The sequence below is a fragment of the Chryseobacterium wanjuense genome, assembly GCF_900111495.1.
In the GTDB taxonomy this organism is placed as follows: domain Bacteria; phylum Bacteroidota; class Bacteroidia; order Flavobacteriales; family Weeksellaceae; genus Chryseobacterium; species Chryseobacterium wanjuense.
On sequence record NZ_FOIU01000001.1, the window covers coordinates 2,190,480 to 2,248,150 of the forward strand.

50 protein-coding genes (2 of these 50 cut by a window edge) are annotated in these 57,671 nt (G+C 36.2%); 25 read left to right on the forward strand and 25 right to left on the reverse strand.

Annotated elements, in window-relative coordinates; genetic code table 11:
* A protein-coding gene (locus BMX24_RS09755; protein WP_089792010.1) for an aspartate carbamoyltransferase catalytic subunit crosses the window boundary here: on the reverse strand, nt 1-779 show its 5' portion. 112 nt of this gene lie to the left of the window's left edge; 779 of the gene's 891 nt are visible here — the first part of the coding sequence; it begins with the start codon at nt 777-779; its stop codon lies off the left edge, out of view.
* Nucleotides 780-1,024: 245 nt separating this feature from the next.
* Between BMX24_RS09755 and BMX24_RS09760 the strand changes: the two genes are divergently transcribed.
* The gene (locus BMX24_RS09760) at nt 1,025-1,486 is read left to right on the forward strand and encodes an Lrp/AsnC family transcriptional regulator (RefSeq protein ID WP_089792012.1); all 462 of its coding nucleotides are present in this window, start codon (nt 1,025-1,027) and stop codon (nt 1,484-1,486) included.
* Nucleotides 1,487-1,660: 174 nt separating this feature from the next.
* Here BMX24_RS09760 and argH read toward each other — a convergent pair whose 3' ends face one another.
* The 8 genes from argH to BMX24_RS09800 all read right to left on the reverse strand — a co-directional run bounded on the left by argH (nt 1,661) and on the right by BMX24_RS09800 (nt 10,402).
* Nucleotides 1,661-2,965, reverse strand: a complete 1,305-nt coding sequence (argH, locus tag BMX24_RS09765; protein WP_089792013.1) for an argininosuccinate lyase — start codon at nt 2,963-2,965, stop codon at nt 1,661-1,663.
* A 256-nt stretch (nt 2,966-3,221) separates the two neighbouring features.
* On the reverse strand, nt 3,222-4,304 hold the full coding sequence (locus BMX24_RS09770) for a M20 family metallo-hydrolase (RefSeq protein ID WP_089792015.1): 1,083 nt from the start codon (nt 4,302-4,304) through the stop codon (nt 3,222-3,224).
* Nucleotides 4,279-5,073 carry an acetylglutamate kinase gene (gene argB / locus BMX24_RS09775; protein ID WP_089792016.1) on the reverse strand — a complete coding sequence of 265 codons (795 nt, stop codon included), beginning with the start codon at nt 5,071-5,073 and terminating at the stop codon, nt 4,279-4,281. Before argB ends, BMX24_RS09770 begins: the two co-directional genes overlap by 26 nt.
* 79 nt (nt 5,074-5,152) lie before the next feature.
* Nucleotides 5,153-6,127: an N-acetylornithine carbamoyltransferase gene (locus BMX24_RS09780; RefSeq protein WP_089792018.1), complete on the reverse strand. Its 975-nt coding sequence runs from the start codon at nt 6,125-6,127 to the stop codon at nt 5,153-5,155.
* A gap of 117 nt (nt 6,128-6,244) precedes the next feature.
* On the reverse strand, nt 6,245-7,384 hold the full coding sequence (locus BMX24_RS09785) for an aspartate aminotransferase family protein (RefSeq protein WP_089792020.1): 1,140 nt from the start codon (nt 7,382-7,384) through the stop codon (nt 6,245-6,247).
* A 291-nt stretch (nt 7,385-7,675) separates the two neighbouring features.
* Entirely contained in the window at nt 7,676-8,638 is a 963-nt protein-coding gene (gene argC, locus BMX24_RS09790; RefSeq protein WP_089792022.1) for an N-acetyl-gamma-glutamyl-phosphate reductase, read from the reverse strand.
* A complete protein-coding gene (gene argG / locus BMX24_RS09795) occupies nt 8,635-9,831 on the reverse strand; it encodes an argininosuccinate synthase (protein WP_089792024.1) in 1,197 nt (398 codons plus the stop codon). The genes argC and argG overlap by 4 nt, the downstream gene beginning before the upstream one ends.
* Nucleotides 9,803-10,402 (reverse strand): GNAT family N-acetyltransferase, encoded by a 600-nt coding sequence (locus BMX24_RS09800; protein WP_089792026.1) that lies wholly within the window; start codon nt 10,400-10,402, stop codon nt 9,803-9,805. The genes argG and BMX24_RS09800 overlap by 29 nt, the downstream gene beginning before the upstream one ends.
* 160 nt (nt 10,403-10,562) lie before the next feature.
* Here BMX24_RS09800 and BMX24_RS09805 point away from each other — a divergent pair, with 160 nt between their 5' ends.
* The 11 genes from BMX24_RS09805 (at nt 10,563) to nhaA (ending at nt 24,099) form a co-directional block, all read left to right on the forward strand.
* Nucleotides 10,563-10,979, forward strand: coding sequence for an IS1/IS1595 family N-terminal zinc-binding domain-containing protein (locus BMX24_RS09805; RefSeq protein ID WP_089792028.1), 417 nt, complete (start codon nt 10,563-10,565; stop codon nt 10,977-10,979).
* Between the two features lie 244 nt (nt 10,980-11,223).
* A complete protein-coding gene (locus BMX24_RS09810) occupies nt 11,224-12,603 on the forward strand; it encodes a porin (RefSeq protein WP_089792030.1) in 1,380 nt (459 codons plus the stop codon).
* A gap of 260 nt (nt 12,604-12,863) precedes the next feature.
* The gene (locus BMX24_RS09815) at nt 12,864-14,444 is read left to right on the forward strand and encodes an MFS transporter (protein WP_089792032.1); all 1,581 of its coding nucleotides are present in this window, start codon (nt 12,864-12,866) and stop codon (nt 14,442-14,444) included.
* 43 nt (nt 14,445-14,487) lie between these two features.
* Complete coding sequence (locus BMX24_RS09820; protein WP_089792034.1) at nt 14,488-14,715, forward strand: DUF6814 family protein; 228 nt, start codon at nt 14,488-14,490, stop codon at nt 14,713-14,715.
* A 61-nt stretch (nt 14,716-14,776) separates the two neighbouring features.
* On the forward strand, nt 14,777-14,971 hold the full coding sequence (locus BMX24_RS09825) for a hypothetical protein (protein WP_089792035.1): 195 nt from the start codon (nt 14,777-14,779) through the stop codon (nt 14,969-14,971).
* Nucleotides 14,964-17,675 (forward strand): ATP-binding protein, encoded by a 2,712-nt coding sequence (locus BMX24_RS09830; RefSeq protein ID WP_170835701.1) that lies wholly within the window; start codon nt 14,964-14,966, stop codon nt 17,673-17,675. Before BMX24_RS09825 ends, BMX24_RS09830 begins: the two co-directional genes overlap by 8 nt.
* On the forward strand, nt 17,672-18,031 hold the full coding sequence (locus BMX24_RS09835; protein ID WP_089792039.1) for a response regulator transcription factor: 360 nt from the start codon (nt 17,672-17,674) through the stop codon (nt 18,029-18,031). The genes BMX24_RS09830 and BMX24_RS09835 overlap by 4 nt, the downstream gene beginning before the upstream one ends.
* A 63-nt stretch (nt 18,032-18,094) precedes the next feature.
* The gene (gene acs, locus BMX24_RS09840; protein ID WP_089792040.1) at nt 18,095-20,005 is read left to right on the forward strand and encodes an acetate--CoA ligase; all 1,911 of its coding nucleotides are present in this window, start codon (nt 18,095-18,097) and stop codon (nt 20,003-20,005) included.
* 215 nt (nt 20,006-20,220) lie between these two features.
* Nucleotides 20,221-20,589: a hypothetical protein gene (locus BMX24_RS09845; protein ID WP_089792042.1), complete on the forward strand. Its 369-nt coding sequence runs from the start codon at nt 20,221-20,223 to the stop codon at nt 20,587-20,589.
* Between the two features lie 117 nt (nt 20,590-20,706).
* The gene (locus BMX24_RS09850; protein ID WP_089792044.1) at nt 20,707-22,917 is read left to right on the forward strand and encodes a RelA/SpoT family protein; all 2,211 of its coding nucleotides are present in this window, start codon (nt 20,707-20,709) and stop codon (nt 22,915-22,917) included.
* Nucleotides 22,918-22,920: 3 nt separating this feature from the next.
* A complete protein-coding gene (nhaA, locus tag BMX24_RS09855) occupies nt 22,921-24,099 on the forward strand; it encodes a Na+/H+ antiporter NhaA (RefSeq protein ID WP_089792045.1) in 1,179 nt (392 codons plus the stop codon).
* Here the strand turns inward: nhaA and BMX24_RS09860 are convergent.
* Complete coding sequence (locus tag BMX24_RS09860; RefSeq protein WP_089792047.1) at nt 24,096-25,112, reverse strand: YihY/virulence factor BrkB family protein; 1,017 nt, start codon at nt 25,110-25,112, stop codon at nt 24,096-24,098. The genes nhaA and BMX24_RS09860 overlap by 4 nt on opposite strands.
* A 200-nt stretch (nt 25,113-25,312) precedes the next feature.
* Between BMX24_RS09860 and BMX24_RS09865 the strand changes: the two genes are divergently transcribed.
* Nucleotides 25,313-25,786, forward strand: coding sequence for a 23S rRNA (pseudouridine(1915)-N(3))-methyltransferase RlmH (locus BMX24_RS09865; protein ID WP_089792049.1), 474 nt, complete (start codon nt 25,313-25,315; stop codon nt 25,784-25,786).
* 64 nt (nt 25,787-25,850) lie between these two features.
* Here the strand turns inward: BMX24_RS09865 and BMX24_RS09870 are convergent, their stop codons facing one another.
* The 5 genes from BMX24_RS09870 to secD all read right to left on the reverse strand — a co-directional run bounded on the left by BMX24_RS09870 (nt 25,851) and on the right by secD (nt 33,127).
* A complete protein-coding gene (locus tag BMX24_RS09870) occupies nt 25,851-26,666 on the reverse strand; it encodes a tetratricopeptide repeat protein (RefSeq protein WP_089792051.1) in 816 nt (271 codons plus the stop codon).
* Entirely contained in the window at nt 26,663-27,229 is a 567-nt protein-coding gene (locus BMX24_RS09875) for a phosphatase PAP2 family protein (RefSeq protein WP_089792053.1), read from the reverse strand. Before BMX24_RS09875 ends, BMX24_RS09870 begins: the two co-directional genes overlap by 4 nt.
* A gap of 3 nt (nt 27,230-27,232) precedes the next feature.
* Nucleotides 27,233-27,568 (reverse strand): Sec-independent protein translocase subunit TatA/TatB, encoded by a 336-nt coding sequence (locus tag BMX24_RS09880; protein ID WP_089792055.1) that lies wholly within the window; start codon nt 27,566-27,568, stop codon nt 27,233-27,235.
* A 966-nt stretch (nt 27,569-28,534) separates the two neighbouring features.
* The gene (locus BMX24_RS09890) at nt 28,535-29,770 is read right to left on the reverse strand and encodes a TCR/Tet family MFS transporter (protein ID WP_089792059.1); all 1,236 of its coding nucleotides are present in this window, start codon (nt 29,768-29,770) and stop codon (nt 28,535-28,537) included.
* Nucleotides 29,771-30,217: 447 nt separating this feature from the next.
* Nucleotides 30,218-33,127, reverse strand: a complete 2,910-nt coding sequence (secD, locus tag BMX24_RS09895; RefSeq protein WP_089792062.1) for a protein translocase subunit SecD — start codon at nt 33,125-33,127, stop codon at nt 30,218-30,220.
* A 215-nt stretch (nt 33,128-33,342) separates the two neighbouring features.
* On the opposite strand from secD, the gene BMX24_RS09900 reads away from it, so the two are divergent.
* Nucleotides 33,343-34,704, forward strand: a complete 1,362-nt coding sequence (locus tag BMX24_RS09900; RefSeq protein WP_089792065.1) for a PQQ-dependent sugar dehydrogenase — start codon at nt 33,343-33,345, stop codon at nt 34,702-34,704.
* Nucleotides 34,705-34,901: 197 nt separating this feature from the next.
* On the opposite strand, the gene BMX24_RS09905 is transcribed toward BMX24_RS09900, so the two are convergent.
* From BMX24_RS09905 to BMX24_RS09925, 5 genes are all read right to left on the reverse strand, one after another.
* Nucleotides 34,902-36,107: a hypothetical protein gene (locus tag BMX24_RS09905; RefSeq protein WP_089792067.1), complete on the reverse strand. Its 1,206-nt coding sequence runs from the start codon at nt 36,105-36,107 to the stop codon at nt 34,902-34,904.
* 4 nt (nt 36,108-36,111) lie between these two features.
* Nucleotides 36,112-37,470: an oxygen-independent coproporphyrinogen III oxidase gene (gene hemN / locus BMX24_RS09910; protein WP_089792069.1), complete on the reverse strand. Its 1,359-nt coding sequence runs from the start codon at nt 37,468-37,470 to the stop codon at nt 36,112-36,114.
* Between the two features lie 87 nt (nt 37,471-37,557).
* Nucleotides 37,558-38,376, reverse strand: a complete 819-nt coding sequence (locus BMX24_RS09915) for a sialate O-acetylesterase (RefSeq protein ID WP_089792071.1) — start codon at nt 38,374-38,376, stop codon at nt 37,558-37,560.
* A 171-nt stretch (nt 38,377-38,547) separates the two neighbouring features.
* Entirely contained in the window at nt 38,548-39,561 is a 1,014-nt protein-coding gene (locus BMX24_RS09920) for a WD40/YVTN/BNR-like repeat-containing protein (protein WP_089792073.1), read from the reverse strand.
* Nucleotides 39,562-39,613: 52 nt separating this feature from the next.
* A complete protein-coding gene (locus BMX24_RS09925; protein WP_089792075.1) occupies nt 39,614-41,143 on the reverse strand; it encodes an APC family permease in 1,530 nt (509 codons plus the stop codon).
* Between the two features lie 164 nt (nt 41,144-41,307).
* On the opposite strand from BMX24_RS09925, the gene pnuC reads away from it, so the two are divergent.
* The 5 genes from pnuC (at nt 41,308) to BMX24_RS09950 (ending at nt 47,313) form a co-directional block, all read left to right on the forward strand.
* Nucleotides 41,308-41,976, forward strand: a complete 669-nt coding sequence (gene pnuC, locus BMX24_RS09930; protein WP_089792077.1) for a nicotinamide riboside transporter PnuC — start codon at nt 41,308-41,310, stop codon at nt 41,974-41,976.
* A 7-nt stretch (nt 41,977-41,983) separates the two neighbouring features.
* Nucleotides 41,984-42,661: a hypothetical protein gene (locus tag BMX24_RS09935; protein ID WP_228404778.1), complete on the forward strand. Its 678-nt coding sequence runs from the start codon at nt 41,984-41,986 to the stop codon at nt 42,659-42,661.
* A gap of 146 nt (nt 42,662-42,807) precedes the next feature.
* Complete coding sequence (dapF, locus tag BMX24_RS09940; RefSeq protein ID WP_089792079.1) at nt 42,808-43,575, forward strand: diaminopimelate epimerase; 768 nt, start codon at nt 42,808-42,810, stop codon at nt 43,573-43,575.
* 27 nt (nt 43,576-43,602) lie between these two features.
* A complete protein-coding gene (gene mltG, locus BMX24_RS09945) occupies nt 43,603-44,628 on the forward strand; it encodes an endolytic transglycosylase MltG (protein ID WP_089792082.1) in 1,026 nt (341 codons plus the stop codon).
* Between the two features lie 168 nt (nt 44,629-44,796).
* The gene (locus tag BMX24_RS09950; protein ID WP_089792084.1) at nt 44,797-47,313 is read left to right on the forward strand and encodes a TonB-dependent receptor domain-containing protein; all 2,517 of its coding nucleotides are present in this window, start codon (nt 44,797-44,799) and stop codon (nt 47,311-47,313) included.
* A gap of 48 nt (nt 47,314-47,361) precedes the next feature.
* Here the strand turns inward: BMX24_RS09950 and BMX24_RS09955 are convergent, their stop codons facing one another.
* Genes BMX24_RS09955 through BMX24_RS09970 form a run of 4 tightly spaced genes read right to left on the reverse strand, consistent with a single transcriptional unit; the run spans nt 47,362 to nt 50,468 of the window.
* Nucleotides 47,362-47,814, reverse strand: coding sequence for an adenylyltransferase/cytidyltransferase family protein (locus tag BMX24_RS09955; protein WP_089792868.1), 453 nt, complete (start codon nt 47,812-47,814; stop codon nt 47,362-47,364).
* A 38-nt stretch (nt 47,815-47,852) separates the two neighbouring features.
* The gene (gene galE, locus BMX24_RS09960) at nt 47,853-48,875 is read right to left on the reverse strand and encodes a UDP-glucose 4-epimerase GalE (protein WP_089792086.1); all 1,023 of its coding nucleotides are present in this window, start codon (nt 48,873-48,875) and stop codon (nt 47,853-47,855) included.
* 20 nt (nt 48,876-48,895) lie between these two features.
* A complete protein-coding gene (locus BMX24_RS09965; RefSeq protein ID WP_089792088.1) occupies nt 48,896-49,339 on the reverse strand; it encodes a hypothetical protein in 444 nt (147 codons plus the stop codon).
* 4 nt (nt 49,340-49,343) lie between these two features.
* On the reverse strand, nt 49,344-50,468 hold the full coding sequence (locus BMX24_RS09970) for a DegT/DnrJ/EryC1/StrS family aminotransferase (RefSeq protein ID WP_089792090.1): 1,125 nt from the start codon (nt 50,466-50,468) through the stop codon (nt 49,344-49,346).
* An 86-nt stretch (nt 50,469-50,554) separates the two neighbouring features.
* Between BMX24_RS09970 and BMX24_RS09975 the strand changes: the two genes are divergently transcribed.
* On the forward strand, nt 50,555-52,162 hold the full coding sequence (locus BMX24_RS09975) for a S8/S53 family peptidase (protein ID WP_089792092.1): 1,608 nt from the start codon (nt 50,555-50,557) through the stop codon (nt 52,160-52,162).
* Between the two features lie 163 nt (nt 52,163-52,325).
* Entirely contained in the window at nt 52,326-53,225 is a 900-nt protein-coding gene (locus BMX24_RS09980) for a helix-turn-helix domain-containing protein (RefSeq protein ID WP_089792095.1), read from the forward strand.
* A 51-nt stretch (nt 53,226-53,276) separates the two neighbouring features.
* On the opposite strand, the gene BMX24_RS09985 is transcribed toward BMX24_RS09980, so the two are convergent.
* The gene (locus BMX24_RS09985; RefSeq protein ID WP_089792098.1) at nt 53,277-55,811 is read right to left on the reverse strand and encodes a phosphoenolpyruvate carboxylase; all 2,535 of its coding nucleotides are present in this window, start codon (nt 55,809-55,811) and stop codon (nt 53,277-53,279) included.
* 124 nt (nt 55,812-55,935) lie between these two features.
* On the opposite strand from BMX24_RS09985, the gene BMX24_RS09990 reads away from it, so the two are divergent.
* From BMX24_RS09990 to BMX24_RS10005, 4 genes are all read left to right on the forward strand, one after another.
* Nucleotides 55,936-56,544, forward strand: coding sequence for a HEPN domain-containing protein (locus tag BMX24_RS09990; RefSeq protein ID WP_089792100.1), 609 nt, complete (start codon nt 55,936-55,938; stop codon nt 56,542-56,544).
* A gap of 10 nt (nt 56,545-56,554) precedes the next feature.
* Nucleotides 56,555-56,884, forward strand: a complete 330-nt coding sequence (locus BMX24_RS09995) for a YegP family protein (protein ID WP_089792102.1) — start codon at nt 56,555-56,557, stop codon at nt 56,882-56,884.
* A gap of 68 nt (nt 56,885-56,952) precedes the next feature.
* Nucleotides 56,953-57,357, forward strand: coding sequence for a putative periplasmic lipoprotein (locus tag BMX24_RS10000; protein WP_089792103.1), 405 nt, complete (start codon nt 56,953-56,955; stop codon nt 57,355-57,357).
* A gap of 70 nt (nt 57,358-57,427) precedes the next feature.
* On the forward strand, nt 57,428-57,671 hold the 5' portion of the coding sequence (locus tag BMX24_RS10005) for a hypothetical protein (RefSeq protein WP_089792105.1). The gene runs 362 nt beyond the window's last position; the window shows 244 of its 606 coding nt (coding positions 1-244); it begins with the start codon at nt 57,428-57,430; its stop codon lies beyond the right edge, outside the window.

A 57,671-nucleotide genomic window follows, 5' to 3' on the forward strand; every position in this document is an offset into this window, starting at 1 on the left:
TCTGTATCAATTTCAACCCCTCTGTTGATGGGAGCCGGATGCATGATGATGGCTTCTTTTTTCATGGCTTTTTCCCTTTCTTTCGTCAAACCATATTTTCTGTGGTAATCCGAAGCAGAGAAACTCATTTTGGCATCGTGTCTTTCGTGCTGGATTCTCAGTAACATTACAACATCAACCTCAGCAATTAATTCATCTACATTTAAATATGTTCCGTTGATCAAAGCTCCTTCATCAAACCATTGTTCCGGACCTGAGAAGTAAACTTTTGCGCCCAGTCTTCTTAACGCTTCTGCATTTGAGTTCGCAACACGGCTATGTTTCACATCTCCTACGATTCCTACTTTTAATCCCTCAAATTTTCCGAATTCCTGGTAGATCGTCATCAAATCTAGCATACATTGAGATGGGTGGTTTCCCGTTCCGTCTCCTCCGTTGATTACAGGAATTTTTATATTTTTTAATTCATCAAAATACCTGTCTTTCTTATCTCTGATTACTACCAGATTTACGCCTAAACTTTCTATCGTTTTCACCGTATCATAAAGACTTTCACCCTTGTTTACCGAACTGTGAGATGCATCAAAAGGCACTACCTGCAAGCCTAATTTTCTTTCGGCAATATCAAAACTTGTTTTTGTTCTTGTACTGTCTTCGAAGAAAAGATTTGAGCAAAAAACCTCTCCTTCAATTTTAGCAGTTTTTCCGTTTGCAAAAGCCAAAGCTTCTGTCAGTATCCTGTTGATTCTCTCGGTGCTTAGTTCTGTAATCGTAAACATAATTTCTTAATTTTTTACAAAAAAAAAAGCGAAGAAAATATCTTCGCTTACTATAAATAAATATCGTATAGGGCGCTATCGCCCGGTAATTCTAATGATATAAATACTGTCTTATTCATTAGGTGCAAAGATACAACAATTTTACAAACTGACAAAACCAAATTTTGATTTGGATTAAAAAAACTTATTCTCTCCTTATTTTCATTTTTAAATGCTATTTTTGTTAAAACTCAACCTTATACTATATGGATTTAAAAGACAAAATGATTCTCAGTATTATTCAGGAAGACTCTACTCTATCGGTGAAAGAAATTTCAGAAAAGATAGGTCTTACCTTTACCCCGACTTACGAGCGCATCAAACAACTTGAAAAACAGGGAATTATTGAGAAATATGTAGGTCTTTTGAATCGCGAAAAACTAGGTTTAAATATTGTCGTATACTGTAACGTCCGCCTTAAAGAGCAATCCAAAAAAGTTTTGGAAACGTTCGAGAAAAACATTATGCAACATGATGAAGTTCAGGAAATTATCAGCCTTTCCGGCGAATATGATTATATGTTGAAAATTATTGCAAAAGATATTAATTCTTATAATGATTTTACAGTGAACGTAATTTCAAATATTCCTAATATTGGACAATACCACAGTTCTATTGTGCTTCATGAAGTGAAAAAATCTACTAAGCTTAAAATTGATTTGGATTAATTTTTTAATTAAATTAAAATTTTTAGCTTAATAATTTAAAGATGCTTCGACGGAGCTCAGCATAACATCATCTCTAATACTAACTGTTTTATTTAGCAGCATATTTAACGCGGTGTCATGCTGAGCTCCGTCGAAGCATCTCATTATCAATTCTAAACACTTTTTTGTTTAAAATCAACCCAACAACTTATTTTTCAATTTATTAAACTGATATTCTATTTTATCTAAACAAAGATTTCCAATACTTCCCTGATGAGTATGGTTTAAATTTCCTATTTCAAAATCAAACTCATTATTTTCAATCTCCTGCCCTACCTTTATATAAGCATCACGGAATGAACTTCCCTTTTTCACTTCTTCATTGATCTTTTCTACACTGAAAAGGTATTTGTACTTTTCATCTTCCAAAATCCCGTCTTTCACCTGAATATTGGGTAAAGTATAGTTTAAAATTTCAAGACATTCCTTTAATGAATCGATGGCCGGGAAAAGTATTTCTTTCGTCAACTGCATATCGCGGTGATAACCTGAAGGAAGATTGTTCGTCAATAAAATAAACTCGTTCGGCAACGACTGAATTCTGTTGCAACGTGCACGAACCAACTCAAAAATATCAGGATTTTTTTTGTGCGGCATAATGCTGCTTCCTGTGGTAAATTCTTTTGGAAAGCTGATAAAATCAAAGTTCTGACTTAAATATAAACACACATCATAGGCAAATTTCCCCAACGTTCCTGCTAAAGTTGCCATCGCCATTGACAACATTTTCTCCGACTTCCCGCGGGTCATTTGAGCATAAACGGAATTATAATTCATCGATTGAAAACCCAAATTATACGTCGTACTCTCACGGTCGATCGGGAAAGACGAACCATATCCCGCCGCAGAACCCAGTGGATTTTTATTAATGATATTTTTAACCGAAAAAAACATTTCAAGATCATCTACCAACGATTCTGCATAGGCTCCCAACCACAATCCAAACGATGAAGGCATGGCAATTTGTAAATGCGTATAACCCGGAAGCAGAATATTTTTATGTTGATCTGCCAATTTGATTAATATTTGAAAAAACTCATCCGTCAATACTGTAATTTCACGGATTTCATCAAGCAGATACAGTTTGACATCAACCAAAACCTGATCATTTCTCGAACGTGCTGTATGAATTTTCTTTCCGATATCTCCTAATTCTTCAATTAAAATAGCTTCAATCTGTGAATGGATATCTTCCGCATTTTTATCAATTTTAAAATTACCATCTAAAATATCCTGTAAAATTGCCGCCAAAACAAAAATAATTTTGTCTGACTCTTCTTTTGTGATAATTCCTACTTCTGCCAACATCATACAATGGGCAATAGAACCTTTGACATCGTATTTCGCCAATCGTTCATCAAAGTCGAGATCTTTCCCTACTGTAAATTTATTGACTAATATGTTTGTGGCATTGTCGTCTTTTTGCCATATTTTTTTCATAAAATTTAATTTTCTATTTAAAATTTTCTTTTGTCTTGAAACAAAAGAAACAAAAGTTCAAGACTGGAAACTCCGGCTAAAAATTAAAATTAAATCCTAAAATCCCCAAAACTTGCGCGAATTCAAAATTTATTCTTCAATTCAAAATTAGTGTCGCGCTTCAAACAGTGGGAATTTTTTAACGGATTAAATTTCAATTTTCTTAACGCCTCCGTTTCCTAAGTCGATTTAAAACTTCCATCACCCAGCTTCCAGCCTATAAAATCTTCTCTAAAATCTTAATATAAATCTCTATTCCTTCCGCAATTTCATCGATGAAAATAAATTCATCTGCCGTGTGGGAGCGCCTGCTGTCGCCAGGACCGATTTTCACTGATGTGCAAGGAATAATCGCCTGATCGGATGACGTGGGTGAACCGTAAGTTGTCCTCCCAATTTCTAATCCCGCCTGTACGAACGGATGATCCATTTCAATTTTTGAAGAATTTAGCCTGAAAGATCTAGTCGTTAAGGTTGATTTCATCTTTGATTGAATGATTTCAAATGCTTCCTGATTAGAATATTCATCCGTAACTCTTACATCTAAAGTAAAAGTACACGATTCCGGAACGACATTATGCTGAACTCCGGCATGAATTCCCGAAAGCGTCACCTTAACTTCACCCAAATAATCTGAAACTTTTGGAAATTTAAAGCTTAAAATTTGCTGCAAATCTTCCATACATTTCACAATCGAGTTATCATCGTTCGGATGTGCGGCGTGGGAAGGCGTACCTTTCATTTCCCCGTCAATCACCAAAAGTCCTTTTTCCGCAATCGCCAGATTCATCTGCGTAGGTTCTCCTACAATGGCAAGCTCGATATTGGGTAACTGAGGAAACAAAGCTTCGATCCCGTCAAACCCTGAAATCTCCTCCTCGGCCGTCAAAGCGATCACTAAATTATATTGCAAATCTTCCTGAGCATAAAAATGTAAAAAAACCTGCGCCATCGAAACCAAAGAAGCTCCGGCATCATTACTTCCCAATCCGAATAATTTTCCGTCTTTTTCAATAGCCAAAAACGGATCTAACGTATACGCTTTGTTCGGTTTTACGGTGTCGTGATGCGTGTTCAGTAAAATCGACGGTTTAAAAACATCAAAATTTTTATTCACCGCCCAGATATTATTTTTAAAACGTTTTGTAGGTATTTGATGTTTTTTGAAAAAATTTTCAATTTCCACCGACGTATTAAATTCATCCTTGCTGAATGACGGAATTTCAATCAGTTTTTTCAACAAATCGACTGCATTATTCAGTAATTCTTCTTTATTATAAACAGATTTCAGTTCCTGCATGATGGTTTTCTATATGGTTTTTTAGTTCAGTTTCTTTAATTAAGAATACTTTATTGACATTATTTTTTACAGCTCCAAGAGCGTTTTCCAACTTAGGAAGTATTCCTTTATGCAATTTTCCTTCATCTTTTAAAACAGAAAATTCTTCTTCAGAAATATTTTTTATGACAGAATCAGGATTGTCAACATCTTCCAAAACTCCCTCTTTATCAAAACAATACAACAATTCCACATCATATTTTACTGATAAAGCCTGGGCAATCACCGAAGCAATCGTATCTGCATTGGTATTGAAAAGATGTCCTTTTTTATCGTGAGTAATTGCTGAAAAAACAGGAACTAATTCCAGTTTAAGCAACTTTGAAATTAGTTTTCTATTCACACTTTTCTCCGTAATATCTCCCACAAATCCAAAATCTATTTCTGCGTGTTCTCTTTTTTTGGCTTTAATTAAATTGGCATCAGCACCTGAAAAACCAATTGCTTTACACTTCTTCTGCTGAAGTTTGGCCACAATATTTTTGTTGATCCCTCCCGCATACACCATCGCCACAATATCCAGCGTATCTTTATCCGTAATTCGCCGTCCGTTAATCATTTTTTGTTCGACGCCAAGTTTATCAGCCAAAATCGTTGCTAATTTTCCTCCTCCGTGAACAAGGATCTTCCTTTCCTTGATTTTAGAAAACTGCTCCAGAAATTCGTTCAATAATTCTTCATCATCGATTAATGCTCCGCCGATTTTTATGATGTATAATTTTTCTTTCATTGCAATCCTTTTTTGAGAACCCTGTCAAGGTTTAGAACCTTGACAGGGTTTACTAGTGAAAAACCTGTTAGGTTTGATTTTATTTAGAATTCAACCCATCTAAAATTTCAGAAAAAACCGCCTGAGCCGAGAAAATTCGATTTTTTGCCTGTTGATAAATAATAGAATTTTCACCATCCATTACCTCATCGCTCAACTCTACATTTCTGCGAACCGGAAGACAATGCATTACTTTTGCCTGATTGGTATTGGCTAATTTTTCATTTGTCAGCATCCAGTTTTCTTTCACTTCCGGCATTGCTGCGTAATCATCAAAAGACGACCAGTTTTTAATATAAATAAAATCTGCATCTTTCAACGCTTCCTCCTGATTATGAACTACTTTCACATCTTTTGTGAAATTTTCATCCAAATCATAACCCTCAGGATTCGTGATCACAAAATCGACATCCATCTCCTGCATCCATTCTGCGAAAGAATTTCCTACCGCATGAGCAATCGGTTTAATGTGAGGCGCCCAAGTCAGCACCACTTTCGGTTTGCGCTGTACACTGAGCTTGTCGAAGTGCCAGTTTTCAGTAATCGTGATGCAATCTGCCAAACTTTGCAAAGGGTGACGTGTAGCCGACTCCAATGAAATAACCGGAACTTTCGCATGTTGCTCGAACTGACTTAAAATGCTTTCGTTAACATCATCTTCCTTGCTTTTCATTCCAGCAAAACAACGAACCGCGATGATGTCACAATATTGATTTAATACTTCAATGGCATCTTTGATGTGTTCAACAGTATCACCGTTCATGACGGCTCCGTCTGCAAATTCCAGATTCCAGGCTTCCTGAGCTGCATTTAACGTTAACACATTTAAGCCTAAATTTTGTGCCGCAATCTGGCTGCTTAAACGTGTTCTCAAACTTGAATTTAAAAAGACAAGTCCGATTGTTTTTCCTTTGCCTTTTTCAGTTTCCGAAAGAGGATTTTCTTTAATTTGTAAAGCTTTTTTTATAATTTCCTGTAAGTTTTTAACATCGCTTACAGAGGTGAATTTTTTCATTTTGAATTGATTTTAAAGATTTTTTATCTTACATATTTTGGCTGAATTTTTAACGCTATGATCGCAAAGTTTTTTTTAATTATACTTTCATTTAAGCCTTATCAGCTTTCTTCGCCTTTAAATTTCTTCAAGAACTATTTTCAAAGCACTGATGAATAAATCAGTTTCTTCTTTTTTAATGTTAAGTGCCGGAAGAATCCTCAACACAGCCTTATCATTGGAATTTCCTGTGAAAATATGATGATTGTATAACAGGTTGTTCCTCACTTCCGAGCAATCCCTGTCGAGCTCAACTCCAATCATCAAGCCTTTCCTTCGGATCGTTTTAATATGTGGAAAATCTTTCAATTCATTTTCAATATACTCGCCCATTTTCTGAGCATTTTCGATGAGATTTTCATCTTTCATGACGTCCAATACAGCAATCGCAGCGACACAAGCTAAGTGATTTCCACCAAAAGTTGTTCCCAGCAAGCCGTTACTTGCCTGAAATTTTGGGTGAATCAATACTCCGCCGATTGGGAAACCGTTCCCCATTCCTTTCGCTGTTGTTATAATATCTGCTTCAATTCCAAATTCCTGATGAGCAAAGAAATATCCACTTCTTCCATAACCGGACTGAACTTCATCTAAAATCAAAACGCTATTATGTTTTTCACACAATTCTTTAATTTTAGTTAAAAATTCAACCGTTGGAATCATAATTCCGCCAACTCCCTGAATTCCTTCAATAATTACAGATGAAATTTCCCTTCCTTGTTTTTCGAAAATTGCTTCAAGCTGCTCGATATTATTCCATTCAGATTTGATAAATCTTTCATCATAATTTACCGGAGCTACAATCTTAGGATTATCGGTCACGGAAACTGCTGCCGAAGTTCTGCCATGAAACGAACCTGAAAAATACAGCACTTTGCTTTTTCCGTTATGGAAAGAAGCCAGTTTTAAAGCATTTTCGTTGGCTTCAGCTCCTGAATTACACAGGAACAAGTTGTAATCTTCCAAGCCTGAAAGTTTTCCTAATTTCTCAGCCAATTCAGTTTGTAATTCATTCTGAACCGAGTTTGAATAGAAAGATATTTTGTCTAATTGGTTTTTTAATTGAGTTTGATAATACGGATGATTGTGTCCGATAGAAATTACAGCGTGACCTCCGTAAAAATCAAGATATTTTTCTCCTTTATCGTCCCAAAGAAATGATCCCTGAGCTTTTACCGGATTTATATTGAATAATGGATATACGTTGAATAAATTCATTTTTTCTAGTTGATTGTTGTTGGTTGATAGTTGCTGGTTTTACAACTTCATTTTTAATTTTTTTTGTTTTAATTAATTTCTTTTGTCTTGAAACAAAAGAGACAAAAGTTCAAGACTGGAAACTTCCGCTAAAAAATATTTTTGTTCTCTAAAAATTTTAAAACTTGCGCGAAATCGACATTTGTTCTTCGATTCGACATTTTTCTCGCGCTTCGAACAGTAGAATTTTCTTAACGTTCACAAAAGTATTTTCTTAACGCTCCACTTTCCTAAGTCGGATTATTTCATGTTTTAAAATGCAATTGGTTTCAAGTTTAATCCTGAATTTTCTTCCCAACCCATGGCAATATTCATGTTTTGAACCGCCTGTCCGGACGCTCCTTTCAACAAATTATCAATCACTGAGTGAATAACGGCAACATTTCCACTCTTTTCTATATGAATCATACAACGATTCGTGTTGACAACCTGTTTTAAATCAATTGCTTTATCACTTACCTTTACAAAAGGCTCATCTGCATAAAAATCCTGATACAATTGCTCAATATCTGAAAGTTCTACATCTGTTTTCACCGTGGAACTCGTAAAAATTCCTCTCGCAAAATCTCCTCTCCATGAAACAAAATTTAGACTGATTTCATTCGTATTGAAAGAAACTAACTGCTGTAAAATCTCATCCACATGCTGATGCGTCAAAGTTTTATAGGCTGAAATATTATCATTCCTCCATGTAAAATGCGTCGTTGCCTGCAAAGACTGACCCGCACCCGTCGAGCCCGTAATTCCCGTCGTATACACTTCATTCAACAAACCTTTTTGAGCCAATGGAAGCAAAGCCAATTGAATCGCTGTTGCAAAACATCCCGGATTCGCAATACTTTTTGCTCCTAAAAGTTGTTTTTTGTTGATTTCAGGTAAACCGTAGATAAAATTTCTGTTTCCAAAGCTTCTATCCAAACGAAAATCATTTCCTAAATCGATTACTAAAGTTTCATCGTCTACACCATTTTGAACCAGCCAATTCTGACTTTCTTTGTGAGGAAGGCATAGAAACAAAATATCTACATCTTCAGGCTGATCGGTTAAAACCATTCCACAAATTGTCGCTAAATCCGGGTACAAATCTGAAATTTTTGTCCCCGAATTTGAACGACTATATAAAAAACGCAATGACACATGGGGATGAAAAGCCAGCAGACGTACCAATTCGCTTCCCGTGTAACCGTTAGCGCCTACAATTCCTACTGTTTTCATATCTTTTCTCCGTTAATCTGATGATATATATTTAAAGAATTGCTTACAATTTTCGTGTAACCTTTCACATCTTCGCCCGTCCAAGCTCTGTTTGCTTCGCCGTAGCTTCCGAATTTATCGGACATTAAATCATGTTCAGATTCAATTCCATTTAAAATAAATCGGTAAGGATGAAGGGTTACAAAAACTTTTCCGCTCACTGTTTTTTGAGAATCAATTAAAAAAGATTCGATATTTCTCATCACCGGATCCAAGAAAAGTGCTTCGTGAAGCCAGTTTCCGTACCAATCGGATAATTGGGACTTCATCATTTGCTGATATTTTGAAAGCGTATGTTTTTCCAATAAATGGTGCGCTTTAATGATCACAGATGCCGCCGCTGCTTCAAAACCAACCCTTCCTTTAATTCCAACAATCGTATCTCCAACGTGGATATCGCGACCAATTCCGTAAGCCGATGCCAATTCTTCAATCTTTTGAATGGCATAAACCGAATATTCAAAATTTTCTCCATTCACCGCCACTACCTCACCATTTTTGAACTCAATTTCCAATTCTGATGGCTGATCTTCTTTAATTTGTGAAGGAAAAGCTTCTTCAGGAAGGTAATTTCTTGAGGTCAAGGTTTCTTTTCCACCCACTGAGGTTCCCCAAAGTCCTTTATTCACAGAGTATTGCGCTTTTTGGAATTCTTTTTCATAGCCGTAATTTTTCAAAAATTCAATTTCTTCTTCACGGGACAAAGACATATCACGAATTGGCGTAATAATTTCTACATTTGGACACATTACCTGAAAAATCAAGTCGAAACGAACCTGATCGTTTCCAGCACCTGTACTTCCATGAGCAATCGCATCAGCCCCGATTTCAATCGCACATTTTGCAATTTCCTGTGCCTGAATCGTACGTTCAGCACTTACAGAAAGTGGATATGTATTGTTTTTCAAGACATTACCAAAAATCAAATATTTCACACAAGAATTATAATAATCTTCCTGAGCATCTACGCACCTGTATTCTTTTACCCCAAGATTCAGGGCTCTTTTTTCCAGCTCTTTTTCCTCTTCTTTAGAAAAACCTCCGGTATTTACAGTAACTGCATACACATCATATCCCAGTATTTCACTGAGATATTTAGCACAGTATGAGGTATCTAAACCTCCGCTAAACGCTAAGACGACTTTCTTGTTCATTATTATATTTAATTTCCGGTTGCGTATACGCAACACCATTTTTTGTTATATTTTCAGGAACGAAAAGCATTGCCGTGCAAAGGCAGTTTTTACGTTCTTTTTTCATGAGAATATCATAATTCACACAGTTTTTACAACCATTCCAGAATTCTTCATCCTGAGTCAGTTCAGAATAAATTACAGGCTTATAACCTAAATCACTGTTGATTTTCATTACAGCAAGACCTGTAGTCAATCCAAAAATCTTTGCATTCGGATATTTGTCTCTAGATAGTTGGAAAACCTTATTCTTAATTAAAGTTGCAGCTCCCCTTTCCCTGAATTTCGGAGAAACGATCAATCCGGAATTGGCCACAAACTGACCATGCGACCAGGTTTCTATATAACAGAAACCCACCCACTCACCGTTTTCAGAAGCTATCACAGCATTACCCTCTGAAATTTTTTTACTTAAATATTCTATGGAACGTTTTGCAATACCCGTCCCTCTTCGCTGTGCAGAATCGTACATTTCCTGCTGTATTTCACTCACATACATCAGATGTATGGATGAGGAAATTTCTATTTCCATTTATTTATCTAAATTTTTCGGCAAATTTAAAGTAAAACTACTTTAAAAACCAAATTAAAAAGATATTTTTTTTGTTTAAAATAAATACACAGGTAATTTTATCTTTACAATAAATTAATATTTTGCTAAATAATTATACATTTGCTAAAAAAATATAGTTATGGAAACTCACTGTCCAAAATGCAACAGCAATAAAATCGTAAAAAGCGGAATCGTCAATGAAAAACAACGTTTCCTATGCAAAAACTGCAACTATTATTTTACCGTAAAAAAACTCGGAAAAAAAATAGATGATTATTACGTAACGAAAGCATTACAGCTTTATCTTGAGGGTTTAAGTTTCCGCGAAATAGAAAGGATTATCGGAGTTTCTCATGTTACTATTAGTTCATGGATCAAGAAATATAATATCACCAGACCCCCACATTCAGAATTTCATCCGGTGTATAAAATTTTAAAGCAAAATGAACTTATTGAATACATGTCTAAAGAAGAAAATATTAAAAATTCCGGACTTATTATCACTCAGTTTGCAGATAAATATATGCTGATCAAATGGGAAAGGTTTAAAAAATAAGCTTTGGGAGTTATGAGTTATTAATTATAAGTCATGAGTTTTAACGCATAAAACAAAAACCATTAATTAATAATCAATATATTAAATATAAAATCAATTCAAAAAGCAGGCATTTTTACAACTCATACTTCATAATTCAAACTTACAACTATATAATTACCATAAATATATATTAAATTTTTATAAATAAATTATTAATTCCAATTTGGCTTTCATAAAAAACAACGCCAAAAATTGATAATTTATGAAGAAAATTCTCACTTTTATTGGATTGGCTTTAATCAGCAATTCTTTATATTCTCAAGGCTCCCCTGATTATGGAAGTGGATTAAAATTAAACCTCAATCAACAGGGCGATAAATACATCAGATTCATTTTATGGGATCAGTTTTGGGTAAGAAATACTGAAATGAACCCCGGAAGTATGGTCGGCGGAGAACCAACCGACAATTCGTGGAGCTTAGGAAACAGGCGATTACGAGCTTTAGCCTATGCCCAGATTTCCAAAAGATATATGATTTTGGCTCATTTTGGAATTAACAATCAGACTTTTATCAATGGCGGCGGTTCCGGAACATCAGGAACGGGTGGTTATGGAAACGGTAAAAAGCCACAGATGTTTTTCCATGATGCCTGGAATGAGTACGCAGTTATTTTACCTGGAGAAGCAGGAAAATTCAGTTTATCTTTGGGAGCAGGACTGCATTATTACATGGGACTTTCCCGTATGACGATGGCTTCCACGCTCAACTTCCTTACCGTTGATTCCCCTATTTTCACCTGGCCTTTGATTGATAATTCTGACCAGTTCGCCAGACAACTCGGCATGTTCGCCAAAGGAAAGTATGGAAAACTAGAATATCGTTTTAGCTTAAATAAACCTTTCGCAACAGATTTAATTCCAACAAACGTCACAGACCCGGCAAAAGCTGTCGCCGTCGACAACAATGGAAATCCAAATTTTTCAAAAGCGGGATATGTAGAATATCAGTTTTTGGATGAAGAATCCAACTTATTACCTTTCAAAGTGGGCTCTTACTTAGGAACGAAAAAAGTTTTCAATGTGGGCGCCGGGTTTTACCATCAAAAAGACGGAACGAGAACTTCCGTGAATTCAAATATTGAAAAACATGACATCACGCTCGTTGCAGTCGATGCTTTTGCAGATATTCCTTTGGGAAATGCTAAAAATAAAATGGCAGTTTCAGCGTATGCAGGCTATTACAATTATCAATTCGGGCCCAATTACATCAGAAATTTAGGCATCATGAATATTGCTGCATCCGATCCAAATTTTATTGGTGAAAAAGCTATTGCCGGAGCAGGAAATCTACAACCAACGATCGGAACAGGTAATATTATCTACGCACAGGCCGGCTTGCTGTTGCCAAGTCAGGCAGAAAAACCGAAAATCAGAATTCAGCCTTTTGCAGCGTATACCCACAAAAATTTTGAAGCATTTGATAAGTCTTCATCGCAATTTGACATCGGCGCCAACTGGTTCATCGACGGTCATCATGCGAAAATCACCACACAATATTCTACAAGACCGGTGTATACAAACCCAATGGAAAGCCCGAAATCTAAAGGAGAATTTATTGTGCAGTTCCAGATTTATTTATAAAATACCAATTAATTAAATCTTTTGGATGTGTTTAAATCGCAAAGACACAAAGTTTTTTTTAAAACTTAAATATTTTTAAGGCGCAAGAAAATCATGAATTTTCAACAAAAAATATTATTAAAATTTTATCGAAGATAAAATCTTTGCGCCTAAAAAATACACAAAATATTCCTCGCGCCTTTGCGATTGCCAACCAAAACAAATTTTTATAAAATTAAAAAAACTCAATATCAATTTAAACTAACATTAAATCAAACAATATGAGCGAAAATCATCACGATGCCTACGAAAATATGACCGAAAAGCAGAAAAACCGCACGATTTGGAGCGTTATCACGGCATCCTCACTCGGCACATTGATAGAATGGTATGACTTCTACATTTTTGGAAGTTTAGCCGTCGTTTTAGCAACGAAATTTTTCCCGGCAGATAACCCGACCGCCGCATTTTTATCCACGCTTGCCACTTTTGCAGCCGGATTTGTGGTAAGACCTTTCGGAGCGCTATTTTTCGGAAGATTGGGAGATATCATCGGAAGAAAATATACTTTTTTAGTAACTTTATTAATCATGGGATTCTCGACATTTCTCATCGGATGTATCCCGAGCTATGAAACCATCGGGTTTTTAGCCCCTGTTTTAGTTTTAATTTTAAGATTATTACAAGGATTAGCCTTAGGAGGAGAATATGGTGGTGCCGCGACTTATGTTGCAGAATACGCACAACCCCACAGAAGAGGTTACTGGACTTCATGGATTCAGACGACTGCAACGGCCGGACTTTTCATTTCATTGATTGTCATTTTAGTAACCAAAACTACCCTTTCTGCAGAAGAATTCGACGGTTGGGGATGGAGAGTTCCTTTCTGGATTTCTATTTTAATGGTGGGAGTTTCTTACGTTATCAGAAGGAATATGAAAGAATCTCCGCTTTTTGCTAAGGCTAAAAGTGAAGGAAAAACCTCGAAAAACCCTTTAAAAGAAAGTTTCGGGAATAAATTTAATTTCAAATTTGTCTTACTTGCATTATTCGGAGCGGCGATGGGACAAGGAGTAATCTGGTACACCGGGCAATTCTACGCCATGAGTTTTCTACAAAAAGTAATGAATGTAGAATCTGCACAGGTCGATTCTTTGATGGCAACGGCGTTGTTTTTAGGAACTCCTTTTTTCGTTTTCTTCGGATGGCTTTCAGATAAAATCGGGCGAAAAGCTGTGATGATGACAGGAATGCTGATCGCTATTTTAGCGTACAGACCGATTTATGATTCCATGTTTAAAAGTGTAAATCTTGAAAGCAAAACCGTCGCAGCCAACGGAATTATAGAAAAAAGAACAGCAAAAATTCATGATAAAATTACAACTGACAGTTTGGTAACTTTCCATAAAGAAACGCTGTACACAGACGGAACTTTAATTAAAAAAGACAGCGTTGTACACTGGTCACCGAGCGGACCGGTAATGAAAGACGGAAAGGCGGAAGAACCGAAAGTTTCAAAAAGCATCAAATTAGCCGATAATACAAAATGGTATCTGGTGTTTCTGGTGTTCATTCAGGTATTATTCGTAACAATGGTTTACGGTCCGATTGCCGCATTTTTAGTGGAAATGTTCCCGGTGAGAATCCGCTATACATCGATGTCTCTGCCTTATCACATCGGAAACGGGGTTTTTGGAGGACTGCTTCCGGCCGTTGCCACTTATCTGGTGACAACTGCAAAAGATGCAGGCAATGAATCCTGGTATCTGCAGGGACTTTGGTATCCTATCGGAGTAGCCACCGTCTGTCTGGTCATCGGATTATTTTATCTTAAAAATAAGAACAATAATATTCATGATTAGGCACTGAATCACTTAAAAATTTATTAATTTTAAAACAACTAAAATGAACGGACTAAAAAAAATATTAGGTATACTTTGGATCGCCATCGCTCTGGTGGTAGGATACTTCGGAATTACGGTAATGGGAATTCCAAAAATTACCTCAGGAAAACAGGAGGATCTGGTATTCGGAATCATCATTCTGTTTGTCCTGATGCCGATTATCTCCGGCGGACTGGCAGTTTTCGGTTACTATTCGCTGACGGGAGAATATTCTGACGACAATGTTTAAATAAAAATAAGTTAGTGGTAATTGGCGGATATCATCTGTCCGTCAATTATCTTTTTTAAATATGAAGAAAAGGCACGAACAAAAGCTAATCATCCTGAGCATCGGACTTCTGATGGCATTCAGTATTCCCATATCATTGCTGTTCAACAGTGACCGGGAAATTTTTGGATATCCGATGATTCTGATTTACATTTTCGCTGTCTGGATGATTTCCATCATTATTTCTTTTGTAATCATAAAAAAATATGATGAGTAGTTTCGCATTATTTACCGTGGTTTTGTTTTATCTGGCACTTTTGTTCTTAGTCGCTCATCTGGCGGAGAAGAAAAAGAGCAAGCTTTGGATCAACAATCCTTACATCTATGCACTGTCTTTAGCCGTGTACTGCACAGCCTGGACGTATTACGGAAGCATTGGTGTGGCGGCAACAAGCGGACTTAATTACCTTCCTATTTACATTGGCCCTATCATAGTCATTCCGGCATGGATTTATATTAATACCCGGATTGTACGCATTTCAAGGGTGAATAAAATCAGCAGCCTGGCGGATTTTATTTCGTTGAGATATGGGAACAGCAGGAGTTTCAGCGCTATTATTACGATTGTGTGTCTTTTGGCGATTGTACCTTACATCGGTTTACAGATCAAGGCGATTTCCGAAACTTTTCACCTTGTGACAGAAACCCCAATGTCAAAAAATATCCTGACTGATAATGCGACTTTTGTGGTTGTTTTAATTGCTTTATTTTCATCATATTACGGAACCCGATATGTTGATGCTTCAGAAAAACGTTTGGGAATTATTTCTGCAATTGCTTTGGAAAGTTTTTTAAAGCTTTTCTTTATTATCATTTTGGGATTATTTGTCATTTATTTTGTATTTGACGGATTTTCAGATATTTATGAAAAAGCCAGCAAATTTGAAGATTTTAAAGCAAAAAACACCTTCAACGGGATTGAAGGCGCCTTAAACTGGATGATTTTATGCATGATTTCAGGAACGGCGATCTGTATCCTTCCGAGACAGTTTCACACGGCGATTGTCGAGAACAGACAGGAAAAACATATCAAAACAGCGATTTGGTTTTTTCCGCTTTACTTATTGATTTTCACCATCTTTATCTTTCCGATTGCCTGGGGTGGAAGATTGATTTTTGACGGGCAAAATGTAAATCCGGAATTTTATTCTATTTTAATTCCGCAGCATTTTAATAATACTTTGATTACGGTTTTTGTTTTCCTTGGAGGCTTAAGTTCTTGTATTTCAATGATTATCATTTCTGCGATTACTTTATCCATCATGCTTTCCAATAACCTGATTATTCCTTACGGTTTATTGGGAAAATTTAAGTCTGAAAATGAAATTCAGAACACGAGAAACATTACAAATATCAGAAAATTCAGCATTTTTGCGCTGATTATCATGGCGTTTGCTTTTTATAAATATTTTATTTTAAAAACTTCGCTGGATTCGGTTGGTTTAATTTCATTTGTTGTGATTGCCCAATTGGCACCCGCATTTTTCGGAGCAATTTTCTGGCGGAGAGGAAGTTATAAAGGTGCCGTTGCAGGTTTATTAGCAGGATTGGTTATTTGCTATTTCGGGTTGATCATTCCACAATATTATTTCTCTTACAATCAGGAATTCAAGGGCGTTTTGAGAGATCTGTACAATCTTTTTGACTTCTTCACAATTCCCTATTTGGGAAGAATTCCAGAGATTTTCTTTTGGTCGATTTTGGTAAATACGGGATTGTTTACCATCATTTCTGTGAGTATTAAAGGGAATTACCGTGAAAGAAATTTTGCCGAGCTGTATGTAGATATTGATAAATACATTCAAAATCACGAAAACGCTTTCATCTGGCGCGGAACAGCTTATGTTTCAGACATTAAAAACATTCTGGAAAGATTTTTAGGTAAAAATAAAACAGAGCAGGCTTTAAGGATTTTCAATTTAAAATATAATATTGATTCCCAGACAGAAACCGCCGATTCGAGATTCATCAAATTCTCGGAAAACCTTTTGGCAGGGAGAATCGGGACCGCTTCAGCTAAAATTTTAATTGAAGGTGTAACGAAGGAAGATAAAATTTCATTAAAGGAAGTTTTAAACATTTTAGAAGAATCTAAAGAAAATATTACACTCAATAAAAAACTTACGGAACAGTCGGAAGAACTGCAAAAATTATCCGATGATTTAAGAAATGCCAACGAAAGTTTAATCATCAAAGACCGTCAGAAAGACGACTTCCTCGATTCTGTCGCCCACGAACTGAGAACCCCGATTACCGCCATTCGTTCGGCGGGGGAAATTTTAGCGGACGACGACGATATTCCGTTAGACATCAAAAAAGAGTTTTTAAATAATATTATTACAGAATCTGACAGATTAAGTGAAATTATTAATGATATTCTCTATCTGGATAAATTGGAACATGGCGAAATTGCCCTGCATATCAAGGAAAATAATATTATTGAAACCTATAAAAAAGCATTAAATCCGCTTCTTCACCTTATTCATCAAAAAAATATTCATTTAAGTGAAGTCAATCTTTTGAATCAGTTTATATTTGAATATGATGAAGCCAGAATGATTCAGCTATTTCAGAATATTTTAGGAAATGCTTTAAAATTTACTGATGAACAGGGAACTATTCAGACCAAATTATCTGAAAGGGAAAATCAATTAATCATTACAATTTTTAACACCGGAAAACATATCCCTGAAGAAGATCTGGAAATGATTTTTGATAAATTTTACCAATCCAGAAACCAAAACATCCTAAAACCAACAGGAAGCGGATTGGGACTGGCAATTTCAAAGAAAATAGTTCAGGCTCAGGGTGGAACAATAAAAGCGGAAAACAGCGGACTGGGTGTCACTTTCACCATCACCCTGCCCAAAAAAATAAAAGAGAATAAAAATGAAGTTGAACAAAATCAAAACACGATATGAAAAAGATAATAATTGCCGATGATGAACACAAAATACTCATGTCGCTGGAATACAGTTTCAAGAAAAACGGCTATGACGTGTACATTGCAAGAGACGGAACCGAAGTGCTGGAATTTCTGAAAACCATGGTTCCCGACGTAATTTTGCTCGATATCATGATGCCGAATCTTGATGGATACAGTACTTTAAAGATCATTAAACAAGATGAAAAACTAAAAAACACAAAAGTCATTTTCCTGAGCGCCAAAAACAATCCGAAAGACATTGAAAAAGGCCTGGAAATGGGAGCTGACGCGTATGTTACAAAACCTTATTCGATCAAAAAACTGATTCAGCAGATTGAGGAAATGTTTTGACATAAAATAAAATTATAAACTAAAAAAATTTAAATAAAATAAATTTCAAAAAACGAAAGGGATATGAGAAATTATCAAATAGAAGATTTACCGCATTATTTTGAGGAGTATAAAAAATCTATTAAAAATCCTAAAAAATTCTGGGACAAGATAGCCGATCAAAATTTTGTATGGTATCAAAGATGGAATAAGGTAGTGAAATATGATATGAGTGAAGCAAAAATCACATGGTTTAAAAATGCCAAGCTCAATATCACAAAAAACTGCCTGGACAGACACCTTTCCGTAAGAGGCGACAAAACCGCGATCATTTGGGAACCCAACGATCCGAAAGAAGAAGCGCAGCATATTACTTACAACGAATTATATACGAGAGTTAACAAAACTGCCAATGTTCTGCGGGAAATGGGCATCGAAAAAGGTGACAGAGTCTGCATCTACCTTCCGATGATTCCTGAACTGGCGATTACCATGTTGGCCTGTGCAAAATTAGGAGCCATCCATTCTGTGATTTTTGCAGGATTTTCCGCTTCAGCAATAGCTTCGAGAGTGAATGACTGCGGCGCAAAAATGATCATTACCTCAGATGGAAGTTACCGAGGAAACAAAGTGCTGGATTTAAAAAGCATCGTTGATGAAGCGTTGGAGAAAACACCAAGCGTTGAAAAAGTTTTAGTGGTAAAAAGAACCCACAACGAGATCAAAATGAAGGAGCACAGGGATTTCTGGATGGCAGATTTATACGAAAATGCTTCCCCGGATTTTGTGACAGTGATCATGGATGCCGAAGATCCGCTTTTCATTTTGTACACATCAGGTTCTACGGGAAAACCAAAAGGGATGCTTCACACTTGCGCCGGTTATATGGTGTATACGGCTTATACTTTTAAAAATGTATTTAATTATAAAGAAAACGATATTTACTGGTGTACAGCTGATATTGGCTGGATTACAGGCCACTCGTACATCCTTTACGGCCCACTGTTGAACGGAGCCACAACCGTTATTTTTGAAGGAATTCCTACTTATCCTGAACCGGACAGATTTTGGGAAGTCATTGAAAAACATAAAATTACCCAATTTTACACTGCTCCAACAGCAATCCGTTCATTAGCAAAAGAAAGTGCAGAATGGGTTGATAAGCATGATTTAAGCACTCTAAAAGTCATTGGTTCCGTTGGCGAACCCATCAATGAAGAGGCTTGGCACTGGTTCAATGACCATGTCGGAAAGAAAAAATGCCCGATTGTAGATACTTGGTGGCAGACGGAAACAGGTGGAATTATGATCTCTCCTCTTCCATTCGTAACGCCGACAAAGCCGACTTACGCTACCCTGCCTTTGCCCGGAATTCAGCCTGTTTTGATGGATGATAAACGCAACGAAATCATGGGAAATCAGGTAACGGGAAATCTTTGCATACGTTTTCCGTGGCCGGGAATTGCAAGGACGATCTGGGGAGATCATCAACGTTATAAAGAAACTTATTTTACCGCTTTTCCTGGTAAATACTTCACCGGAGACGGTGCATTGAGAGACGAAGTTGGCTATTACAGAATTACGGGTCGTGTAGATGATGTGATCATTGTTTCAGGGCACAATCTGGGAACGGCGCCGATCGAAGACAGCATCAACGAACACCCTGCTGTAGCCGAATCTGCCATCGTCGGCTATCCTCACGACATCAAAGGAAATGCATTGTACGGATTTGTTATATTAAAAGAAACCGGAGAAAGCCGTCAGAAAGATAATCTTAAAAAAGAGATCAATCAGTTGATTTCAGACCAGATCGGACCCATCGCGAAACTGGATAAAATACAGTTTGTTTCCGGACTACCGAAAACCCGTTCTGGAAAGATCATGCGTAGGATTTTAAGAAAAATCGCAGAAGGTGATTTCAGTAATTTCGGAGATACCTCTACCCTTTTGAATCCTGAAATTGTTGAGGAAATTAAAAATGAAAGAATAGATTAAATTTATTTTAATTACAATATCAATAGAAACGGGCGAAAGTCCGTTTTTTTTATTTTTAGAAAAGAACATTATTTTAAACACCCGTTCAATAGACATCTTCATAAATTTTAACAATATTTTATAGATAAAATATTAAAATTAAATTTTTATTAAAAAATTATCAATATATATAGAAATTATTTATTATCTTTAAGTACAATTTTAAAACTATTGCTATGTCAAATATATTAGCTGGATTATTTGAACATCACAGCGATTACAAGAAACTTGAAACCGATCTTGAAAACTCCGGTTTCGAAAATTCAGATTACATTGTATATCTTGATAACGGACAGCACAATGCTCAGTATCTGGCAAGTGTAGCTGTAAAAGATAATGTCCAGACGGACAATGCAAAAAATATTTTTAATCAAAATTCTGTTTTAAAGACATTTTTATTTGAAAATATGAGTATCGAACAGGCTCATTATGACAATCTAAAAAGATACATTGACGCAAGATGCAAAGCTGAAATTCATAACAGTCCCGATGTAAAGATTAGAAATTCTAATCACGGCATGGATTCCGCTGAAGTAAAATTTTAAACAAATAATGATAAAAAATTAATAACCGGAAATCCGTAGAACGTTCTACGGATTTTTTTGTTGTTTGAAAAGTCTAAAAATTTTCGTATTTTCGTTTAATTATAGGCTTTTACACAAATGAGTTACGACTTAGAACAAGAAAACAAAGAGATCCTCGCAAGATATAAGGATCTGATTTCGAATACATACCGAACTTTGAGTGAGGAAAACAACAAACTCATCCGAAAAGCATTCGATATCGCGTTAGACGCACACAAAGACCAAAGAAGAAAATCTGGTGAACCATATATTTACCATCCTATTGCTGTAGCCAAAATTGTAGCAACGGAGATCGGTTTGGGAGCTTCCTCCATTGCCTGTGCACTTTTGCACGACGTGATCGAAGATTCCGATTATACCTATGAAGATTTAAAGAAAATTTTTGGTGAAAAAATAGCCAATGTCGTGAATGGACTGACCAAAATTTCCATCATGAATCACCAGAATATTTCGGTACAGTCTGAGAATTACAGGAAGCTGCTGCTTACTCTTTCCGAAGACTTCAGGGTTATTTTAATTAAAATTGCAGACCGTCTTCACAATATGCGTACCCTGGAAAGCATGGCGCCGGACAAGCAGAAAAAAATTGCCTCCGAAACCGTTTATATCTATGCTCCGATGGCGCACCGTCTCGGTTTATACAACATCAAATCTGAGCTTGAAGACTTATCTTTAAAATATAATAATCCGGAGGTTTACAACGAGATCACAGAAAAACTGGAACTCGCAAAAGAAAGCCGTGAAAGGTATATTGAAGAGTTTAAAAAAGAGGTTTCCGAGAGACTCAATGAAGAAGGGTTGAACTTTAAAATCAAAGGGCGTGCAAAGGCCATTTCTTCGATTTACAGAAAAATGTTGAAGCAAGGGGTATCTTTTGAAGAAGTTTTCGACAATTACGCGATCAGAATCATCTATAAATCAGATGCTAAGAATGAAAAATTCCTGGCCTGGAAAATTTATTCGATCGTAACGGATGTTTACCACAGCAACCCTTCGAGAATGCGAGACTGGATCACTCAGCCGCGTTCAACAGGCTACGAAAGTCTACACCTAACCGTTCTCGGCCCCGACAGAAAGTGGATCGAAGTACAAATCCGTTCCGAAAGAATGGATGAAATTGCAGAAAAAGGGGTTGCCGCCCACTACAAATACAAGGAAGGGTACAAACAGAGCTCTGAGGATAGAAATTTTGAAAACTGGGTAACAGAAATCCGTGAGGTTCTTGAACAGCAGCAAAACCTTTCTACATCGGAACTTTTGGATAATATTAAACTTAATTTATATTCAAAAGAGGTTTTTGTATTTACTCCGAAAGGGGAAATTAAAATTTTGCCGACCAATGCAACGGCTCTCGATTTTGCTTTCGCCGTCCATTCTGACTTGGGAATGAAGTGTTTAGGTGCAAAAATCAACGGAAAATTAGTTCCGATTTCTTATGTTCTTCAAAATGGAGATCAGGTGGATATTTTATCTTCCCAAAACCAAAAACCAAAATCCGACTGGCTTGAATTTGTTGTCACATCGAAAGCTAAGTCGAAGATTAAGAGCTATTTAAACTCACAAAAAAATCAACTGGTTGAAGAAGGAAAAGAAATCTTACAGAGAAAACTTCGTCATGCAAAAATTAATTTCAATGATGATGAAGTGAACAAACTTCAAAAATTCTTTAATCTTAAAACTTCACAGGAACTCTACTTAAAATTCCAAAGTAACGAATTGGATGCAAGTAGTTTAAGAAAATATATTGAAAGTAAAAACGTATTCAATAATTTACTTTCGAGATTCAGAAAATCTCCGACGAAAAATACCACTTTTGTAGAACCGAAAGAGCAAAATCTGGATATGATCGTCTTCGGAAAAGACGAAGAAAAACTGAATTACAGCTATGCAAAATGCTGTACAGTGATTCCGGGAGACAAAATTTTTGGTTTTATCACCATTTCAGACGGTATTAAAGTACACAGCGACAATTGTCCGAATGCGATCAACCTTCGGGCACAGTACGATTACAGGGTGATTCCTGCAAAATGGGTAAATGCAGAAAGCTTCAAAAACAGAGTAAAAATCGAGATTGAAGGCTTGGACAGAATGGGAATGATCAATGATATTACGACCGTTATCAGCGGTGCAATGGGAATGGATATGAAAAGTATGTCGATTGAGTCAAACGACGGAATTTTTACAGGAACTATTAATCTTGAAGTAAAAAATAAAAGCCAATTGGAACAAACATTTAAAAAACTTAATGATATTAACGGGATTTCAAGAGTCAGACGATTACAATCTTAGAACATGAATTTAACGCTATATTTTAAAAAGTTTTTCAGCAGCAGTCAATCTTCAGGGATTATCCTGATTTTCTGTGTATTAATTTCATTATTAATTGCAAATTCTTCTGCTGCAGGAAGTTTCCAGGCATTTTTAGACAAAGAAGCCGGGATCGATATTTTTCATCTGAAATATCCGGTAAGCATCTGGATCAATGATGGTTTAATGGCCGTTTTCTTCCTTTTGGTAGGCTTGGAAATCAAAAGAGAGCTGGTAGAAGGTGAGCTTTCATCTTTCAAAAATGCTTCTCTACCGATCTTTGCTGCGATTGGGGGAATGGTTGTTCCGGCTGCTATTTATTCAGCTTTTAATTTGGGGACGACGTACAGCAACGGTTGGGGAATTCCGATGGCGACGGATATTGCTTTTTCTTTGGCTATTATTTCCATGTTGGGCAAAAAAATTCCGAATGCTATTAAAATTTTCCTTGCTGCATTGGCTATTGTGGATGATTTGGGAGCCATTTTAGTAATCGCAATATTTTATACAGAACAAATTCATTGGACGTATATTTTCCTATCTTTAGGAATCACCGCTTTATTATTTTTATTTAATTTTTTAAAAGTTAAGAAAATAGTTTTCTATATTGTTCCCGGACTGTTTTTATGGTATTTCCTACATCATTCGGGAATTCATGCTACGATTGCCGGCGTTTTGTTAGCATTTACAATACCGACTAATGTTTCTGATGTAGAAATTTCACCACTGGAAAAACTGGAGCACAAACTTCATTTTCCGGTAAGCTTCCTGATTATGCCGATTTTCGCATTAACGAATACCAATATTACGTTTAATGAAGGGATGATTTCAGGATTAACAAGCAGTTTAGGTTTAGGAATTATCGGGGGACTGATTTTAGGAAAACTGATTGGAATTAATCTGTTTTCATTGCTTGCTATTAAATTGAAACTTAGTTCATTACCTCAAAACAGTTCCTGGATGCATATGTTAGGAGTTGGATTTTTAGCAGGTATTGGTTTTACGATGTCAATTTTTATCGCTTTGCTTTCTTTCAAAGGAGAAATTGAAATTCAGGATGAGGCGAAATTTGCGATTTTAATTGCTTCTTTTTTAGCCGCCGTTTTAGGTTTTATAATTTTAAAAGTAAGCTCTAAAAATCAAGCAATTGAAGAGGAAAATTAATCTTTTTTCTCTTCTTTGTTAAATTTCCATATATGTTCTTCATCGCTTTCAAGATTGGGCTCAGCGCTTTGGGCGTGATAATTCGTGGCTTCTTTTTTAAGCTGGTCGGATAATAGTTTTTCGATTCTCAGCTTTCGGATGGCCATATTCAATTCATTTCCGAAAAGGAGAAGATATACGTTGACATTCACCCAAACCATCAGAAGAATCATACTTCCAATTGATCCGTAAAGAACATTGTAACGCGCTATATTTTTAACATAAATAGCAAATCCATAAGTAGTTACAACAAATAAAACGGTGGTAAGAATAGCTCCCGGAACAGCTTGTCTGAATCTTGTGATTCTTACCGTTCCCAGCCAATAAAACAATGCCAGAAGTATAAAATAAAATAGTGGAAAAGAGACAAATCCGATGATTTTAGAAAGGTTGTCAGCCAGCCAGGAGACATCATAAACCGGCGTAAATAGCTTTAAAACCACTTCTGAATAATATACTCCAAAAAGCGTTAAAAAGACGATCGTGATAAACCCGATGGTGATAAAAAATGAAAGAATGAATTCTTTGACATCAGTCATTTTTTCGTCTGTATTTTCGTTGAATCCGTTAATGATGGAAAACGTTCCGTTAGTCGCGAATACCAATGCTAAAACGATAGTCAAATTACTGATTCCCTTCATATTAGGAATAATATTCGTTTCAATATACCCTCTCACATCACCTTCTATATTGGATGGAAAAACATTGTGCATCAATACCTCAAAAATATAAAACTGAAGCTTGTCATAATGCGGCATATACGGCAAAACAGACAACAGGAAAAGGAGAAAAGGGAATAAACTGATCGTGAAACTCCATGAAATGGCGGCAGCTTTTCGTCCGATATTTCCTTTAAAAATTCCGGAAATATAGATCTCGAACATCTGCCAAAGCGATATTCCCAACACCGGAATATGAATATCGTCAAAAAACTCTTGAACCTTCAAGATAAATTTAGGAAGTTTTATGCCCATTTTACTTTAAATATCAACTATTCATCCAAGTTTTTAGAATTTACCGAAAATGACAAAAAAGAAAATAATTGTTTTCATCCTTTTGGTGTTCCTACAAAAGTAATGATTTTTTTTAGTTTTAAAATTAGCTTTAAAAGTCCGTGCATTATGACTTTCTTTAATTTATGAATATCTTTGCTTAAAACATTGTAAGACAGAAAATGCAGATCAATTTGCTTTGTATCGGGAAAACGGATGATAAAGAAATCACTTCTTTAATCAATTATTATCTTAAACGCCTGCCCAAACACTGGAATTTTACCATCGTCGAAATTCCTGATGTGAAAAATGCTAAAAACCTTTCTCCTGATCTTTTAAAGAAAGAGGAAGCCCGGTTGTTTCTCAATTATATTGATAAAAATGATCTTGTCGTCATTCTGGATGAAAAAGGAAAACAGTTTACAAGCCGTGAATTTGCCCAAAAAATTGACGTTTGGATGAATTCTTCAGTAAAAAAAATTCACCTTTTAATTGGTGGAGCGTATGGATTTTCAGAAGAGATATACAGCAGGGCAAATGAAAAAATGTCACTCTCTACAATGACTTTCACCCATCAGATGATCCGGTTGTTTATTGTTGAGCAAATCTATCGTGCCGATCAGATTTTACAGGGCAAACCTTATCATAATGATTAATGTAAGTTTCAAATAGTTTCGGGTCGGCTTTGCCGACCCGAAACCTATCGGTCTATTTAAAAATCTATTTTTTCACTTCACATTTCGCATAATGTTCAAAAAGCAAAGGCTTTTCATATCCCAGGCTGACAGCTTTATCCAAGCTTGCACAAGCTTCTTTGGGCTTTGCGGTATCAAACAAAATTAATGCTTTATTCACGTATGCCTGAGCAAATTTCGGGTCAATAGAAATTGCTTTGTTCACATCGGCAAGTGCTTCTTTGTTTTTCTTTAATTTATAATATACATCGGCTCTTCCGCTGTACAAAAGAGATTCCGGTTTTTCGGCAAGTAATTGATTATAATCTTTCAAGGCACCTTCCAGATCACCGCTGTTTTTCTTAAGATTTGCTAAACCTGTTCGGGCATAGATATTATCAGGAGCAAAGCTTAAAATTTGATTTAAATCTTTTGCGGCAAGATCTTTTTTACCCAGGTTTTCGTAAACTTTCGCTCTTGTCAGATACATCTCTGCATTTTCAGGCTGTAACTGAAGACCTTTATTGAGATAATCCAGAGCGGCCTGCTTATTTCCTTTCTGACTGTGAATAGAGCCTAAATTGGCATATACAGCCGCAGACATAGGGTTTGATTTTAAGGCAGATTCATACGATTTAAAAGCTAAAGAAGTTTTTCCCAATCTTCTCTGCGCCGTTCCTAAATTGTTGTAATATTCCGACTGAAGCTGCTGGATTTTTTCGCTCTGAGCCAATTTCGAATACTGTTCCTCAGCACATTTGTAGTCTGCTTTCTGAAAGCATTCTTCGGCGACTTTTTTGTCTTGTGCGTGAAATGGTAATGAGGAAAAAGCGAGTACTAGAAATAATAAATGTTTTTTCATGTGGTTATTTTTTGCTTATTGATTACTTTTTTGGCGAGTGCACCGAAAATCACTCCCAATAAAGTACCAACAAACGCCCCCACCAAAATATCTATCGGGAAATGCACTCCTAAATAAATGCGGCTATAAGAAACAACTACAGCCCATACAAATATAGCATAAGGAAACCATTTAAGGTTATTTTTTAATAAAATAGTTAAATAAGTTGCCAAAAAGAACGTATTGGAAGCATGAGCGGAATAAAATCCGTACTGCCCACCACATTTTACGATTCTCATGTGATGCTCAAGAGTTGGGTCATGACAAGGTCTCAGTCTCTCTATGCCATGTTTGAAAATACCGGCCACCTGATCAGAAACCGTAACACCGATAGCTACAAATATTAATATAAAAACTAACGATCTTAGTTTATAATTTTTGAATAAAAAATAACAGAATATAATGTAAAGCGGAACCCAGATCCACGTACTGGAAATCAGCATCCAGAACTGATCAAAAGAAGAGCTTCCCAAATTATTGAGAAACAAAAAAGCTTTCTTATCCTCCAGAATTATTTCTTCCATCGATTATCTGCTTACAGGTCCTTCGTAAGTTTCATCTTCGGAAGGCTTTGGTTTTGGAGGTTCATTCGATGCCTGTGGTTCGGTAAGAATATCTTTTTGGATATCTTTCATCGGATTAAAATCTTTCGCAGCATCCTTCACTTTCTCTATTTCACGCTTGATCTCAGAAACAGGATTATCTGTTTCCTTCAAGATCTCAGTTTTAATATCTTCCACTGCGCCACGCATTTTTCTTACACCTGATCCCAGATCACGCGCAATTTGAGGAAGTTTATCCGGTCCGAATAATACAACGATCGCCACAGCAATCAGTGCCATTTCTCCAAAGCTTAGTTCCATTTTGTAAAATTACGAAAGATTATACAATTGTATGATGTTATATATTAATTTTAAACAAATTTTAAGAAAAGGGGTCGAGTTTCGGGTCGCAGGTTTTGGAGATACGAGGTTCGAGTTGTGGGTTGAAAGGTTGGGGGATTTTAAAGTTTCTCTGTTTTTTAGGAGCTATTTCCAGCTTTCCACTGTATCTTTTGAGTTACGGCCTCCGCTTTGCTCCGGCCGCAACTCAAAAGGATGCCGTTGCAATCTGGGCTAGGGTTTTTGTCGACTCATCAATTTCTGAATTTGATTGAACTTTATTTGCCATTCTGGAAGGATCGCAACAACAAAATTCGAAAACCCTTCGACTGCTTCGCGCTCAGGGTGACACTGGCAAATTATTTCGATTAGCTGAAACGTTTATTATTAGAGAAGTTTGTCATCCTGGAAGGATCTCAACAACCAAGTTCAAAAACCCTTCGACTGCTTCGCGCTCAGGGTGACACTGGCAGATTATTTAGATTAGCTGAAACGTTTATTATTAGAGAAGTTTGTCATTCTGCAGGATCTCAACAACAAAATTCAAAACCCTTCGACTGCTTCGCGCTCAGGGTGACACTGACAAATTACTTCGATTAGTTGAAACGTTTATTATTAGAGAAGTTTGTTATTCTGGAAGAATCTCAACAACAAAAATTCAAAATCCTTCGACTGCTTCGCGCTCAGGGTGACACTGGTAAATTATTTCGGATATCTGGGACGCTAAGTATTGACGACAAACGTGGTGGTAAAATTATTATTCGACTTGAAGTTCATTGAAAAAATTCATCATAATTTAAATAACAATTAACAAATACTTAATTCACGTCAAAATGATTTAACTTAACTTTCCATTCATTAAAAGATGACAAAAACTTAATAATATATTCTTTCAAACATTATATTTCCAACAGAACGGGACATCAATCTGATGCCCCGTTTTGCATTTTATTCTATACTATCTTTCTTCGGATGTTTTTTCTGAAAAGCGTAATACGTAATCACCACACTGATCGCCATTAAAATAAAAGCCAAAAAGAACGGCGCGCCGGAAAACTTAAACGGAGCTTCATCATGCGTGAAGAAGTAAAATAAATTCGTCATCATCGGAGGTCCGACAATAGATGTTGCACTCATTAAACTCGTCAATGCCCCCTGCAATTCTCCCTGCTCGTTGGAAGGTACACTTTTCGTAATGACCGACTGTAACGCAGGTCCGCAAATACCGCCTAGACAATAAGGAATTAAGAATGCAAACATCATCCAACCCTGCGTAGCAAAGGCAAAAAGCAACATTCCGACAGCGTAAAGTGCCAATCCGTAATAAATACTTTTTTGTTCGCCCAGTCTCGGAGTAGTCCATCGAATCAAGCCTCCTTGAACGATTCCTACCAATAATCCCACAACACCTAAAGAAATTCCTACCATTCTCTCCGTCCAGTTGAATTTATACATAGTAAAGAAGCTCCAGTTACTCTGAACTGCGTGTCCTGCAATGTAAATTAAAATTAATGAAACAATTAATCCGGAAATTTCGGGATGTTTACCTAAAAATTTAAATGAACCTATCGGGTTTGCTCTTTTCCAGTTAAATTCCCTTCTTTTGTCTTTATCCAAACTTTCCGGAAGGATGAAATATCCGTAAAGGAAATTCAGTAAACACAATCCGGCTGCAGCATAAAAGGGAACTCTGGCTCCATAATGGCCTAAAACTCCACCCAAAACAGGTCCAATAATGAATCCGAGGCCAAAAGCAGCACCAATTAAACCAAAATTTTTAGCTCTGTCTTCATCTGTAGAAATATCGGCAATATAAGCACTCGCCGTAGTCACGCTGGCTCCCGTAATGCCGGCAATCACCCTTCCCAGGAACAGCCACCAGATTGTCGGTGCTAAAGCCAGGAAAATATAATCTACCGCAAATCCGAAAAGTGAAATCAGAATAATAGGTCTTCGTCCATATTTGTCACTTAAGTTTCCGACAACAGGAGAGAAAATAAATTGTGTAAATGCATAAGCAAATCCCAACCAGCCCCCATATTTAGCAGCTTCACTTATGTCACCATGAATAAGTTCTTCAATAAGTTTCGGAACCACCGGAATGATGATACCCCATCCCGTAATATCAATCAGTAATGTAATAAATATGAAACCAATAGCGGCCTTTTTCCTAGAATTTTCCATAGTTGTGCAAAAATAGTCAAATCGGAAAAAATAATGATTCTAAATTATTAATTGGGTGTTAATTTTGTTGCTGGTTTTTAGTTTTTGGTTGCTTATGGTTTTTGGTTAGGATTATTAAACTGTTTCATTTTTGAGTTGAGATCCTTCGACTGCTTCGCGCTCAGGATGACATCTCTAATACTAAGCGTTCCAGATATCCGAAATAATTTGCCAGTGTCATCCTGAGCGCGAAGCAGTCGAAGGATTTAATTTGTTTTTTTAAATGGAAAAATTGTGTTTAGATTCTTCCAAAATGACAAAATGCAGATTTTTCTGATTGGAAGTTTGAAAACTAAATACTAAACCAGCGACGAGAAACTATCAACAAAATTCACAACCAACAAAATCAAGCACAAAAAAAGCCTTTCAGTGTTGAAAGGCTTTTTTTCTTATTTATTGTAGTAAACTTTATTTTGAAGCAAGTACTTCTTTGTTTGTAGTCGACTTACCGTGAACATCTTCTTCCTTACCGGTTTTTAAGAAGTCGTAGGCAATTGCCGATGCTACGAAGATCGATGAATAGGTACCGAATCCGATACCGATTAACATTGCAAACATGAATCCTCTTAGGTTGTCTCCACCAAAAATGAAGATCGCCAAAATTACAAGGATTGTTGTAAATGAGGTGTTGAATGTTCTACCCAACGTACTTGAAATAGAGTCATCGAACAACCCAGCCAAAGTGATGGATTTCTTTTCTCTCAGATATTCTCTAATTCTGTCGAAGATAATTACCGTATCGTTGATTGAGTATCCCAATACCGTAAGGATCGCAGCGATGAAATCCTGATTGATCTCCATGTTGAAAGGCATATACTTGTGAAGCAATGAATAAGCTCCCAAAATGATTACCGCATCATGGAATAGAGACGCAACCGCACCAAGAGAGAACTGCCATTTTCTAAATCTCACCAAGATGTAGATAAAGATCATTCCCAATGCCGCTAAAACCGCATAGATCCCATGAATCTTAATATCATCGGCCACAGAAGGCCCTACTTTTTCAGAAGAGATGATTCCTGCGTGGTCTTTATCTGCTGATTTGAAGTCTTTCAACGTCATATTTGCAGGTAAGTTTGTTTTTAACCCTTCAAATAATTTTTGCTCGATAATCTGGTCAGCTTTTAAAGATTCGTCATCGATCAGGTAATCTGTAGAGATCTTTAGCTGTCTGTCGTTTCCAAAAGTTTTAGCTTCAACAGAAGAGTTTTTACCGTCTTCAGTTTTGAATGTCGTTACTAATTTTTCTTCAATATCATTAACATTGATATTTTTATCAAATCTTACCACGTAGTTTCTACCTCCCGTAAAGTCGATACCGTATTTGAAACCGTGTGTAGCAATCGAAATGATACAAACCACTGTAAGAACTGCAGAGAAGATATAAGCATATTTTCTTTTTCCGATAAAATCGATCCAAGTATTTCTGAATAGATTTTTCGTAGCCGGAGTCCAGACAGAAAGTCCTTTTCCTTTATTTAATCTTGAGAAGATCATTACTCTCGAAAGCAATACTGACGTGAATAATGTCATCGCAATACCGATCATTAGTGTCAATGCAAAACCTTTGATAGGTCCCGTTCCGAAGAAGAATAATACAACAGCCGTTAAGAAAGTCGTGGTGTGACCATCGATAATTGCATTCAATGCATGTTTGAAACCATCTTTATATGCTTCAAGAATACCTTTTCCGGCGAATAGCTCTTCTTTTGTTCTTTCATAGATAATAACGTTCGTGTCGACCGCGACCGCCATCGTAAGAACGATACCCGCGATACCTGGAAGCGTAAGCGTAAAGTCTCCCGAATCCATGATACCGAAAATATAGAACAAGTTGATAATCATTGCAATAACAGCATAAACACCTGCTCCACCATAATAGAAGATGATATAAACGATAATAATACCGAATGCGATAATGAATGACATTAAACCTGCATCAATAGACTCCTGTCCTAAAGACGGACCTACAACCGTAGCCTGAACTACTTTTGCACCTGCCGGTAATTTACCCGCTCCTAAAACGTCTACCAATTCCTTAGCTTCTTCCTGAGAGAAGTTACCGGAGATCTGAGTTCTACCGTTAGGAATAGCATTTACAACGTTCGGTGCAGTGTATACTCTACCGTCAAGTGTTACAGCAACTGGTTTACCTACGTTTTTCTCTGTTAATGTTTTCCATTCTTTAGCACCTTTAGAATCCATCTGCATGTCTACTACTACTCTGCTCAGCTCATCATAGCCGATGCTTGCAGATTCAACAGCACCGTCTACAGGAGCTTTCTGATTGATGTTACCTCTGATCGCATACAATACCAGACTTTCAGAGTCTGTAGCTTCAGGTTTGTAACCCCACATGAATTGTGTATATTTAATGTTAGCCGGACGTAATGACTGAGCTACTTTGCTGTTTAAAATTTTGTTTACAACAGCTGTATCAGACAATTTTACGTTGGCAACACCATTGGTTCTTAATTTGTCAAGGTGTATAAGATTCATGAAGTTTACGTTTTTCGCAACTCCCATAGAATCGCCTTTAGCAGCCACGATAGACGTTAATGTCTGGAAATATGGCGCTATTTCAGGAACTTGTTGTACTTCCCAGAATTGAAGTTTTGCAGAAGTCTGAAGCATTTTCTTCACCTTATCGATGTCTTTCATACCAGGCATTTCTACAGAAATTCTAGCTGTACCAGGTACTCTCTGAACGTTTGGCTGGATAGCTCCCAACTTGTCAATTCTCGTTCTGATTACCTCAAAAGCTGTTCCTACAGACGCATCGATTTTTCTTTTAACAATGCTTTTTACCTGATCATCAGGCGTATTGTACTTTACCTCAGTAAGTGTTGTATTTCCGAAAATTTCCGGATCTGCCAACTTCAGGTTTGTACCTTTAGCTTTGTTAATTGCATCGAACTGGTCGAAAAAGTTGTCGATGTAAGATTTTGTAGAATTCTTCTGAACTTCATCCGTTTTGTTTAAAGCCTCGATAAGGATCGGGTTCGTAGAATAATTTGTTAAATCATTCACAAGATCTCTTTGGTTGATCTCCAAAAGAACGTTGATCCCACCTTTCAAGTCAAGACCAAGTTTCATTTCCTTGTCTTTGGCTTTAGTGTAATAAAGTTTAGTGAATCCCAGATTCAGTGTATCCTTAGAAAGTTTTGCAATTTCTTTCTGATACTTCTCCGGATTGTCTCCTGCAATAGCAGTCGCCTGCTTTTCAATTTTGCTGGCGTACCATGTTGGTAATAGCTCGTTTAAGCAAATCAACCCTAGTACAATAGCAACAATTGTAATAAGTCCTTTTCCTTGCATTTTGTTATAACTACGTTAAATTAAGTCGGCAAATATAATCATTTTCTTGTATTTTATGAATTTTTAACAACAGAAATCATTTATTTTCAGATATATCGGCATTCTTATTTTTATTTCAGATTTAATAATTTTTTCATGGTATTGTAATGAATTTTTCAATGTTTGATTGGTATGAAATTTTCATTCATGTTTAATACACTAAATATCAAAATATTATGAAAAAACTACTTTTTACAGCAAGTATTTTTTCTTCCCTGTTTATTAATGCCCAAAGCATTAGTCTGGAAGAATTTGCTACCGGGCTTACTGCCCCAGTTGAGATTGTAAATGCCAATGACAGCAGAATGTTTGTCGTACAGCAAAACGGGATTATTAAAATCGTACAGCCGAACGGAACTGTAAATCCAACTAATTTCCTGAATATCAGCTCAAAAATCACTTACGGAGGCGAAAGAGGTCTTTTGGGACTGGCATTTCATCCGCAATACTCGACCAACGGGTATTTTTTTGTGTATTATAACGACCTGGACGGTAATGTAACAGTCGCCAGATACACCCGAAGTTCAAATCCGGATGTTGCAGATCCGGCCACTGAAAAAATTATTATCAACCAGTCGAAACCGTTTGATAATCACAATGGAGGAAGCATTCATTTTGCGCCGGATGGTTATTTGTGGATTGTTACGGGTGATGGAGGAAGCGGCGGCGATCCCAATAATAATGCCCAAAACAAAAATTCTCTTTTGGGAAAATTGTTAAGATTAGACATCAATTCTACCGGGCCCTACAATATCCCACCCGGAAATCCTTTTGTAGGCGTGGATGGAGCGGATGAAGTCTGGGCTTACGGATTGAGAAATGCCTGGAAATTTAATTTCGATACCGTTTCCGGGAATGTGATGATTGCGGATGTAGGTCAGGGACAATATGAAGAAATCAACCGTGTTCCGCTGACACAGGCTGGAGTCAACTATGGGTGGAGATGTTATGAGGGAAATAATGCCTACAATACTGCCGGATGTGCTGCTCAATCGACCATGACATTTCCGGTTGCGGTGTATGATCATTCCGGAGGAAAATGCTCGATTACAGGAGGTTATGTTTACAGAGGAGCGCAATTTCCTGTCTTACAGGGAAAATATATTTTTGCTGACTATTGTTCTACACAGATCGGTATCTTAAATCCGAATAATTCAATTACCTGGTCACCGGCATTTTCAGGAAATAATTTTTCAACTTTCGGAGTGAATAATCAAAATGAATTGTTCGTCGCAGCAGTAAATAACGGAAAAATTTTCAGAGTGACTACAACCAGCTTAGGAACTCAGGAAAACGAAAACCTTGCTGAAATAAAAGTTTATCCGAATCCTGCATCTAAAAAAGTTTTCATAGAAGGCTTAAAAGACAAAAATATTTCCGTTGAAATCATCAATTTTGAAGGAAGAAGAATACTAGAATCAGTAAAGATAGAAAATGATAACAGTATTGACATATCGGGAATTCCAGCGGGAGTTTATTTTATTAATTTAAAATCAGGAAACCTGAAATCTTATAGCCAGAAATTGATTATTAAGTAAAATTCTTACATGTAAATTAATTTCACTTAATGAAATCCTTCGACTGCTTCGCGCTCAGGGTGACACTGGCAAATTATTCCACTTAGTTGGAATGCATAGTATTAGCGGTGTCACTCTGAGCGCGAAGCAGTTGAAGGATCTATAAAGTGTTACATCTAATATCTAAAATATTTTAACCCAAATTTTTAAAGCCTCAATCAATTCGGTTGGGGCTTTTTTAAGAAATATAAAATTAAAAATATCGGTACAATTATTATTAATCTTACAATTAAAGAAAATCTTTCCACCTCATTATCCATCAATACATTTGGTATTAAAGAAACCAATCCCAACGAAATACTGAAAAAGATAATTTCTAAAGTTGATAATTTTCTCGTTTTTTCTTTTTTAATAGTAATTTTTGAGCTTAAGATCCAAAAAACCAACAACAGGATCATAAAAGGAAATGACCAGATTCTATAGGTATCATATGCAATGGCATGAAGCAATAAAGGAATGAATGAAACCACCATCAATAAAAGAAACAACTGAATATTTTGTTTCAGTTTAAATTCTTTAAAAATCATCCACAAAGAAAAAAGTATCGGAATTCCATACAAGATGGTTGCTCTAGAAAAAAATAATCTTTGGATAAAACTTCCGCTCTCTTCTTTAAAATAATAAGTGAAACTTTTCGTGTAAGCCGATGCCACGGAATCTGCAGCTTTTTCAGAAATAAAAGGTATTTCCTTTAAATAATTAAAAATAACAGAAAAGTAATTTTCACCATTCCATTCCTGATACAAAGTGACGGAAATTGCAGTAAAAAATGGCAATATCAGAAATACCACCAGCTTTTTTAAAATATCCGCTGAAAATATATTTTTTAATGAAAATTTTTCAACCCCAATTTCTGTCACCACAAGCGCAAAACAACTTACCGGCAACATCAGGAAGAACGAAACTTCATGTATCAGTATACAAATCGCTGCAATAGCCGATGATAAAAGAATTTTCTTTTGTTTAATAAAATAAATGACTAAAATTGTCAGTAAAAAAATGATATGGTCTAAATATCCGATCAGGTGAGCGGAAAACACAATGTATTGAGAAAGAAAAAAGATTAAGAAGAAAAATATCCTGTAAAAACTATTTTCCTGTTTAAATGTTTCTTTTACAGCAATTATAAACACAGAAACATACAGTAAAAACAATATTACAGCGGAAAGAATTAAAATATTAAATTCATTCTTCTCAAAAATCCATCCGAAAATTTCCCCAGCCAGTCCTCTTTTGATAAACCCAAACCTGTAATCCAGCATCCAGTGTGCTTCGGACCAGTCATTGGGAAACCTTATCGTTTTTAAAACACTGAAAACAAGTGCATAAAGATAAAGTAAAACCAAGAGAACCTTCCTGTTCATAGACCTAGATCGTCATTGAGAAAATTCTCGTTTCCGGTTTGTTTCTCATCATTCTAAGGTCGAAAACCATGGCTACATTTCTTGTAAAAGCCCTTCCTTTTTCCGTAATTTTTATCTGATTATCATTAATTTCCACCAACTCGTCTCTTTCCATTTCCTGCAGCATTTCAAAAGCATTTTCCAGCTCAGGGAAAGAATTGTTTACGTCAAAAGTGGTTTCCAACTGACACATTAGATTCAAAATATGTCTTCTTACCATAAGATCTTCTTCGTTCAGAATATGACCTTTTACTACAGGAATTTCGCCCTCTTCCACCATTTTTTGATACTCTTCCACTGTTTTCACATTTTGTGCAAAAGCGTACCACGAATCTGAAATGGCAGACATTCCCAGACCGACCATCAGTTGGGTCTTGCTGGAAGTATAGCCCATGAAATTTCTATGTAATTTTTTATGAATTAAAGACTGGTACAGATCATCGTGTTCCAAAGAAAAATGATCCATCCCTACTTCAATATAGCCTAGATTTTCCAGTAATTTTTTACCGTCTTCGTACAAATGGCGCTTTTCTTCACCACTCGGAAGGTCATTTTCGTCAAAGCCTCTTTGCCCGACTCCTTTTACCCACGGAACGTGCGCGTAAGAATAGAAAGCCAGACGATCCGGTTTCAACTCCATAGTCTTGCGAATGGTGTGCTCCATCGCTTCCCAGGTCTGATGCGGAAGCCCGAAAACAAGGTCATGACTGATTCCCCTGTACCCGATTTCTCTTGCCCATTCCGTCACTTCTTTTACCTTTTCAAAAGGCTGAATTCTGTTGATGGCCTTCTGAACCTTCGGATCATAATCCTGTACCCCAAAACTTACCCTTCTGAAACCAAGATCAAATAACGTCTGAAGATGTCCCCTCGTTGTATTGTTCGGGTGACCTTCGAAAGAAAACTCCTGATGCTCAGCGATCTCAACTGTTTCAAAAATACCTGTCAAAAGTTTTTTAAGATTCTCCGGAGAGAAGAAAGTCGGAGTTCCACCTCCTAAGTGAAGTTCTTTCAGCTTCGGTTTTTCGTCAAACATTTTAAGATACAGCTGCCATTCTTTCAACACACTTTCCAGGTACGGAATTTCAACACTGTGCTGTTTTGTAATGCGCTTATGACACGCACAAAACGTACATAAAGCTTCGCAGAAAGGCAGGTGAATATAGATAGAAATCCCCTCTTCTGCATTACTCTCCTTAAAAGTCCTGATCACACTTTGCTTCCATTGCTCCGGTGAGAATGAAGTTTCATCCCAATACGGAACGGTAGGATAAGAAGTGTAACGAGGGCCGGGAATGTTATATTTATCTATTAAAGAATTCATTTTTGATTTAAAATTTTAACATGAACTCCACATGAATTCATTATGCAAAATTAAATATATCTTATGGATTTTGAACCATGAAATATATTAGGGTTTATTTTCGAAATTTATAATGAGTCTAAATACTTCTTCCGCAAATTTCTGTCCCAAATCGATATAACCTGCACTGTTGTAATGCCACGGATCGTCGCCGTAACCGTAATTTTTAGTTGAGCGGACGATCGCTGCACTTTTATCATTCAGCACAAATTTCTCCTGAGCATACTGCACCAGCTCGCCCATTTTCCAGACTCTGCCCGATTTGTCTTTCCCTGAATCTGAAATTTTTCCGATCACGACGGGAAGATCATCCGTCAACAAAGCTGCCCTCATTTGATTCATCAATATTTTTAAATGATCATAATACCGGTTGGCAATGGCTTCGTCATAACTTGCATCGCCTTCGCCCTGCATCCAGAGAATTCCGGACGGGACGATAAGGTCTTTTTTACCGTCTTTATCAATATCTGTTTCCGATAAAGCATTTTTTACGGTTTTTAAAAAATTATCATATTGATTTAAACCATTTAATCCTTGAAAATCTGCATCCCAGCAACCGAAATCTCCCTTTGCCAAGCTGTCAATTGAAGTTCCTTCTCTTGCGTATTTGATCAAGGCAATTTTATCGTTGGGGAAAAGTTCTTTCATTTTTTTAGCGAAAGATAACTCAAGTCCAAACCTGTCGGACAGCGTGTTGGTTTTTCCGTTTGACTTAAAACCGGTTCCGTTTCCCGGCTTTAAAACATCCCATTTTCCCAGTCCGCCATTCAAATTTCCGTCCGGAACAGAATTTCCCTGAAAAATATAAACATCTTTAAACGATTTTAAATCATTCGGAAGATCTTTATTAAAGCCAAAACCATTCATATTCCGATTGTCCGGCCAAAATAAACACCCGGATTTTTTGAGTATAAAATAAAGTTGGAATTAATAAAAAGAAGAATATTTTTAAGTTTTTCATTGGAAAATTTGTTCAAATTTAGCTTGAAGAAAGTTTTAATGGATATTATTTAGAAAGATATGTTCTATGAAGAAGATTTAGAATTTTAATTTCATCAAAGAAACTTTACCATTTCCGGCAAAAACAACTGTATTTTTATCTACCCATTCACAGACAAAAAATCCTTTTTCATCAGAAATTTTCTTCCATGTTTTTCCAAAATCAGAGGAATAACTGATATGCTGATCGCCAACGGAAATAATTTCTTGTCCTTTAGAATTCGGTTTAATTTTTACACAAGTCGTATACCCGGCATTTTTTCCTGATGCCTGAATCTGCCAAGTTTTTCCACCGTCGTTTGTGGTAGCGATATTATTGATGTTTGCATCCTGTTTTGTGTAATCCCCGCCGACAGCAATCCCGAATTTATCATCTGAAAAATCGATAGAATACATTCCCTGGGAAGATTCTCCCTGAACGAAAGGCGTCGTAAAAATTTCGAATTTTTCATCTTTTAAATTCATTCTTAAAATTCTGGAAGCTTTCCCTCCGGTCGCAATCCACAAATAATTTTTGGAGGAAGCAATATTGGTATTGCTTGCGGCAAATGCGGCCTCTCCTTCATTCAATGAAATATTATTTTTAAACATACTCCATTTTCCATTTCTAAAAACAGCTAATTTCAACTGATTATTTTTATCTGAATCGCTGAAAGTATAGGCAACCTGGTCATTTACAAAATGAAGTGCATCATAAAAAGCTGTTTTCACCGTATCTGTGAATACAATTTTTGATGTTAAGCTTTTTTTATCAATCTTAAAAAACTCAGCCGGACTTTCAATATTAATGGCATAAAACGAACTTTTATCCTGCGCCAATGTCCGAAACTGCAACTTCTTTTCAGATAATCTGATCTGTTTTTGATTTTTAGGATTTTTTAGGTCTACAAAACCGAATTTAGAATCCGTTCCGCTGTACCAGACCTTGTTGTCGTAGATTTCCAGAGCACGGATGCTTATTTTGTCATTTAAAATAGTTTCAAAGCTTTCTATCTGTTGAGAAAATGAAAATATTCCTAAGAATGAAAATAAAAATGGTAAAATCTTTTTCATAAGAACAAAAATAAAAAATCCACAGAATTCTGTGGATTTAAGTTTATATTTTTTACAAATCTAGATCTGGTTTTTCCAAAGGTTCCTGTTCCGCTTTGAAAGTTTCACCGTATCCTCCGTTCTGGATTTTCGAGTGTTTTTTACTGTATAGGAAGTAAATCACAAACCCGATCGCCAGCCAAGCCAAAGAATACATCTGAGCTTCTTTACTTAGATTAATAATCAAATAAATATTAATAGCAATACCTGCACAAGCAATTACCGGTAACGCAGGTACCTTGAAGTTTCTCTGTAAGTTCGGTTCTTTTACTCTCAACACCCAAACCGCTACACACACCATTGTGAATGCGAATAAAGTTCCAAAACTTGTCATGTGAGCAAGCTCATTAATAGGTGTTAAAGAAGCGATAACAGAAATTACAATTCCTAAAATGATAAGGTTTTTTCTAGGAACTCCCGTTTCAGGATTTACTTTTGAGAATGTTTTAGGAATCAATCCGTCTTTAGACATTCCTAAGAAAATTCTCGACTGTCCCATGATCATTACCATTAATACTGAAATTAAACCAACTGTCGCTGCAATCGTAATAATGTATCCAGCCCAAGCCTGACCTGCAATATCAAATGCATACGCTACCGGAGCTTTGATCGCATCCGGATATTTACCAAGCGGATTGAAGTCTGTATAATGCATCATCCCCGTTAAAACAAGAGATACCAAAATATATAAAAGTGTACAGATCACCAATGAAGCGATGATCGCAAAAGGTACATCTTTTTTAGGATTAATAGCTTCCCCGGCCTGCGTGGAAACCGCATCGAACCCGACATAAGCAAAGAAAATTGCGGATGCTCCGGCGACAACTCCCCCAAAACCGTAGGCAGTGTGTGACACTCCGTTTTCTGTAATGACAGTCGGTTCAGGAATGAAAGGCGTCCAGTTTTCAGGATTAATGAAGAAAGCACCGGCAATGATTACGAAAATAATGGCTGAAACTTTCAGCATTACAATAAAGTTATTGGCTTTTGCAGCTCCTTTTGTACCTCTCAATAGAATCGAAATAACAAACAAAACAATAAAAAATGCGGGTAAATTCATTGAAAAACCTGAGTTTCCTGCAGCAATATACGTTTGCGGATCTGTTGTAAGATATTCCGGCAGATGCAGCCCAAACATTTTGAGGAGCTTACTGAAATATCCGGACCAGGAAACGGCGACCGTCATTGATCCCATTGCATATTCCAAAATCAATCCCCATCCGATGATCCATGCGAAAATCTCACCTACCGTTCCGTATGCATACGCATAAGCAGACCCTTCAACCGGAAGAATGGAAGCAAATTCTGCATAGCACAAAGCAGCAAATACACAGGCGATCCCCGCAATTACAAAAGAAAGTGCCAATGCAGGTCCTGCATTATAATAAGCTCCCGTTCCTGTAAGTACAAAGATTCCTCCGCCGATAATTGCTCCGATCCCAATAGCAGTAAGGCTCCATTTTCCTAAAACGCGTTTCAGCTGACTCTTTTTGATATCGGCTTCATAAGCGCTCATTGGCTTTTTAACCCAAATTTTAGACATATTTTATTATTTATTAAAGATTTACGAAAATATAAAAATTTTAGAAACCTTAACGTTTATTGACAAACTTTAACCATTTATTTTAAATTTTAAAACTTAAAATCCTGATTTCCCATTATTTAAAGTATTTTCCTGTGTGTGAATTTTTGTTTATTTTTGAGCATATGAATTTATACGATCTTTTCGTAAAGCCCTACGAAAGCTATACAACGTTCCAAATTTTCTTAGAATCGTTTGCTGCGGTCTTCGGAATTCTGAGTGTTTATTTTTCCATTAAAAAAAATATCTGGCTCTATCCTACCGGAATTGTTTCTACCTTAATCTATGTATACATTCTTTTTAATTTCGGATTGCTGGGAGATTGTATGATAAACGGTTATTATACGGTGATGAGCGTATATGGATGGGTCTTGTGGGCGAAGAGTTCTGAAGATCATATCCATGTAGATGTAACATGGGCTTCAAAGAAAGAATGGATGTACGGGATTTTACTTTTTGCATTAAGTTTAATCTTAGTAACTGTAATCTATTATTACAAACCTTATATTGATAATCAGTTTTCGATGGAAGGGACAAACTTAGGATTGTATCATCTGGATTGGGGAAATTGGTTGGATGTAATCACCACTTCAATATTTTTAGTCGGGATGTGGTTTATGGCCAAAAGGCGCATTGAGAACTGGATTTTCTGGATTATCGGAGATTTTATCTGTATGCCGATGATGATTTATAAGGGACTTGGAATCACTTCGGTGCAATATTTGGTATTTACTATAATGGCGATCTTAGGATACGTCAGTTGGAAAAAAAGTTTAAAGAAAAAAAGTTTATAAAAAAGTCATGAAAAATTTATTTAAAATAGCATTTAGCATTATTACTATAGCTAGTTTAACAGCTTGTACAGTGTATTCTGATCCATATGCAAGCGGATACGGAGATCCGTACTATGATAACGGATATTATTATGCTCCTCAAGGATACTACGGAGGTGGAGGATATTGGGGAAATGACGGATATTATTACAGAAATGATATTAATTATTATTATGATAATGGTATGCCTTATTATTACTACAATTACAACAACTCAAGAAGAAAAGTATATATTGAAAGAAGATCCGGAGCTACTACTTCCCAAAGACCGAACAATGGTTTCAGAGGTGGAGTAAATGATGGAGGTTCCGGAGGTTTCAGACCTAACAATCAATATAACCAAGACAACAAGGGGAATCAGAGACCAAACAACGGTTTCAGAAATCAGGGAAACCAGGGTGGAAACAATAACAGCGGAGGATTTAGAAACAGCTCATCGAATACCAACAGCAATTCAAACAGCGGATTCAGAAATAATTCTTCAAGCAATACCAATTCGAATAGCGGAGGTTTTAGAAATAATTCTTCCAACAATAACAGCAATTCGAACAGCGGCGGCTTCAGAAACAGCTCCGAGAGCAGCTCTCCACAGCCACAACAGACATCTCCTCAGCCAACAAGAAGCACAGGAGGCGGATTTAGATAAAACGATTATAAATAAGAAAACGAACAGCTAACACTGTTCGTTTTTTGTTTTAATTATAGTAATTTTGCATGTTCAATTTTAGACAAAATTTAAGTTTTTTTTAACCACAAAAGAAACAAAAGATAAACAAAACATTTAGATCAAATATGGAATTTTATAAATATCAAGGCACGGGAAATGATTTTGTAATGATCGACAACCGCGATCTGCAGTTTCCTAAAGAAAAAGACATCATCGAAAAATTGTGTGACAGACGTTTCGGAATCGGAGCGGATGGTCTTATTTTGCTGGAAAATGAGCCGAATTATGATTTTAAAATGGTGTATTACAACTCAGACGGCGGAGAAAGTACGATGTGTGGGAATGGCGGAAGATGCCTTGTCGCTTTTGCTTTTTTCCTTGATATTTTTGAAGATAAATGCAAGTTTATCGCCATCGACGGAGAACATGAAGCGGAAATTCATAATGGTGTTGTAAAATTAAAAATGATCGACGTAGAAGCCATTTCCAACGACGGAACAGATACTGTGATGAATACCGGTTCGCCACATTATGTAAAATATGTTGAAGATCTGGTAAATTATAATGTTTTTGCAGAAGGACACGGCATCAGAAATTCGGAAAATTATAAAGAAAAAGGAATCAATGTGAATTTTGTGGAAAAAATTACGGATGATGAAATTTTCGTAAGAACCTATGAACGAGGCGTTGAGGACGAAACGTACAGCTGCGGAACAGGAGTTACAGCTTCGGCTTTAACTTTTTTACAAAAAAACAATCTAATCTCTGTAAAAGTTAAGACTTTGGGAGGAAACCTTAAAGTACATGCTGAAAAAAACGGAAATTCTTTCCAGAACATCTGGTTGGAAGGTCCTGCAAAACAGGTTTTTAGAGGAAAAATTGACCTTATTTAAAAACAAAAACTTTTAATCAAATAATAAATGAAAAAAGCTATTCTCATTATCATCCTGCTTGTATTGGTAGTAGGCGGATTTTTTGGTTTTAGATTTTATAAAAAATACTACGGAAACAACATCGAAAAAGACGGATATGTTCTGATCCCTCACAATGCAGGCTTCAAACAAATCCTGGATTCTGCGGCAAAATATGTCGACAATAAAGAATCTTTCGAATCTGTAGCCAAAGAAAAAGGATTGGATAAATATTTCAAAGCGGGGCGCTATCACTTCCAGAAAGGAATGGGCAATGCCAATTTGGTGAATATGATCAAGGCCGGAAACCAAACCGAAAATAGCTTTAGAATAGGTGATTTTGGGGACATTTATCAGATGGTGGGTAAAGTAACCAAGAAAACAGAACAGGATTCTTTACAATTTGTGAATGACTTTAATGCCATCGCTGTCGAAAAAGGCTACCGTAATGCGGAAGATCTTAAAAAATATTTCTTCATTGATACCTACAACTTCTTCTGGACGGTAACTCCGAAAGAATTTTTCAAAAAATTTGATGACCAGTACAATGAATTTTGGAACAGTGAAAGAAAGGCAAAAGAACAGCAATCGGGCTTAACGAGAGACCAAATCTATGCTTTGGCATCTATTGTTTACAAAGAATCCGGAGGCAAGAAAGACGAAATGAAAACCATTGCAGGATTATATCTGAACCGCTACAGAAAAGGAATGAAACTGCAGTCTGATCCTACCGTGATCTATGCCATTAATAAACAGACCAACTTCAAAGAATCTATCAAAAGGGTTTTTTATAAGCATTTGTCTACACCATCCCCTTACAATACCTACGCCAATGCAGGAATTCCTCCGGGACCGATCTGTATCGTGGATAAAAATTCTGTAGATGCCGTTTTAAATGCTGAAAAGAACGACTACATCTTCATGTGTGCAGATCCTGCGAGATTCGGATATCACAAATTTACAGCAAGTGCTGAACAACACGCCATCAATGCAAAAGCATATCAAGAATGGCTTAATTCTAAAAATATAAAATAAAAAATAAATTTAACTTTATTTTAACAATTTAATAATTAACATTTAGCTTCTTAAAGCGACATATATAGTTATAAATAATAAATCAATCTTAATATTTTGAAGTTAATTGTATTAACGATTTCACAATATTAAGAAAAATCTTTCACGATTTTACACAAACAATACCTTATGAATCAGACGGAAATCATTAACATTTTTACAAAAAAAACCTTAGGGCTTACTTTTGTACTTTCGGCGGCAGCTTTTGCCTTTGCACAGGAGAAGGTAGGTATTTCGGGGTCGGTTGTCAACAAGAACAATCAGCCCGTTCCTTATGCTTCTGTTACGTTCAGTAATAAAGCAAATAAACTGTTCAGCGATGCTGCTCTTACCGATGAGAAAGGACAATACAGCGTTAATCTGGCTCCCGGAAACTACGATATCAGCATTGAAGCAATCGATTACAAAAAAAGTGTTCTTAATAAGCAGATCACAGCAGCAGGCAACATCGGAGCATTTTCCATTGACCCGGAAGTAAGTGCAACGAATACAAAAACCACTGAAATTCAAGGAGTAACGATCACTGCACAATCTACCAAGCCTTATAAGGTTGAATTAGATAAAAGAACCTATGACCCGTCTCAGGATATCGTAAGTAAAGGAGGAAATCTTCAGGATGTTCTTTCTAATGTACCTTCGGTTTCTGTGGATACAGACGGTACAGTTTCTATGAGAGGAAGTTCGAATGTAAAATTTTTAATTAACGGAAAACCTTCTGCCCTTCTTGGCATCGACGACGGAGCCAATGCTCTGCAAAGTATCCCTGCCGATCAGATTGAAAAAATTGAGGTGATCACCAACCCTTCTTCAAAATTTGAGGCGAGCGGAACTGCGGGGATTTTGAATATTATTTTAAAGAAAAACAAGAAAACCGGTTTCAACGGAAGTGTAACGGGGACTTTGGGATATCTTCCGCAAACGAATTTAAATACTAATTTAAGCTGGAGAAAAGGTAAATTCACTTGGTTTTTAAATGGCGGTGGCGGCTACAGAGAGTCTAAAAATACAAGCAGAAATAATGCATGGTATACTAGCGGTCCCATTAAACAAACAGATAATGAATCCATTACGAACAGCCAAAATAATAACTATAATGCTTCCGGAGGTTTAACATTCGATATTACTGACAAAACTTCTGTCAACGCTTCAGGAACCGTAAGAACTTTTGATAATGAAAGTGATGGTAACGTTACCTACTATGATTATTTGACGGATAATAGTACAGCTTTCAGACAAAGAACTAACACCGGAAGAGGGAATAACCTTGCTTTTCAGGGCGACTTCGGATTGGATCATAAATTTGATGACAAAGGTCAAAATATTGCACTTTCATTAAGTTTACAAAGAAACCGTTCAAATAACGACACTGATATTTTTGATACTGAAAACTATGATTTTAAACTTAGAGATCTGGTAAACCAGAAAACTATTAATAAATCTGTCATTGGAAAAGCTGATTATGAGCTTCCTATCGGAGAAAATTCAAAAATCGAAGCGGGATACAGATTGGATATTAATACCAACGATTATAATAACGATGTATTAGAAACTGAAGATCTGGCCACTCCTCTATCATATCTTAATAAATATACTTATGATGCGACTTATAAGGAAACATTCAATGCTTTCTATTTACAGTTTAAGAGCAAAATAGGCAATTTTGGGTATCAGTTAGGTTTGAGGGATGAGCTTTCTAATGTAGATATTTATTATAAAAATTTAGAGCCGAATAAGCCTGCATTAAATTCTAATAAAAACTATAATAACTTATTTCCAACGATTTATTTAAGCTACGAATTTGCAAAGGATAATCAGTTGTTATTGAACTATACGAAAAGAATTGACCGTCCCCGTTCATTCTTTATGATTCCGAATCCTAGCTATAGCGATAATCAGAATATTTTTGACGGAAATATTGATCTAAATCCGTCGTATGTAGATTCATACGAGTTTGGTTACAGTATTTCTAAAAAGAATTTTACCATTAATCCCACTCTATATTACAGACATACGACAGATGATGTAAAAATGGTGGTTTATAACCAATTTGATGCTGATATACAATTAAATACATTCCATACGTTACCCGTTAATTTAGGTACGGATGACAGATACGGTCTGGATTTTAATTTCAACTGGGATGCTACAAAATGGTTAAGATTTATGGGAAATGTCGATTTATTCGGATATAAAACAAGTGGAACTTATTTTGATGCAAGTAAAATGTCTGAGCCATTATACTTTGATGGTAGCGGATTCTCTTCAAGAGCAAGATTAACGTCTACATTCAAAGTTGATAAGACTTTTAACTTCCAGATTCAAGGATTTTACAGAGGAGGACAAAAAACTCAAAGTTTAGACAGAAAAGACATGTATGCCATAAGTTTTGGAGCTTCTAAAACCGTTATGAAAGGAAACGGAACTATCAGCTTCAACATTCAGGATATTTTTAATACCAGAGCGATGCAGTCTACAGCGTATGGTCCTAACTATATCAGAGATTCTTACATGCAGTGGCAGCCAAGACAATTTGCGCTATCATTTACTTACAGATTTAAGCAAGGTGAAAAAATTGAGCCGCCTAAGAAGAAAAAAGACATCAACTCCAATGCAACCGGAGACGATCAGCAAGGCGGACCAATGTAATCCTGCCCTATACAAACAAAAAATCCCGAAAATAATTTCGGGATTTTTTTATTTTACTGTTTCAGGTTTCGAAACTTTGGTTTTTTCCGCTTCGTAAATTCTTTTTCTTAAATCACTCGAGGAAAACCTGTGATCTCTTTTGTTGTAATAGATCTCAATACCTTTGTCTTCGCAGTATTTTTTTCCTGTGAAATCTCTGTCCATATAATCGTCTCCGATAATTCTTACATCAATTACGAAAGATTTTAGGATATCTTCAAGATCTTCTTCCGTATAGTATGGAATAATTTCGTCAACTGCATTTACCGCCTTCAACTGAATATATCTCTCTACAATAGTCTGAGTAGGTTTATTCTTGTTGGGACGATCATGAGAGGGATCAATCTGCAGACCCACGATAAGGTAATCACAAACCGTTTTTGCCTCTTCCAGCATTTTAATATGGCCGGCATGAAGCAAATCAAACGATGAAAACGTGATGCCTATTTTCTGTGTTTTCATATAAATAAATTCTTTTTTTATTCTAATTTTAATTTCTTTTATGGAGTTCTCGATTCCAAATATTTTTGCCATTGCCAAACAGTTCTTAAAGCCTCTTCCAAAGAAGTTTCAGACTTCCAGCCGAGTTCTCTTTCCGCTTTGTTTACATTGGCATAAGCGATGGTAATATCCCCTTCTCTCCTGTCACAAATCTGGTAAGGAACTTCTACATTATTTGCTGTTTCAAAAGCTTTTACCACTTCCAAAACAGAAGATCCTTTTCCTGTTCCAAGATTGTAAATATCAATCTTTGTTTCTTCAGACTGATCATTCATTAATCTTTTTAAAGCCGCAACGTGAGCCTTTGCAAGATCTACAACATAGATATAATCGCGCACTGCCGTTCCGTCTTCCGTAGGATAATCATTCCCCCAAATACTTAGCTTTTCACGAATTCCTGCAGCAGTTTGCATAACGTAAGGTACTAAATTATTTGGAACCCCAATAGGCAATTCACCAATTTTTGCTGAAGGATGTGCCCCGATCGGATTAAAATATCTTAATAACGAAATTTTTCGGTGATACGCTTTTGCAAAATCCATCAGAATTTCTTCGCCCATCTGTTTTGTTTTTCCATAAACACTTTCGGGCATTTTGAGCGGGGTATTTTCATCAATCGGCATCGTATCTGCCTGACCGTAAACCGTACAAGATGAACTAAAAATAAAGTTTGAAATTCCTCTTTCTTTAAATTCCTGTAAAATATTGATTACCGAAAACAAATTATTTTCATAATAATCCACCGGTTTCAGTTGACTTTCGCCGACCGCTTTTGAAGCTGCAAAGTTGATGCATCCTTCGATTTGATGAGCATCAAAAACCTGAGTCAGAAGCTCTTTTCTTTTTAAATCGAAAGGATAAAAAACAGGCTTTTTACCCGTAATTTCTTCAATATTTTTTAAAATAAACCTTTCAGAATTGGATAAGTCATCTACAATAACGACTTCAAAATTATCATTCAACAGTTCTACCACCGTGTGCGAACCGATATATCCAAGACCTCCTGTTACGAGTATTGCCATTTTTTTAGTAATTGTTATTTTTAATCATTGTGTTTTCCTATATCTTCCATTTCATTTTTTGCAGGAGTATGTCTAAAATAATTTATAAGTAATGTCGGAACTATTAAAAAAATGAAAAGTGTAATTAAAAAAGAATTAATATAAGTTTTCCAAAGTCCCCCATAATTCATATAAAAACTTAAAAAGCCTAAAATTACTATCAAAAAACTTGTAACATTTAAATATGTAAACATTTTTTTTGATTCTTTAAAAATATGTATAAATGTCACTATTAATAATATAAATACAATAAAATTAAAAAAATATGCAAAAGATCTGAATTTTACATATTTTTCAGCCAATCTGTAACCTCTAAGTAAAATATTGATTGCAAATACACTGTAGTAAATAATCCAGCCAAGAAGAAAAACTATTGTAAAAAAATAAGCAAACTTATTTTTTAAAATCCTTTCGTCGTGAAGCATATTTTTATTTCATAAATTCCAACACAGCATCCGTAATATACTTCAACTGCTCATCATCCAATTCTGTGTGCATCGGTAAAGAAATCACCTGATCCAGAAGCTTGTCTGTGTTTACAAAATCTGCATCGTTACTTTCCTGATAATACGCTTTTTGCTTTCTCAATGCTACAGGATAATAAATCATTGCCGGAATATCTTTTTCAGTTAAGAATTTTTGCAAATCATTACGTTTTCCGTTTAGGATTCTTAATGTATATTGGTGAAATACGTGCGTGGAATTTTCCGCTCTTTTTGGAGTTAAAATATTTTCGTGACCGGCAAAAGCTTCGTCATAATAATCGGCTGCCTTTCTTCTTGCTTCGTTGTACGTATCCAAATGAGGAAGTTTTTTTCTCAAAACCGCCGCCTGAATACTATCCAATCTTGAATTAACCCCAACCTCATCGTGATAATATCTTTCGTACATTCCATGGTTTACAATTCCTCTTAAACGATGTGCTAATTCATCATTATTTGTGAAAATCGCTCCACCATCACCATAACATCCTAAGTTTTTCGATGGAAAGAAAGACGTTGTTCCCACGGTAGACATCGTTCCTGCCTGTCTCACTGTACCGTCAGAAAAAGTATATTCAGAACCGATGGCCTGTGCATTATCCTCGATTACATATAAATTGTGTTCTTCAGCAATTTTTAAAATTTCCTCCATATCCGCACATTGTCCGAAAATATGAACAGGAATAATTGCTTTTGTTCTTGGAGTGATCGCTTTTTTAATCGCTTCTGTTGAAATCGTAAATGTATCATAATCTACATCTACCAAAACAGATTTAAGTTTCAGCAAATGTATAACTTCCACTGTCGCAGCAAATGTAAAATCTGCCGTGATAATTTCATCGCCTTCCTGCAGATCCAGCGCCATTAGGGCAATCTGAAGAGCATCCGTGCCGTTTGCACAAGGAATGACGTTTTTTACTTCCAAATAAGATTCCAATTCATTCTGGAAAGACTTTACTTCCGGGCCATTGATAAAAGCCGCCGAATCCATTACATTTAAAACTGCATTATCTACTTCATTTTTTATTTTGTAATACTGACTTTGTAAGTCAACCATCTGAATTTTTTTCATAAACAAATATTTCTGTAAAAATAAGGAATTTAAAATCCTATCAAAAATTTTATTGATTTTGTTTTATCTTTATACAAAATAAATACATGAAAAAAATTTTACTCTTTTGTCTATTAGCGGGTTACTCCTCTGTTTTTTCGCAGACGTCGCTTGTTTTTGTTTATTTTAAAGACAAACCCAACAAGGTCGCATTTTACGCAAATCCGTTATCGGAATTGTCCCAAAAATCCCTCAACCGCCGTACAGCACTGGGAATTGCACTGAACGACCAGGATGCACCGATCGAACAATCATATATCCAAAATATCCAGACCCTGGGTTTTACGGTGACTGATTATTCAAAATGGCTGAATGGTGTTGCCGTAAATGCGACTCCGGCTCAGGTTTCAACGCTTCAGGCTCAGACTTATGTGCAGTCTGTGGAAAGTTTTGCTAAAAATTCTTCTACCGTTCCTAAATTTAAAAATGTAAATAAATGGGACAATCCTAACAGCTCGACCGATAAGAATTTAACCGTATTTGATTACGGCTCAGGTTCTGCTCAGATTGATCAGGTGAATCTTCGCCCGCTTCATTTGGCAGGATATACCGGAACCGGAGTCACTATCGCAGTGATTGATACCGGATTTCCGACTGTAGATACAGGTTCTGCTTATTCAAGGTTATGGACAAACAGCCATATCAAAGGCGGTTATGATTTTGTCACAAAAAGCACGGATATTTACAATGCTTCTTTAAATAATCACGGCTCTGTAGTCTTGGGAGCAATTGGAGGATATATTCAGAATACTTTTGTGGGTTCTGCTCCGGATGCAGATTTTTACCTTTACCGAAGTGAAAATGCAGCTGTAGAAGTTCCTGAAGAAGAGCTTTACTGGATTGAAGCAGCGGAAGAAGCCGACAGAAAAGGCGTTGATCTTATTACATCCTCTCTGGGATATGCCACTTTCGACGACCCGAAATACAGCTACACCTACGCCAACATGAACGGAACCACTTCATTCATTGCAAGAGCTGCCGAAATTGCGGTAAATAAAGGAATTTTTGTTTTAGCGGCAGCCGGAAATTCCGGAGTGCTGCCATGGCATTACATTTTGACACCGGCGGATAATGCCAAAGTTTTCACAATTGGCTCAGTGGATTCTGCAGGAGCTTCTTCCAACTTTTCATCATACGGACCTAATTCGGCGGGTGTTGTAAAACCGGATGCCAGTGCAAGAGGAACAGCAACAACTACTGTTATGAACAACACGACCATCACAGTGAACGGAACTTCAATTGCCACCCCTATCGCTGCTGGTGGAGTTGCCTGTCTGATTCAGGCTTTTTCTACCATGAACAGAGATTTGATGAGAGATAAATTAAGACAAACCGCTTCATTATATCCCAATCATACAGATCAAATGGGTTTTGGAATTTTAAATTTCGGAAGCCTTTACAATAATGTTCTGAACACATCCGATTTAGTAAAAAAAGAAAAACTCTCCATTTTCCCGAATCCTGTTAAAAATATTCTGAATATCGCCACTGAAAGTGAAGTTCTTTCGTTGGAAGTTTATGATAATTTAGGAAGATTAATTACAAAAGTTAATGATCAAAAATCAGTAAAAGTTGAAGATTTTTCGAAAGGAGTTTATTATTTGAAAATCCAGACGAAGGATAAGGTTTATTATGAGAAATTTATAAAAGAATAATTTAAAAATTAGGTTTTACTATTAAATATTGAAAAAACAACCAACAGTTGCTCAATAACAACTAAAAGTAGCGTTATTACAACTAACGGTTTCCTTATTTCTGCTGCTTCTGAATAGTCATGAAAGTATCTTTGCTCCATAAAAACAAAGAAAAATTGCATTTATGTTAAACACTAAAATCATTGGCGATAAAATCGTCAAAGCACGAAAAGAGAGCAATATGTCTCAGGCACAACTTTCCGAACTTTTATTTATCAGTCCGCAGGCAATTGGAAAATGGGAACGCGGAGAATCTATTCCTGATCTTATTACATTCAATCGGCTTGCAGAAATTTTAGGAGTTGATCTGAATTATTTTTCAGAAAGCTTTCATTCTTCTGCAAATGAAATTAGCTCCGATAAACTTTCGGAAAAACAAACCGACGAATTATCCTTCGAAAAAGAGGATAAAAAGCCTAAATGGGATATGTCACTGGGAAATTGGGTGGATGCCGACTTTTCCGGATTGAAAAATCTTAACGAAAAATTTGGTGCCTCAAATATGCAGTGTTGTAAATTTGTTGGTTCAGATCTTTCCCATCTTATTCTAAAAAATAATAATGTTGATCTTTGTGATTTTTCAAAATCTGAGATTCGCAACAGCCGCATTCAGAGTTCTAATTTGGCTAACAATACATTTAAAAGTTGTTCCCTGAATGAAACAGAATTTTCTAAAAGCTACGTTGCGGGCTGCGATTTCACGGACGCCGATTTTACAGGAGTAATGTTAAAAGATGGCGGTTTTGAGAAAAATATCATCGCTGAATCTATCTGGAAGCGTACTTCTTTCATGAATACACACCTTGCCGACCTCGTTTTTGAAGGCAAATTAGATGATTGCTATTTTGAAAACTGCAAATTCACAAGAGTGACCTTTCAACATTCGGTACTCAGTAACACATTTTTTAAAAATAATAATCTAAAAAAAGTACAGTTTATCGATTGTCAGGCAGACAGGATAACTTATGAGTTCCTAAAAAGCGGGAAAGCAGATATCAGCGGAATCACTTTATTAACTCAATAAAATAATATTAAAAAAATAGACTGTCTTTTTTGAACAGTCTATTTTTTTATTTTAAGCCGAATTCCTACTCGCATTAATATTCCCAAACAACGAACGCGTCACCAGCTTTTCGTAAGCTTCTTTATTTCCTTCTCCTTTCTGGAGTTTCATTAAAGCATATTGCTGAATACTCAATAACGGAAGAACAATTCTCTCACGGATTTTCACCGATTTTCTGGAAAGCGGATCTTCTTCCTGTAGCATTTTAAAGCCAGTCAGTTCGAGCATAATATTTTTGGAAAGATTGTATTCATCAAACAAAACATTCCAGAATGCACCGAATTTCGGGTTATTTTTAATATAATATGTTAATGGAAAATAGGTCTTATTCATACTCATCATTGAGTTTAAAACCAATGTTTTAAAGAAATCCGAACCTTTGTACAACTCTCTCACCTCATCAAATCTCCCCTGCTCTTTCATCTGCTGCATCGCAAATCCGAAACCAAAAAATCCGGGAACGTTTTGCTTTAATTGTGACCATGATCCCACAAACGGAATGGCTCTTAAATCCTCAAATTTCAGCTCATTTCCGCTTCCTCTTTTCGATGGACGGCTTCCAATGTTGGTTTTACCGTAATATTCTAACGTACTCATTTCCTGCAAATAAGGAACGAACATCGGATGCGCCTTCAAATCAGAGTATTTTTGATAGCTGATATCTGCCAGTTCGATAATTAAAGCTCTTTCTTTTTCCGTTAAATCTTTTTTGGAATTTTTAAAAACATCATTTTCCACTCCGGCAGTCAGAAGCTGTTCGAAGTTGTATTTTGCCTGTTCTTTATTCCCGAAAATACTTGTAATCGTTTGCCCCTGAATCGTTAATTCAATTTTATTATTGGCAATTGTTTTTCCCTGAGAAGCGTAGAAATCATGGGTTTTTCCACCCCCTCTTGCTGGCGGACCGCCTCTACCGTCGAAGAAAACAACTTTAATTCCGTTTTGCTCGGAAAGCTTCGTTAAAACTTCTTTGGCTTTGTAAATTTCCCAGTTGGCTTTCAGATATCCACCGTCTTTCGTTCCGTCCGAGAAACCAAGCATAATGGTCTGGTGATTTCCTCTCCTTTCCAGATGTTTTTTATAAATAGGATTCTGATACAGCTCATTCATCACATTTTCAGCATTAGCCAAACCTTCCATCGTCTCAAAAAGCGGAACAATATCCATCTTGATCTCCTCATCCTGATAACCGCAGATTTTGAAAAATGCATAGACATTCATGACATCTTTCACGGCATCGGAATTGGAAATAATATAACGGTTCATCCCTCTCAACCCGTTCAGCTGCTGGATTTCCGCAACCTGTGAAACTGTGAGTAAAGTATCCTTCACAATATCTTCAAAATCATCAGGATTCACTTTTTCTGAGATTTGAATTAATTGATTAAACTTATCTTCGAAACTTGCTTCATGAGTTCCATTTAATTTAGCAAAAACCGTATCGATTACCTGCTGGTGAATTCTGCTGTCCTGGCGAACATCCAGCGTCGCAAAATGAGTTCCGAAAATCTTCACACGATCTTTGAAATTCACCAAAAGGTCTAGGAATAACGAATTATGCTGTTCAACCAAGATCTTTTCCGCTTCATCCAATCTTTTGATAATATCTTCTGCCGTTATTTTTTCATTCCTGAAAATCGCAGAATACAATTCATTGCTCAGCTTTGTCAGAACATCGGAAACTCCTCTGAAACTCAATCTTCTTCGTACTGTTTTCAGATTATTATAGTAAGCTTTTAAAATCGCAGAATGAAGTTCTTCTGCCACTCTTTTCGTCACATCAGCTGTCACAAAAGGGTTTCCGTCGCGGTCACCTCCCGGCCAGAAGCCAAGCTGGATCAAATCTTCATGCAGATGAAAATGATCGTTCCCGAAAGTTGATTTTATCTTGGTGAAAAGTTCGCCGATGGTGTCATAATAGACATATCTCAGATAATAAATGATGCTCATCGCCTCATCAATCGGAGTCGGTTTTTCTTTGTTGACAAACGGCGTTTTCCCCAGCTGCTGCAACAACATATCGATATTCGTGATAGAATCTGTCGTGATCGCATTTCTAAGATCATGAAGAATTCTCTGCACCGAATTCGGGTAAAACTGTGTCGGGTGAGCTGTAAAAACAACTTTCACCGCAAAATCTTTCAATTTTTCACGAATTTTATCGAGTTTATGATCCTGTAATGAACGTTCGTACATATTGGTGACCGTACCGTTATCACTTTCAGAATGAAGATTCGGAAAGGCAGCATCTTCGATGCTATCGAACAAAACCACCTGTCTTTCAATATATTGTATAATTTTAAAAAGCAGTTCGAGTTTCTGCTCTTCGGTCTCTAAACCGGTATGATTTTTAAAGAATTCTTCAACGATTTCCTCAGGCGTTTTTCCGGCTTCGTAACCAATCTTGCTTTCTTCACAAAGGAACGGAAGCAGCATCCCGATATTCGTCATTTTATCATAAGGCAGGCTCATAAATAATGAATTATAGATCTGGAACTTATTTTCCACGATCTGCCTGAATTTTTCTGCGCGTTGGTCGTGTATCATGTAACAAATGTAGGGGATTTTGGGGAAAATTTTATTATATCAAAACATAGAATTTTAATACTTTTTTAGATATTTAACATTTGTGTAAGTTGATTTTCTTAATTTTAAATAAAACTAATAATATATGATTGATGATATTATGTTTACTTTTGAGAAAAACTTTCTTAGATTAAAAAATTTAATTGAACTATATAAGAGTATTTCGACAGGCCAAGGTAGAAAACCTACCAATTCTTTAGATATATTAAGAGCTACTACTGTTTTAGCACATTCTACACTAGAAGACTATTTAAGGAATTTACTCTTATGGAAACTACCTTCAGAAAATCAGGAAAAAATTAATAACATTCCATTAATGGGTACCTCTCTAATTGGGAGGCCTACAAAATTTTCTTTAGGTGAGCTTACTTTACATCGGGGAAAGAGTATTGATGAAGTTATTGATGCATCTGTTAAAGAATATTTAAATACTGTTAGCTTTAATGATACATCTGATATTGTAAAAGCTTTAACTAGTATTTCCATAACAATTACACCAGAAATGCAAAATTTATTTCCTACACTAAATGAAATGATTAAGAGAAGACACAATATTGTTCATCGGGCTGATCGTGATGTTTCAGTTGGCAGAGGAAATCACAGAATAAAATCTATCAGTGTCCAAAAAGTTGAGAAATGGAAAAAAGAAATTGATAAACTAGTAATAGAAATTAATAAAAGTTTTATTGTTTAAATTTGCAAATATGGGACTATTTATAATCACAAAACGTACGAATGGTGACTATCAATTTAATTTGAAAGCAGCTAATGGTCAAATCATATTAACCAGTGAAGGTTATTCAACAAAAAATTCTTGTCATAGAGGTATACAATCAGTAATCGAAAATTCTCAAATTGATTCCCAATTTGATAGAAAAACTTCTACTAATGGTTTTTATTACTTCATTTTAAAAGCTAGGAATGGTGAGATAATAGGCGTAAGCCAAATGTACGCAAGTGAAGCAGGTAGAGAAAATGGTATTTATTCTGTAAAGATAAATGCAATTCAAAGCCAAATAGCTGACAAAAGTTAAAAAGCAATTTTAAATCAAATTGTATAAGTAATATATTTAATTTTACACTTCATGCCAATCCATATCCAATGAAAAAAATATTCATATTCCTCCTCCCCATTTTATTTTTCACTGCCTGCGGCGACGACTGCTACAACGCTCCACAGCCGATTGTATTTGAATTCGTCAATTCCAATGGTGAAAATGTACTTGCTGATGGAACACTCACTACCTATTCCATTCAGGACGAAAATCACAACGCCATACAACTGACCAAGACTTCCGACAACATGGTCATTTTAGAAAATGTAGGCGCTTATAACGGGACTAAAAATTATACTTTCTATTCTAATCTTAAAGTTTTTGATTTTTCAATTCAATCTTCTGAATTTAAAGGAGGTTGTGATGGTTTTCAGATCAATAAATTAACGTTTACAGGTGTCAATATGCAGGTATCAGACGAAAAAGGCTACTATAAAATTGTATTGGAATAAATTTTGACTTAAATGTGCTAAAATTTAACCACAAAAACAAGTTCTTTGCTAAATTTGCAAAAACAACAGAATGAAATTATTATTTCCGACTTTATTGTTATTATCAGGTCTGGTTTTCGGTCAGAAAGCTGTTCCTTCAGATTTCAAAAAAATCCCGGAAATTTTAGACAACACCGAACTGCTCTACCCTTTCATCGTTCCCGGCAAAAAGTATGACTATTGGTCGGTTCTTCGCAACAACCCCGATCCTGACAAAGCCATCATCTACGAAAGCCAGATGCCACAGTATATGACGATCAATGATCCGGCTCCGG

Excerpts from the sequence above, each read along its gene's own strand:
- BMX24_RS09760 (WP_089792012.1), top strand. The coding sequence starts at position 1,025 with ATGGATTTAAAAGACAAAATGATTCTCAGTATTATTCAGGAAGACTCT.
- argH (WP_089792013.1), bottom strand. The coding sequence starts at position 2,965 with ATGAAAAAAATATGGCAAAAAGACGACAATGCCACAAACATATTAGTC.
- BMX24_RS09770 (WP_089792015.1), bottom strand. The coding sequence starts at position 4,304 with ATGCAGGAACTGAAATCTGTTTATAATAAAGAAGAATTACTGAATAAT.
- argB (WP_089792016.1), bottom strand. The coding sequence starts at position 5,073 with ATGAAAGAAAAATTATACATCATAAAAATCGGCGGAGCATTAATCGAT.
- BMX24_RS09780 (WP_089792018.1), bottom strand. The coding sequence starts at position 6,127 with ATGAAAAAATTCACCTCTGTAAGCGATGTTAAAAACTTACAGGAAATT.
- BMX24_RS09785 (WP_089792020.1), bottom strand. The coding sequence starts at position 7,384 with ATGAATTTATTCAACGTATATCCATTATTCAATATAAATCCGGTAAAA.
- argC (WP_089792022.1), bottom strand. The coding sequence starts at position 8,638 with ATGAAAACAGTAGGAATTGTAGGCGCTAACGGTTACACGGGAAGCGAA.
- argG (WP_089792024.1), bottom strand. The coding sequence starts at position 9,831 with ATGAACAAGAAAGTCGTCTTAGCGTTTAGCGGAGGTTTAGATACCTCA.
- BMX24_RS09800 (WP_089792026.1), bottom strand. The coding sequence starts at position 10,402 with ATGGAAATAGAAATTTCCTCATCCATACATCTGATGTATGTGAGTGAA.
- BMX24_RS09805 (WP_089792028.1), top strand. The coding sequence starts at position 10,563 with ATGGAAACTCACTGTCCAAAATGCAACAGCAATAAAATCGTAAAAAGC.
- BMX24_RS09810 (WP_089792030.1), top strand. The coding sequence starts at position 11,224 with ATGAAGAAAATTCTCACTTTTATTGGATTGGCTTTAATCAGCAATTCT.
- BMX24_RS09815 (WP_089792032.1), top strand. The coding sequence starts at position 12,864 with ATGAGCGAAAATCATCACGATGCCTACGAAAATATGACCGAAAAGCAG.
- BMX24_RS09820 (WP_089792034.1), top strand. The coding sequence starts at position 14,488 with ATGAACGGACTAAAAAAAATATTAGGTATACTTTGGATCGCCATCGCT.
- BMX24_RS09825 (WP_089792035.1), top strand. The coding sequence starts at position 14,777 with ATGAAGAAAAGGCACGAACAAAAGCTAATCATCCTGAGCATCGGACTT.
- BMX24_RS09830 (WP_170835701.1), top strand. The coding sequence starts at position 14,964 with ATGAGTAGTTTCGCATTATTTACCGTGGTTTTGTTTTATCTGGCACTT.
- BMX24_RS09835 (WP_089792039.1), top strand. The coding sequence starts at position 17,672 with ATGAAAAAGATAATAATTGCCGATGATGAACACAAAATACTCATGTCG.
- acs (WP_089792040.1), top strand. The coding sequence starts at position 18,095 with ATGAGAAATTATCAAATAGAAGATTTACCGCATTATTTTGAGGAGTAT.
- BMX24_RS09845 (WP_089792042.1), top strand. The coding sequence starts at position 20,221 with ATGTCAAATATATTAGCTGGATTATTTGAACATCACAGCGATTACAAG.
- BMX24_RS09850 (WP_089792044.1), top strand. The coding sequence starts at position 20,707 with ATGAGTTACGACTTAGAACAAGAAAACAAAGAGATCCTCGCAAGATAT.
- nhaA (WP_089792045.1), top strand. The coding sequence starts at position 22,921 with ATGAATTTAACGCTATATTTTAAAAAGTTTTTCAGCAGCAGTCAATCT.
- BMX24_RS09860 (WP_089792047.1), bottom strand. The coding sequence starts at position 25,112 with ATGGGCATAAAACTTCCTAAATTTATCTTGAAGGTTCAAGAGTTTTTT.
- BMX24_RS09865 (WP_089792049.1), top strand. The coding sequence starts at position 25,313 with ATGCAGATCAATTTGCTTTGTATCGGGAAAACGGATGATAAAGAAATC.
- BMX24_RS09870 (WP_089792051.1), bottom strand. The coding sequence starts at position 26,666 with ATGAAAAAACATTTATTATTTCTAGTACTCGCTTTTTCCTCATTACCA.
- BMX24_RS09875 (WP_089792053.1), bottom strand. The coding sequence starts at position 27,229 with ATGGAAGAAATAATTCTGGAGGATAAGAAAGCTTTTTTGTTTCTCAAT.
- BMX24_RS09880 (WP_089792055.1), bottom strand. The coding sequence starts at position 27,568 with ATGGAACTAAGCTTTGGAGAAATGGCACTGATTGCTGTGGCGATCGTT.
- BMX24_RS09890 (WP_089792059.1), bottom strand. The coding sequence starts at position 29,770 with ATGGAAAATTCTAGGAAAAAGGCCGCTATTGGTTTCATATTTATTACA.
- secD (WP_089792062.1), bottom strand. The coding sequence starts at position 33,127 with ATGCAAGGAAAAGGACTTATTACAATTGTTGCTATTGTACTAGGGTTG.
- BMX24_RS09900 (WP_089792065.1), top strand. The coding sequence starts at position 33,343 with ATGAAAAAACTACTTTTTACAGCAAGTATTTTTTCTTCCCTGTTTATT.
- BMX24_RS09905 (WP_089792067.1), bottom strand. The coding sequence starts at position 36,107 with ATGAACAGGAAGGTTCTCTTGGTTTTACTTTATCTTTATGCACTTGTT.
- hemN (WP_089792069.1), bottom strand. The coding sequence starts at position 37,470 with ATGAATTCTTTAATAGATAAATATAACATTCCCGGCCCTCGTTACACT.
- BMX24_RS09915 (WP_089792071.1), bottom strand. The coding sequence starts at position 38,376 with ATGAATGGTTTTGGCTTTAATAAAGATCTTCCGAATGATTTAAAATCG.
- BMX24_RS09920 (WP_089792073.1), bottom strand. The coding sequence starts at position 39,561 with ATGAAAAAGATTTTACCATTTTTATTTTCATTCTTAGGAATATTTTCA.
- BMX24_RS09925 (WP_089792075.1), bottom strand. The coding sequence starts at position 41,143 with ATGTCTAAAATTTGGGTTAAAAAGCCAATGAGCGCTTATGAAGCCGAT.
- pnuC (WP_089792077.1), top strand. The coding sequence starts at position 41,308 with ATGAATTTATACGATCTTTTCGTAAAGCCCTACGAAAGCTATACAACG.
- BMX24_RS09935 (WP_228404778.1), top strand. The coding sequence starts at position 41,984 with ATGAAAAATTTATTTAAAATAGCATTTAGCATTATTACTATAGCTAGT.
- dapF (WP_089792079.1), top strand. The coding sequence starts at position 42,808 with ATGGAATTTTATAAATATCAAGGCACGGGAAATGATTTTGTAATGATC.
- mltG (WP_089792082.1), top strand. The coding sequence starts at position 43,603 with ATGAAAAAAGCTATTCTCATTATCATCCTGCTTGTATTGGTAGTAGGC.
- BMX24_RS09950 (WP_089792084.1), top strand. The coding sequence starts at position 44,797 with ATGAATCAGACGGAAATCATTAACATTTTTACAAAAAAAACCTTAGGG.
- BMX24_RS09955 (WP_089792868.1), bottom strand. The coding sequence starts at position 47,814 with ATGAAAACACAGAAAATAGGCATCACGTTTTCATCGTTTGATTTGCTT.
- galE (WP_089792086.1), bottom strand. The coding sequence starts at position 48,875 with ATGGCAATACTCGTAACAGGAGGTCTTGGATATATCGGTTCGCACACG.
- BMX24_RS09965 (WP_089792088.1), bottom strand. The coding sequence starts at position 49,339 with ATGCTTCACGACGAAAGGATTTTAAAAAATAAGTTTGCTTATTTTTTT.
- BMX24_RS09970 (WP_089792090.1), bottom strand. The coding sequence starts at position 50,468 with ATGAAAAAAATTCAGATGGTTGACTTACAAAGTCAGTATTACAAAATA.
- BMX24_RS09975 (WP_089792092.1), top strand. The coding sequence starts at position 50,555 with ATGAAAAAAATTTTACTCTTTTGTCTATTAGCGGGTTACTCCTCTGTT.
- BMX24_RS09980 (WP_089792095.1), top strand. The coding sequence starts at position 52,326 with ATGTTAAACACTAAAATCATTGGCGATAAAATCGTCAAAGCACGAAAA.
- BMX24_RS09985 (WP_089792098.1), bottom strand. The coding sequence starts at position 55,811 with ATGATACACGACCAACGCGCAGAAAAATTCAGGCAGATCGTGGAAAAT.
- BMX24_RS09990 (WP_089792100.1), top strand. The coding sequence starts at position 55,936 with ATGATTGATGATATTATGTTTACTTTTGAGAAAAACTTTCTTAGATTA.
- BMX24_RS09995 (WP_089792102.1), top strand. The coding sequence starts at position 56,555 with ATGGGACTATTTATAATCACAAAACGTACGAATGGTGACTATCAATTT.
- BMX24_RS10000 (WP_089792103.1), top strand. The coding sequence starts at position 56,953 with ATGAAAAAAATATTCATATTCCTCCTCCCCATTTTATTTTTCACTGCC.